Origin of the sequence: Streptomyces sp. NPDC097981 (genome assembly GCF_040302565.1) — a bacterium.
GTDB lineage: Bacteria > Actinomycetota > Actinomycetes > Streptomycetales > Streptomycetaceae > Streptomyces.
The window spans coordinates 1-57,114 of the sequence record NZ_JBEORW010000040.1 but is presented as its reverse complement, the minus strand read 5'-3'; the positions used below and the strand labels follow the sequence as shown (position 1 = coordinate 57,114).

50 protein-coding genes (1 of these 50 only partly in view) are annotated in these 57,114 nt (G+C 71.2%); 29 read left to right on the top strand and 21 right to left on the bottom strand.

Annotated elements, in window-relative coordinates; translation table 11 throughout:
- Positions 1-307 carry the 5' portion of a hypothetical protein gene (locus tag ABTY04_RS30785; protein ID WP_352216700.1) on the bottom strand. Its footprint begins 170 nt before the window's first position, so the window shows 307 of its 477 coding nt (coding positions 1-307); its start codon is at positions 305-307; its stop codon lies beyond the left edge, outside the window.
- A gap of 233 nt (positions 308-540) precedes the next feature.
- Positions 541-1,038, bottom strand: a complete 498-nt coding sequence (locus ABTY04_RS30780; protein ID WP_352216699.1) for a hypothetical protein — start codon at positions 1,036-1,038, stop codon at positions 541-543.
- 109 nt (positions 1,039-1,147) lie between these two features.
- On the opposite strand from ABTY04_RS30780, the gene ABTY04_RS30775 reads away from it, so the two are divergent.
- Positions 1,148-3,928 (top strand): ATP-binding protein, encoded by a 2,781-nt coding sequence (locus ABTY04_RS30775; protein WP_352216698.1) that lies wholly within the window; start codon positions 1,148-1,150, stop codon positions 3,926-3,928.
- Between the two features lie 64 nt (positions 3,929-3,992).
- Here the strand turns inward: ABTY04_RS30775 and wrbA are convergent, their stop codons facing one another.
- Positions 3,993-4,598, bottom strand: a complete 606-nt coding sequence (wrbA, locus tag ABTY04_RS30770) for an NAD(P)H:quinone oxidoreductase (protein WP_352216697.1) — start codon at positions 4,596-4,598, stop codon at positions 3,993-3,995.
- A 102-nt stretch (positions 4,599-4,700) separates the two neighbouring features.
- Here wrbA and ABTY04_RS30765 point away from each other — a divergent pair, with 102 nt between their 5' ends.
- From ABTY04_RS30765 to ABTY04_RS30755, 3 genes are all read left to right on the top strand, one after another.
- Complete coding sequence (locus tag ABTY04_RS30765; protein WP_352216696.1) at positions 4,701-5,315, top strand: TetR/AcrR family transcriptional regulator; 615 nt, start codon at positions 4,701-4,703, stop codon at positions 5,313-5,315.
- A 101-nt stretch (positions 5,316-5,416) separates the two neighbouring features.
- The gene (locus ABTY04_RS30760; RefSeq protein ID WP_352216695.1) at positions 5,417-7,075 is read left to right on the top strand and encodes a PKD domain-containing protein; all 1,659 of its coding nucleotides are present in this window, start codon (positions 5,417-5,419) and stop codon (positions 7,073-7,075) included.
- A gap of 84 nt (positions 7,076-7,159) precedes the next feature.
- On the top strand, positions 7,160-8,638 hold the full coding sequence (locus ABTY04_RS30755) for a PKD domain-containing protein (protein ID WP_352216694.1): 1,479 nt from the start codon (positions 7,160-7,162) through the stop codon (positions 8,636-8,638).
- A 76-nt stretch (positions 8,639-8,714) separates the two neighbouring features.
- Here ABTY04_RS30755 and ABTY04_RS30750 read toward each other — a convergent pair whose 3' ends face one another.
- Together ABTY04_RS30750 and ABTY04_RS30745 are read right to left on the bottom strand one after the other, a co-directional pair.
- Complete coding sequence (locus ABTY04_RS30750) at positions 8,715-9,212, bottom strand: DUF4232 domain-containing protein (RefSeq protein ID WP_352216693.1); 498 nt, start codon at positions 9,210-9,212, stop codon at positions 8,715-8,717.
- 267 nt (positions 9,213-9,479) lie between these two features.
- On the bottom strand, positions 9,480-10,763 hold the full coding sequence (locus ABTY04_RS30745; RefSeq protein WP_352216692.1) for an adenylosuccinate synthase: 1,284 nt from the start codon (positions 10,761-10,763) through the stop codon (positions 9,480-9,482).
- A 184-nt stretch (positions 10,764-10,947) separates the two neighbouring features.
- Here ABTY04_RS30745 and ABTY04_RS30740 point away from each other — a divergent pair, with 184 nt between their 5' ends.
- Complete coding sequence (locus ABTY04_RS30740; RefSeq protein WP_352216724.1) at positions 10,948-11,748, top strand: diacylglycerol kinase catalytic domain-containing protein; 801 nt, start codon at positions 10,948-10,950, stop codon at positions 11,746-11,748.
- A 139-nt stretch (positions 11,749-11,887) separates the two neighbouring features.
- Here the strand turns inward: ABTY04_RS30740 and ABTY04_RS30735 are convergent, their stop codons facing one another.
- Positions 11,888-12,409: a GbsR/MarR family transcriptional regulator gene (locus ABTY04_RS30735; protein ID WP_352216723.1), complete on the bottom strand. Its 522-nt coding sequence runs from the start codon at positions 12,407-12,409 to the stop codon at positions 11,888-11,890.
- Between the two features lie 75 nt (positions 12,410-12,484).
- Between ABTY04_RS30735 and ABTY04_RS30730 the strand changes: the two genes are divergently transcribed.
- Together ABTY04_RS30730 and ABTY04_RS30725 are read left to right on the top strand one after the other, a co-directional pair.
- A complete protein-coding gene (locus ABTY04_RS30730) occupies positions 12,485-13,414 on the top strand; it encodes an ABC transporter ATP-binding protein (protein WP_352216691.1) in 930 nt (309 codons plus the stop codon).
- Complete coding sequence (locus tag ABTY04_RS30725) at positions 13,411-14,994, top strand: ABC transporter permease (protein WP_352216690.1); 1,584 nt, start codon at positions 13,411-13,413, stop codon at positions 14,992-14,994. Before ABTY04_RS30730 ends, ABTY04_RS30725 begins: the two co-directional genes overlap by 4 nt.
- A gap of 35 nt (positions 14,995-15,029) precedes the next feature.
- Here the strand turns inward: ABTY04_RS30725 and ABTY04_RS30720 are convergent, their stop codons facing one another.
- The 7 genes from ABTY04_RS30720 to ABTY04_RS30690 form a co-directional block, all read right to left on the bottom strand.
- Positions 15,030-16,226 (bottom strand): cytochrome P450, encoded by a 1,197-nt coding sequence (locus ABTY04_RS30720; RefSeq protein WP_352216689.1) that lies wholly within the window; start codon positions 16,224-16,226, stop codon positions 15,030-15,032.
- A gap of 302 nt (positions 16,227-16,528) precedes the next feature.
- A complete protein-coding gene (locus ABTY04_RS30715) occupies positions 16,529-17,188 on the bottom strand; it encodes a response regulator (protein WP_352216688.1) in 660 nt (219 codons plus the stop codon).
- Entirely contained in the window at positions 17,185-18,528 is a 1,344-nt protein-coding gene (locus tag ABTY04_RS30710; RefSeq protein ID WP_352216687.1) for a sensor histidine kinase, read from the bottom strand. The genes ABTY04_RS30715 and ABTY04_RS30710 overlap by 4 nt, the downstream gene beginning before the upstream one ends.
- Positions 18,529-18,615: 87 nt before the next feature.
- A complete protein-coding gene (locus ABTY04_RS30705; RefSeq protein ID WP_352216686.1) occupies positions 18,616-19,296 on the bottom strand; it encodes a response regulator in 681 nt (226 codons plus the stop codon).
- A gap of 9 nt (positions 19,297-19,305) precedes the next feature.
- On the bottom strand, positions 19,306-20,637 hold the full coding sequence (locus ABTY04_RS30700; RefSeq protein WP_352216685.1) for a sensor histidine kinase: 1,332 nt from the start codon (positions 20,635-20,637) through the stop codon (positions 19,306-19,308).
- A complete protein-coding gene (locus ABTY04_RS30695; protein WP_352216684.1) occupies positions 20,630-21,841 on the bottom strand; it encodes an acyltransferase family protein in 1,212 nt (403 codons plus the stop codon). Before ABTY04_RS30695 ends, ABTY04_RS30700 begins: the two co-directional genes overlap by 8 nt.
- A complete protein-coding gene (locus tag ABTY04_RS30690; RefSeq protein WP_352216683.1) occupies positions 21,834-22,859 on the bottom strand; it encodes an alpha/beta hydrolase in 1,026 nt (341 codons plus the stop codon). Before ABTY04_RS30690 ends, ABTY04_RS30695 begins: the two co-directional genes overlap by 8 nt.
- A 214-nt stretch (positions 22,860-23,073) precedes the next feature.
- Here ABTY04_RS30690 and ABTY04_RS30685 point away from each other — a divergent pair, with 214 nt between their 5' ends.
- Positions 23,074-23,622, top strand: a complete 549-nt coding sequence (locus ABTY04_RS30685; RefSeq protein WP_352216682.1) for an HIT family protein — start codon at positions 23,074-23,076, stop codon at positions 23,620-23,622.
- A 25-nt stretch (positions 23,623-23,647) separates the two neighbouring features.
- On the opposite strand, the gene ABTY04_RS30680 is transcribed toward ABTY04_RS30685, so the two are convergent.
- The 3 genes from ABTY04_RS30680 to ABTY04_RS30670 form a co-directional block, all read right to left on the bottom strand.
- Entirely contained in the window at positions 23,648-24,310 is a 663-nt protein-coding gene (locus ABTY04_RS30680; RefSeq protein WP_352216681.1) for a LysE family translocator, read from the bottom strand.
- Between the two features lie 131 nt (positions 24,311-24,441).
- A complete protein-coding gene (locus tag ABTY04_RS30675; RefSeq protein WP_352216680.1) occupies positions 24,442-25,026 on the bottom strand; it encodes a MarR family winged helix-turn-helix transcriptional regulator in 585 nt (194 codons plus the stop codon).
- Positions 25,019-25,678, bottom strand: a complete 660-nt coding sequence (locus tag ABTY04_RS30670; RefSeq protein WP_352216679.1) for a DJ-1/PfpI family protein — start codon at positions 25,676-25,678, stop codon at positions 25,019-25,021. The genes ABTY04_RS30675 and ABTY04_RS30670 overlap by 8 nt, the downstream gene beginning before the upstream one ends.
- A gap of 156 nt (positions 25,679-25,834) precedes the next feature.
- On the opposite strand from ABTY04_RS30670, the gene ABTY04_RS30665 reads away from it, so the two are divergent.
- The 4 genes from ABTY04_RS30665 (at position 25,835) to ABTY04_RS30650 (ending at position 31,210) form a co-directional block, all read left to right on the top strand.
- Positions 25,835-27,190, top strand: coding sequence for an aspartate aminotransferase family protein (locus ABTY04_RS30665; RefSeq protein ID WP_352216678.1), 1,356 nt, complete (start codon positions 25,835-25,837; stop codon positions 27,188-27,190).
- A 97-nt stretch (positions 27,191-27,287) separates the two neighbouring features.
- The gene (locus ABTY04_RS30660; protein ID WP_352216677.1) at positions 27,288-27,968 is read left to right on the top strand and encodes a GntR family transcriptional regulator; all 681 of its coding nucleotides are present in this window, start codon (positions 27,288-27,290) and stop codon (positions 27,966-27,968) included.
- The gene (locus tag ABTY04_RS30655; protein ID WP_502996749.1) at positions 27,965-30,463 is read left to right on the top strand and encodes a glycosyltransferase; all 2,499 of its coding nucleotides are present in this window, start codon (positions 27,965-27,967) and stop codon (positions 30,461-30,463) included. Before ABTY04_RS30660 ends, ABTY04_RS30655 begins: the two co-directional genes overlap by 4 nt.
- A gap of 96 nt (positions 30,464-30,559) precedes the next feature.
- Positions 30,560-31,210, top strand: coding sequence for a putative DNA-mimic protein (locus tag ABTY04_RS30650; protein ID WP_352216676.1), 651 nt, complete (start codon positions 30,560-30,562; stop codon positions 31,208-31,210).
- Between the two features lie 107 nt (positions 31,211-31,317).
- Here ABTY04_RS30650 and ABTY04_RS30645 read toward each other — a convergent pair whose 3' ends face one another.
- Positions 31,318-32,064 carry an SLATT domain-containing protein gene (locus ABTY04_RS30645; RefSeq protein WP_352216721.1) on the bottom strand — a complete coding sequence of 249 codons (747 nt, stop codon included), beginning with the start codon at positions 32,062-32,064 and terminating at the stop codon, positions 31,318-31,320.
- 266 nt (positions 32,065-32,330) lie between these two features.
- Here ABTY04_RS30645 and ABTY04_RS30640 point away from each other — a divergent pair, with 266 nt between their 5' ends.
- The 7 genes from ABTY04_RS30640 to ABTY04_RS30610 all read left to right on the top strand — a co-directional run bounded on the left by ABTY04_RS30640 (position 32,331) and on the right by ABTY04_RS30610 (position 38,554).
- Positions 32,331-32,675 (top strand): YbaB/EbfC family nucleoid-associated protein, encoded by a 345-nt coding sequence (locus ABTY04_RS30640; RefSeq protein ID WP_352216675.1) that lies wholly within the window; start codon positions 32,331-32,333, stop codon positions 32,673-32,675.
- 42 nt (positions 32,676-32,717) lie between these two features.
- Positions 32,718-33,317: a recombination mediator RecR gene (gene recR, locus ABTY04_RS30635; RefSeq protein ID WP_352216674.1), complete on the top strand. Its 600-nt coding sequence runs from the start codon at positions 32,718-32,720 to the stop codon at positions 33,315-33,317.
- A complete protein-coding gene (locus tag ABTY04_RS30630) occupies positions 33,310-33,966 on the top strand; it encodes a DUF5063 domain-containing protein (protein WP_352216673.1) in 657 nt (218 codons plus the stop codon). Before recR ends, ABTY04_RS30630 begins: the two co-directional genes overlap by 8 nt.
- A gap of 158 nt (positions 33,967-34,124) precedes the next feature.
- Entirely contained in the window at positions 34,125-35,399 is a 1,275-nt protein-coding gene (locus tag ABTY04_RS30625) for an aspartate kinase (protein ID WP_352216672.1), read from the top strand.
- A complete protein-coding gene (locus tag ABTY04_RS30620) occupies positions 35,396-36,472 on the top strand; it encodes an aspartate-semialdehyde dehydrogenase (RefSeq protein WP_352216671.1) in 1,077 nt (358 codons plus the stop codon). Before ABTY04_RS30625 ends, ABTY04_RS30620 begins: the two co-directional genes overlap by 4 nt.
- A 169-nt stretch (positions 36,473-36,641) precedes the next feature.
- The gene (locus ABTY04_RS30615) at positions 36,642-37,451 is read left to right on the top strand and encodes a SigE family RNA polymerase sigma factor (protein WP_352216670.1); all 810 of its coding nucleotides are present in this window, start codon (positions 36,642-36,644) and stop codon (positions 37,449-37,451) included.
- The gene (locus ABTY04_RS30610; RefSeq protein ID WP_352216669.1) at positions 37,448-38,554 is read left to right on the top strand and encodes a hypothetical protein; all 1,107 of its coding nucleotides are present in this window, start codon (positions 37,448-37,450) and stop codon (positions 38,552-38,554) included. Before ABTY04_RS30615 ends, ABTY04_RS30610 begins: the two co-directional genes overlap by 4 nt.
- Here ABTY04_RS30610 and ABTY04_RS30605 read toward each other — a convergent pair.
- Both ABTY04_RS30605 and ABTY04_RS30600 read right to left on the bottom strand, forming a co-directional pair.
- A complete protein-coding gene (locus tag ABTY04_RS30605; protein WP_352216668.1) occupies positions 38,526-39,362 on the bottom strand; it encodes an SURF1 family protein in 837 nt (278 codons plus the stop codon). The genes ABTY04_RS30610 and ABTY04_RS30605 overlap by 29 nt on opposite strands.
- Before the next feature lie 124 nt (positions 39,363-39,486).
- Positions 39,487-41,277: a S9 family peptidase gene (locus tag ABTY04_RS30600; RefSeq protein ID WP_352216667.1), complete on the bottom strand. Its 1,791-nt coding sequence runs from the start codon at positions 41,275-41,277 to the stop codon at positions 39,487-39,489.
- Between the two features lie 101 nt (positions 41,278-41,378).
- On the opposite strand from ABTY04_RS30600, the gene ABTY04_RS30595 reads away from it, so the two are divergent.
- The 5 genes from ABTY04_RS30595 to ABTY04_RS30575 all read left to right on the top strand — a co-directional run bounded on the left by ABTY04_RS30595 (position 41,379) and on the right by ABTY04_RS30575 (position 44,496).
- Complete coding sequence (locus ABTY04_RS30595; protein WP_352216666.1) at positions 41,379-41,543, top strand: hypothetical protein; 165 nt, start codon at positions 41,379-41,381, stop codon at positions 41,541-41,543.
- Between the two features lie 85 nt (positions 41,544-41,628).
- Positions 41,629-42,924 (top strand): cytosine deaminase, encoded by a 1,296-nt coding sequence (gene codA, locus ABTY04_RS30590; protein ID WP_352216665.1) that lies wholly within the window; start codon positions 41,629-41,631, stop codon positions 42,922-42,924.
- An 11-nt stretch (positions 42,925-42,935) separates the two neighbouring features.
- Positions 42,936-43,529 carry an HD domain-containing protein gene (locus ABTY04_RS30585; RefSeq protein ID WP_352216664.1) on the top strand — a complete coding sequence of 198 codons (594 nt, stop codon included), beginning with the start codon at positions 42,936-42,938 and terminating at the stop codon, positions 43,527-43,529.
- Between the two features lie 90 nt (positions 43,530-43,619).
- Positions 43,620-44,141 carry a DUF5956 family protein gene (locus tag ABTY04_RS30580; RefSeq protein WP_352216663.1) on the top strand — a complete coding sequence of 174 codons (522 nt, stop codon included), beginning with the start codon at positions 43,620-43,622 and terminating at the stop codon, positions 44,139-44,141.
- A gap of 10 nt (positions 44,142-44,151) precedes the next feature.
- A complete protein-coding gene (locus ABTY04_RS30575; protein WP_352216662.1) occupies positions 44,152-44,496 on the top strand; it encodes a VOC family protein in 345 nt (114 codons plus the stop codon).
- A gap of 173 nt (positions 44,497-44,669) precedes the next feature.
- Here ABTY04_RS30575 and ABTY04_RS30570 read toward each other — a convergent pair whose 3' ends face one another.
- Positions 44,670-44,882 (bottom strand): metallophosphoesterase family protein, encoded by a 213-nt coding sequence (locus ABTY04_RS30570; RefSeq protein ID WP_352216661.1) that lies wholly within the window; start codon positions 44,880-44,882, stop codon positions 44,670-44,672.
- Positions 44,883-45,477: 595 nt separating this feature from the next.
- Between ABTY04_RS30570 and ABTY04_RS30565 the strand changes: the two genes are divergently transcribed.
- The 5 genes from ABTY04_RS30565 to ABTY04_RS30545 all read left to right on the top strand — a co-directional run bounded on the left by ABTY04_RS30565 (position 45,478) and on the right by ABTY04_RS30545 (position 56,287).
- Complete coding sequence (locus ABTY04_RS30565; RefSeq protein ID WP_352216660.1) at positions 45,478-47,544, top strand: hypothetical protein; 2,067 nt, start codon at positions 45,478-45,480, stop codon at positions 47,542-47,544.
- A gap of 73 nt (positions 47,545-47,617) precedes the next feature.
- Positions 47,618-49,249: a type I restriction-modification system subunit M gene (locus ABTY04_RS30560; RefSeq protein ID WP_352216659.1), complete on the top strand. Its 1,632-nt coding sequence runs from the start codon at positions 47,618-47,620 to the stop codon at positions 49,247-49,249.
- A complete protein-coding gene (locus tag ABTY04_RS30555; protein WP_352216658.1) occupies positions 49,246-50,445 on the top strand; it encodes a restriction endonuclease subunit S in 1,200 nt (399 codons plus the stop codon). The genes ABTY04_RS30560 and ABTY04_RS30555 overlap by 4 nt, the downstream gene beginning before the upstream one ends.
- Positions 50,442-53,669: a type I restriction endonuclease subunit R gene (locus ABTY04_RS30550; RefSeq protein WP_352216657.1), complete on the top strand. Its 3,228-nt coding sequence runs from the start codon at positions 50,442-50,444 to the stop codon at positions 53,667-53,669. Before ABTY04_RS30555 ends, ABTY04_RS30550 begins: the two co-directional genes overlap by 4 nt.
- Before the next feature lie 191 nt (positions 53,670-53,860).
- Complete coding sequence (locus ABTY04_RS30545; RefSeq protein WP_352216656.1) at positions 53,861-56,287, top strand: AAA family ATPase; 2,427 nt, start codon at positions 53,861-53,863, stop codon at positions 56,285-56,287.
- 450 nt (positions 56,288-56,737) lie between these two features.
- Here ABTY04_RS30545 and ABTY04_RS30540 read toward each other — a convergent pair.
- Positions 56,738-57,114: transposase (locus tag ABTY04_RS30540; RefSeq protein WP_352216655.1), on the bottom strand; the 377-nt coding region annotated here is incomplete at its 5' end.

The following is a 57,114-nucleotide window of genomic DNA, read 5'->3' as shown; positions in this document are numbered from 1 at the left end:
CCGGGACGGGGATGTACGTGGTCCGGCGCGGCCCTGACGCCAGTCGTGTGAAGCCCGCCGGCCAGACCCGGTGGGCGGCGCTCCCGACCGGGATCAGGAAGTACACGGGCCGCCGCCCGTTGGCCTGGACGACGATCGGCCCGGGGTCACCGCCAGTGAGCTTGGCGAGGAGATCGGCCAGGCTGCGTCCTGTGTCACCGTCCACACGTACCGCGTCAAATAGCACGCCGGCCTTGCGGATTCCGATGCCGGTGTCCGGAATCCAGCTGGGCGCAGGGGAGTTGGGCGCGTTACGTTCTGTGTTCATGGCCCAAGCGTGATGGCTCAGGTCCACCGTTTTCCACGTATCGGACTTGATAGGTGAGAAGTACGGGAAGGCGCGCCATGCGCTGGAGACCGTTTGAGTTGCTCAGCGGCATACGAGAACCTCACCGGCCCGGCCCGGCCCGGCCCGGCCCGGCCCTGGCCGTGGCCCCCACGGCCTGGGCCGATTTCGCCGGCTGGGCCGCGGGGGCGTAAAGCCCCGCCGCCCGCCGCCCGTCAGAAGTACACCGGGGTCACCCGGACCGTGGTGCGAGCCGTCACCCCGGACTGCGCGCCGCGGGCCGTGTAGGTGTGGGCGCCGGTGCGCAGGCTGCCGGCGGAGACGTGGGTGAAGCGGCCTTCCTTGTCGGCCGTGAGGTCGGGGAGGGGGGATCCGTCGCGGAGGAAGTAGATCTTCTCTCCCGGTTTGAAGTTGCTGCCCTGGAAGGTGCAATCGGAGTACTGGGCGAAGGTTCCGCAGCCGGTGAGCGTTGCCGGCCCCCTCGGGACCCACGGCTTCGGCGGCACGGGCTTCGGCGACTCGGGCTTCGGGACGGGGACGGGAACCTTGCGGCCAGGGCTCTTGGTACCCGGATTGTTGGGTTCGGGCGTCTTCGGGGCGGACGTCGCCGGGTCGGGTGTGCGCGGAGCCGGGTCGTCCTCGAACGGGTTGTCGCAGCCGGCCACGGCCAGGACTGCGGCCGCGACCATGGCGGCGAGGAGTGCTCGTTTCATGTGGGCCACGGTCGCCCCCGCAGACGGTCCGGGTCGTCCGTACCACCACTGAATCGCGGTACGCAATCGAGGACGGACGCCGTCGTGCGTGCTGCGGGATACTGCCGGAGTGGGAATCGAATTCGTAGGCAGGGCAGCGGAGTTGGCGATCCTTGCCCAGCGGATCGAAGCCGCGGGGCGGGGCTCCGGATCCGTGGTGCTGCTCGCAGGGCCGGCAGGCATCGGCAAGAGCACCCTCGCGGCCGAGGCGCTGCGCCGCCATGCCGCTCCCGCGCGGTTCACCATCGCACGGGGCCATTGCCCCAGGGGCGCGGTGGCACCGCCCTTGTGGCCCTGGCAGCGCGCGTTGCGCCTTGCCGGAGCCACCACCGGGATCCCCGGACCGCGGACCGCCGAGCCGCCGCAGACGGGCGCAGCAGCGGGGCAGCAGCCGTGGAGTGCGATGGCGCCGGCCGACGCGGCGGCGGCGCAGTTCCTGGAGCTGGCCCGGATGTGCGAGGCGCTGGCCGCGACGGCCGCCGAACGCCCCCTGGCCGTCCTGCTGGAAGATCTGCACTGGGCCGACGCCGCGAGCCTCGACCTGCTGTGGCAGCTGACCGGCGAGGTCGCCGAGTCCGGGCTGTTCGTACTCGGCACCATCCGGGAACCGGTGCCCGACGAAGCCGCCGGAGCCCTCGCGGACCTGGGCCGGTACGGGGCCGACACCCTGCGTCTGGCGCCCTTCACCCGGGAGGAGGTCGCGCGGTGCGTCGGCGAGGCGGAGGCGGCGGAGTCGTACCGGCGGACGGGCGGGGTGCCCCTGCTCGTCGCTGCGCTGCGCACGCATGCGAGCAGTCTCGCCAGCGTCGTCAGCGGCCTGCTGGCAGGGCTCACCGACGAGCAGCGCGACGTCGTACGGGCCGCGGCCGTGCTCGGCGAGCGGCTGGACACCACTCAGCTCGCCGCGGTCCTGCCCGAACCGGGTGAGACCGCCGTCGCGCAGGCGCTGGAAGCGGCCTGGCACGCGGGGGTCCTCACCGCGGAAGCGACCCCCGGTGCCGGACGCACCTACCGCTTCACCCATGACCTGGTGCGCGACGAGGTGCTCGGCCGGACCGCGCCTGCGACCGCCCGTGCGCTGCACGGGGCCGCCGCGCGGGCACTGGAGCAGGCCGGAAACCCTGCCGAGGCGGCCCGTATCGCGGCGCACTGGCGACAGGCGGGCACGGAGCCCGGTCACCGCGCCGCCGCGGCGCACTGGTCCCGGATCGCCGCGGACCTGGCGCGCGAACGGCACGCCTACGCGGATGCCGCCCGGCACCTGGCGGACGCCGCCGCCGTACTCGATGCGGCGGACCCGCAGCGGGCTCCGGCGCTCATCGAACTGGCTCGCGCCGAGTACCTCGCCGGGCACTACGACGTCTGCCTGCGCCATTGCGACGAAGCGTCCGGCGCGGCGGAGGCAAGCGGCCGGCCGGCCCTGCTCGCCGAGGTCGCCCTGGTCCTGCAGGGCGTCACGTTCCCCCGGGCCGCGCAGGCCCTCACCCGGCTGTGCGGGGCGGCGCTGGCCGTCCCGGACCTGCCGGACGCGATGCGTGCCCGGCTGCTCGCCCAGCTCGCCACCGCCTCGGCCGAACTCGACGCACCCGAGGAGGCGGCCGGGTACGCCCGCGCCGCCCTCGAACTGGCCGGGGCCACGGGTGACCTCCGGGCCGAACTCGACGCCGTCCGAGCGGTGCAGATGACCCTGGCCCATCCCGACGACACCGCCGAACGCCTGCGTCTGGGCGAGCTGGCCGTGTCGCGCGCCGAGCAGCTGGGGGATCCGCTCGCCGTCGTCCTGGGCCACCAGTGGCGCGTGCAGGCGGGATACCTGCTGGGCCGGCCGGAACTGGTGGACGACGCGATCCGCGGCATCGAGGCGGTGGTGGCCCGTTCCGCGCTGCCGCTGGCCCGCTGGCACCTGCTGCGGGTGAGTGCGGCCCGCGCCGTGCAGCAAGGACGGTTCGCCGAGGCCCGCAGCTGCAACGCGGAGGCGACGGGGCTCGCCCGGGCCAGCGGGGACCAGTCCGCGATCGTCATGAGCTACGTACTGCACCAGCAGCTGGCCTGGGTGCGCGGCGACGCCGCGGAACTGCCCGAGGAGATGTGGAGCGACCTCGACCGGGCGCCGCGACACCCGCTGCTGCTGTCCGCGCGGGCACGGGGGCTGTTCCTCGCCGGGCGGCTGGACGAGGCGCGGGAGGCCTATGACCAGCTGCGCCCGCTGCTTCCGATCCCGATGACGAACCCGCCATGGCCTGCGGTGCTGCTGAACCTGGTCGACCTGGTCCGGCTGGCCGGCGATGCGGAGTCCGCACGGCTCGTGTACGACCAGCTCGTGCTGTTCCGGCCGTATCCGGGAGCGCTCGGCACACCCACGGCCTACTTCTCGGGCTCGGTCAGCCGCGAACTCGGCGTTCTCGCGCTGACCGCAGGCCGTCCGGCGCAGGGCGAGGAGCTGCTGCGCGAGGCGCTGGCCCGCAACCGGGCCCTCGGTGCACGGCCGTTCGTGGCGCTGACCTGCCTGGACCTCGCCGCACTCCGGTCCGGCGCGGGTGCCCTCGCGGAAGCGGCGGCCCTCGCCGGGGAGGCCCTGGCGATCGCCGGCCAACTCGACCTGCCGGGCCCCTCCGCCGCTGCGGTGCGGCTCATCGGCGACATCGCCGCCCTGCGAGCCGGCACCGGCCGGCTCACCCCGCGCCAGCTCCAGGTCGCCGAGCTCGTGGCCCTGACTGCCCTTACGAACCGTCAGATCGCCGAAGGCCTGGTCATCTCCGAACGCACGGTGGAAAGCCACGTCCGCAGCATCCTGGCCAAGCTCGGCTGTGCCAACCGGACGGAACTGGCGGCTCGCTGGGCCGGCCGCTGACCGAAGTACGGGACCGGCCGGTGCCGGTCCCGCCCGGCATCAGGACGACCGGCCGGACTCTGCCCTACGGGGCGGTCGCCGCCAGGCGGGTGGCGAAGGTGGCGAGGCGCTCGCCCTGGTAGCGGGCGGCGATCAGGGTCTCCTCGCTGACGGCGCCGCTGCCGGCCGGGTGCGAGGTGCCGTACGGGTTGCCGCCGGCGCCGAAGACGACCGGGCTGGTGAAGCCGGGAGCCACGATGACCGAGCCCCAGTGGTGGAAGGTGTTGTAGAGGGCGAGCAGCGTGGACTCGTTGCCGCCGTGCGCGTTGTGGGCGCTGGTGAAACCGGTGGCCGGCTTGTCGGCGAGGGCGCCCTGCTGCCAGAGGCCGCCCGTGGTGTCGAGGAACTGCTTCAGCTGGCCCGCGATGTTGCCGTACCGGGTCGGCGAGCCTATCGCGTACGCGTTCGCCCAGACGAGGTCGTCCAGGGTGGCGACCTCGACGTCCTGGGTGTCCTCGACGTGCTTGCGCCACGCCGGGTTGGAATCGACGGCCGCTTCGGGGGCGAGCTCGGGCACCCGGCGCAGGCGGACCTCGGCGCCCGCCTTCTCGGCGCCTTCGGCCACGGCCTTGGCCAGCTCGTGGACGTTTCCGGTGGACGAGTAGTAGATGACCGCGACCTTGGCACCCATGGCGAGGACCCCCTGTGGCTAACTGGATTGTTATCCGGTTCGACGAGTGAGAGTAAAACGGATAGCAATCCGCTTGGCAAGGGCGTCCGGTAGCCTCGGGGTATGAGCCGCATCGAACTCCCGGTCACGGGGCAGGCCCCGCCCGAGCGCGCGGACGCCACCAGGAACAGGCGGAAGATCCTGGACGCGGCGGCGCGGCTGGTCGCCGAGCAGGGGCCGGATGCCGTGACCATGAACGCCGTCGCCCGCGCCGCGGGCATGGGTGTCGGCACGGTCTACCGCCGCTTCGGCGACGTGAGCAGCTTGCTGTTCGCGCTGCTCGACGACGACGAGCGGCGCTTCCAGGAGGCCTTCATGAGCGGGCCCGCCCCGCTCGGCCCTGATGCACCGCCCGCCGTCCGGCTGCGCGCCTTCCTGCACACGCTGGCCGAACGGCTCGTCGGACAGCGTGCCGTGATGGCCGCGGCCGAGGCCGCGTCGCCGGGCGCCCGGTACGCCAGCGGCGCCTACCTGACCATGCACACGCACGTCGCCCTGCTGGCGCGCCAGACGCGCCCGGACGCGGATGCGGCGGTCCTGGCGCATCTGCTGCTCGCGCCGTTCGTGCCGAGCCTGTTCGAGCACCTAGCGGCGCGGGACGTGCCGATCGGGCAGATCAAGGCGGGCATCGACGCCCTGCTCGGCGCCGGGCGGGAACCCAGTGGATCAAGCCACTGACGGGTCGGTACGCTGAGCAGGATTTCGAACCAGTTCAAGGTTCGCACCAGGCCTAGGGGGGAACGGTGCTCCGTCGCCGTCTCATGTTTTCCGCTGCCCTCGTGGCGGCGGGTGTAAGCCTCGTATCCGGAACGGCCCACGCGGCCGACCCGGTCGCGCCCGCCGCCCGCGCGGCGTCCGCTCCGCAGCCGGACCTGGCCAAGGCCAAGGCGGCCAACGTCCAGACCTTCGCCAGCCCGGCCGACCGTACAGTCCGCAGCGCGCTGCCCGCCGCCCAGGGGAAGGCGGCCGCGGCTCCGCAGGCACAGGCACAGGCTCCGGCGCAGGCCGCCGCGGGCAACCCGGACCTGAAGATCGGCCTCGGCGCCACGAGCCACAACGCGCGCGGGCTCGAGCTCAAGACCACCATCACCAGCGCTGCCACCCCGCTCTCCGTCACCATCGCCTGGGGTGACGGGACCACGGACTCGGCGCAGGCCTCCGGCAGCACCGTTCTGGCGAACTCCCACGTCTACAAGAAGACCGGCGACTACACGATCACGGTCACCGTGACCGACGCCGTCAACAACGTCCAGGCGGAAAACCAGCTGTCGATCCGCACACCGGGCTCCGACTTCACTCCGCACGCCCCGACCCGGCTGCTGGACACCCGGGACGGCACCGGCACGGCGAAGGCCAAGGTCCCCGGGAAGGGCACCGTCCGCGTGAAGATCGCCGGCAACGCCCAGATCCCGGCCAGCGTCACGGCCGTGGTCCTCAACGTCACCGTCACCGACACCACCGAAGCCGGTCACGTCACGGTGTTCCCTGGCAGCGGTTACAAGCAGCCGAACACCTCGAACCTCAACTACGAAGCCGGTCAGTCGGTTCCGAACCAGGTGATCGTGCAGGTCGGCAACGACGGGTACGTGGAGCTGGTCAACGGCGGCTGGGCGCCGGTGGACCTGATCGCCGACGTGACCGGGTACTTCACCCGCACCTCGTCCAGCGGCTACACCTCGCTGGCACCTTCCCGGTTCGTCGACACCCGTGAGGGTTTCGGCACGTCGAAGGGCCAGGTCCCGGGCTACGGCACCTTCGGGGTCCAGATCGCCGAGCGCGGGCGCGTCCCGAAGGGGGTCACCGCCGTCGCGCTCAACGTGACCGTGACCGACCCGCAGGCGGCCGGCCACCTGACCGTGTTCCCGAGCGGGCAGACGGCTCCGACCACGTCCAGCGTGAACTTCGGCGCCGGTCAGACCATCGCCAACTCGGTGATCGTGCCGGTCGGCGCGGACGGCGAGATCAACATCCGCAACGGCAGCTGGAAGGGCGCCGACGTCGTCGTCGACGTCGTCGGCTACTACAGCCCCGACAGCAAGTCGGCGTTCCTGCCGATCAGCCCCTCCCGGTGGCTCGACACGCGTCAGAGTGACTGGAACGGCGGCCCGGCGCCCGCACGCGGCTACCTGCACATGTTCATGACCCCTGAGGAGCAGGGCGTCGAGGGCTACGTGCTGAACGCGACGGTCACCAACACGATCAGCGCGGGCTTCCTCTCCGTCGCCCCGGACCCGAACAGCTGGGACGACTACATCAAGGGCACCCAGGGCCGGCCGGAGCGCCCGGTGTCCTCCACGCTGAACTGGACGGCGTACAAAACCGTCCCCAACCTGGTTCAGGCGAGCGCCGGTGACCACGGCATCGTCGACTTCTGGAACCAGAGCGACCACAACGTCGACCTCGTCGTGGACCTGTTCGGGTACTACGAGTCCAAGTAGCCCGCGGCCGTTTCGACTCGACACTCTTCACAGAAAAATGGGGGGCCGGTGCACAATCGCCGACTCGTAGTTTCCGCTGCCCTCGTGGCAGCCGGTGTCGGTCTCTTCCCCGCGACGGCGCTCGCCGCGCCCGCGGCGGGGAACCCGGACCTGGCCATCGCGCTGAACGCCCGCGCGGCCAGCGCGCACGGCATCATCCTGTCGTACGACATCTCCAGCGTCGCCACCGCGCTCGACGTCACCATCGCCTGGGGCGACGGCACCACGGACAAGGCCACCGCCGCCGGTTCCGGCCGGCGCAACACCCGCCACTCGTACGCCGAGGTGGGCTCGCATACCGTCACGGTCACGGTGAAGGACACCGCGCACGACATCACGGCCGTGAAGGAGATCAAGGCCGCCCCGGCCGGTACCGAGTTCACCCCGCACGCGCCCACCCGGCTGCTGGACACCCGCTCTGGCCTCGGCGCGGCCAAGGCCAAGGTCGGGGGGCGCAGCTCGGTGGCCCTGAAGGTCGGCGGCGCCGCGCAGATCCCCGCTGACGTCGTCGCCGTGGCCCTCAACGTCACCGTCACCAATGCCACCGACGCGGGCCACGTCGCCGTCCAGCCGGGCAGGGAACACATCGGGTCCTTGACGTCGAACCTCAACTACGTTGCAGGCCAGACCGTTCCGAACCTGGTGATCGTCCCGGTCCAGGACGGGCACGTGCAGATGTTCAACGGCGGCTGGGCGCCCGTCGACCTGATCGCGGATGTCACCGGCTACTTCACCGAGTCGGCCGCCAGCGGCTACACCTCGCTGACCCCGGTCCGCGCCGTCGACACCCGGGAGGGTCTCGGTACGGCGAAGGGCCAGGTCCCCGGCTACGGCAGCTTCGAGGTCGACATCGCCGAGCGCCACGGTGTGCCGAAGGGCGTTACCGCGGTGGCGCTCAACCTGACGGTCGCCAACCCGCAGGAGGCCGGCCACCTGACCGCGTACCCGAGCGGGCAGGCGGCGCCGTCCACCTCCAGCGTGAACTTCGCCGCTGGTCAGACGGTCGCCAACTCCGTGATCGTGCCGGTCGGCCCCGACGGGAAGATCACCATCCGCAACGGCAGCTGGAGCGCGGCCGATGTCGTCACCGATGTCGTCGGCTACTACAGCCCGGACAGCCGGGCCGCCTTCCGGCCCCTTGCGGAGCCGTACCGGGTGCTCGACACCCGTGAGAAAAGCGGATACCGCGAGAGGGGGCCGATTGCGGCCCGCGACTACCTCGCACTGCCACTTCAGTTTCTTTCACCTGGTCCGGTCGACGGCTGGGTGCTGAACGCCACCGTCACCAACACCAAGGGCGCGGGCTTCCTGTCTATCGCCCCCGACCCGAACGATTACGCCATGGGCGTCGCGGTCAAGCCGCCGCGTCCGGTCGCCTCCGCCCTGAACTGGACGGCGGGCACGAGCGTCCCGAACCTGGTCCAGACGTCCGGGGGCAAGGACAGCGTCGTCGACTTCTGGAACCAGGGCTGGGAGGACGTCGACCTGGTCGTCGACTGCCTCGGCTTCTACGAGAGCGACTGATACGACGACGGGCAGCGAAAAGAGGCGGTGCGCCGCATGGCGCACCGCCCCCTCGGCGCAGCCGTACGGTCGGCGCTCAGTCCGGACCTTCCACCGGGCTTATCTCGAACATTCCGCACACCCGCAGGTCGTAGGGGATCTCCTCGGCCACGCTGCTGTTCGGCGGGTAGACCTTGACGTTGGCCGACGTCTGGCGGCAGTTCGGCGCCCCCCAGCGGCTGTTGGTGCGCATGATGGCGGTCACCGTGTCGTCGGGGAAGACGAACACCGTGCTGATCGCCTCGCCGGTGCGGATCGCGGAGGTGCCGATCTGGCGGTGCCGGGCATCCGTGACGCTGACCCCCGGGTATCCGCGCAACGTGCAGGTGTGGCCTGTGGTGTTGGTGAACAGGATCGGGTACTCGACCGACCCGCCGGCGCGGTCCGGCTCCCCGACGGCCAGGTCCAGGTCGGCCACACGGCAGGTCGGGGCCATCGGCAGGGCCGACGCCTGGGTGGCGCCCAGGGAGGCGCCGGTGGTTGCCAGGAGGGCTGCGGCAGCAAGGGCCGCCGCCCGGGGCAGGACGTTGCTCATGGCAAACTCCTGTGCCAGCTGAGGGGATTGCCCGCTACCGGCGCGACGGCGTCCACGCGAGTGGCTCGATGTCTGCGGGTGCGCGTGCCGGCTGCGGGAGAGGCGCTCGCGCCCTCGCGGAGGCCCGACTTGGCGGTGCGCTCCCCCGCCTGAACAGCGCGGGCCTGATGGCACCATTCTACCGGCCAGGGACTCTTGCGGCCCTTCGGCGGCGGACACGCCGGAGGGGCGGTGCGCCACACGGCGCACCGCCCCTCCACGGTCCCGCTACAGGAACGAGTTGATCTCGATCGTCTCGGTACGGCCGGGGCCGACGCCGATGGCGGAGATCGGGGCGCCCGACATCTCCTCAAGGGCCTTCACATACGCCTGGGCGTTCTTCGGGAGGTCCGAGAACGTCTTGGCCTTGGTGATGTCCTCGGACCAGCCGGGGAGGTTTTCGTAGATCGGCTTCGCGTGGTGGAAGTCCGTCTGCGAGTACGGGAGCTCCTCGACGCGCTTGCCGTCGATCTCGTACGCGACGCAGACCGGGATCTCCTCCCAGCCGGTCAGCACGTCCAGCTTGGTGAGGAAGAAGTCCGTCAGACCGTTCACGCGGGTCGCGTAGCGGGCGATCGGCGCGTCGAACCAGCCGCAGCGGCGGTCACGGCCGGTGGTGACACCGCGCTCGCCACCGATGCGGCGCAGGTCCTCGCCGTCCTGGTCGAACAGCTCGGTCGGGAACGGGCCGGCGCCGACGCGGGTCGTGTAGGCCTTGAGGATGCCGATGACACGGCTGATCTTCGTCGGGCCCACACCGGTGCCGGTGCAGGCGCCGCCCGCGGTCGGGTTCGAGGAGGTGACGAAGGGGTACGTGCCGTGGTCGACGTCGAGCAGGGTGCCCTGGCCGCCTTCGAACAGCACGACCTTGTCCTCGTCGAGCGCGTTGTTGAGGATCAGGGTGGTGTCGGCGACGTACGGCTTGATCTGCTCCGCGTACTGGAGCATCTCCTCCACGATCGCGGCGGCCTCGATGGCACGGCGGTTGTAGAGCTTGGCGAGCAGCTGGTTCTTGCCTTCGAGCGCCGCCTCGACCTTCTGGGTGAGGATCGACTCGTCGTACAGGTCCTGGACGCGGATGCCGATGCGGTTGATCTTGTCCGCGTAGGTCGGGCCGATGCCGCGGCCGGTGGTGCCGATCTTGCGCTTGCCGAGGAAGCGCTCGCCGACCTTGTCGAGGGTGACGTTGTACGGCGTGATCAGGTGCGCGTTGCCGCTGATGAGCAGCTTGGAGGTGTCGATGCCGCGCTCGTTCAGGCCGCGCAGCTCGGAGAGCAGGACGGCCGGGTCGACGACGACGCCGTTGCCGATGACCGGGGTGCATCCGGGGGAGAGGATGCCGGAAGGGAGAAGGTGCAGTGCGTACTTCTGGTCGCCTACGACGACCGTGTGGCCGGCGTTGTTGCCACCCTGGTAGCGCACCACATAATCAACGGAACCACCGAGCAGGTCGGTGGCCTTTCCCTTGCCCTCGTCACCCCACTGAGCTCCGAGCAGCACAAGAGCGGGCACAGGCGTACACCTCTTCCGGATGGGGCATGTCCAAGGTCAGGGGGCGTACGACGATGTACACCGCAGGCTGAGCCGTCGGACCGGTACCCCGGAATAGACGAAGGCCCTGGCGCAATAGCGCAAGGGCCTCTTGCACAAAGATGCTACCCGAGGAAGGACCGAGGTGTCGGCTCCAGAGCCCACCATGAGCCATGCGGGCGCGCCGGTAGGCGGCCTGCTCGTGCTCGTCGACCCGGTCGCCCGCCGTCTTGACGGCGAGTCCGTGCGGATCGCGAAGGATGTTCTGTCAGCGGGAGCTGCGGCGAAAATCTGCCTCCCGGATTCGCAGGAGGAGTTTGCGCGGGCCCTTGCCCGCCGGGGTCATCGGCAGCCGGTGATCGTGGGCGACGACCGTGCGCTGGTACGGGCCGTGGGGCTGCTGCACCGGGAGCGGGGGCTGGGGGACGGGGCCGTTTCGCTGATTCCCGTGGGGCAGGTGGGGTCGCTGGGGCTGGCACGGGCGCTGGGCGTTCCCATGTCCGCGGTGGCGGCGGCGCGGTCGGTGCTGGACGGGTCCGTACGGACGCGGGACCTGCTGGTGGACGACAGCGACGGGGTGGTGCTGGGGGATCTGCGCATTCCACCCCTCCGGGCGGTGCCGAGGCCGTCGGGGCCGTCGGTGTGGAGTGCGTACCGCTCGCTGGTCCGCACGCTGGTCCCGTCGGGAGCTCCGGTGGGGCACCTGCTGCGGGTGGAGGCGGACGGGCAGGTCCTGGTGGACGTGGACCGGCCGGTGCACGACCTCCGGGTGGTGCCGGGGCCGGACGGCCTGGCGGAGGTGTCGGTCCGGGCGGCCGGCGGTCCGGGCATCCGGGCGCGGGCGGTGACGGTCACGGTGTCGGGCTCGGACTTCCGCTACCGGGCGGACGCCGCGGTGACGGGCCCGGTCCGCCGCCGCACCTGGACGCTGCGCCCGGCGGCCTGGTCCCTGACCCTGCCGCGCTGACGCCGCCGCCGGCGGCGCCGAGCGGGCCGGACCTCGCGGCGCCTCGGCGGGACGTCGCCGCGTGCTCTTCCTCCGCGTTCCCGACGAGCCCTCGTCGCCCTGGCGCGTCGTGGTCCGGGATCTCGCGCCTGACCCCGTTCTACGCGTTCCTGCCCTGAGACGCGTTCTGGCGGAGCGGGAGGTCCAGGCTCGCCCGGTGGGCTCGCCAGCGGTCCATCATTCCGTGCATCTCGCCCTGCAGGAACTCGAAGAACGCCGCCGTCTCCGCCATCCGCGCTCCCGCCGGGGTGTCCGCGCCGAGGCCGGCCGCGCCGTCGCGCAGGGTCTTCTCGAACAGTGTCAGGACCTGGTCCCGCCGGGTGAACGTCTCGTACCAGAGCTCGTTGTGCAGCACGTACCGGTCCCGGCGCGAGCCCGGCTCCCGCTCCCGGCCGACCATGGTCACCTGCGTCAGGTACGCCACCGCGCCGGACACCGCCGCCGGGCTGATCTGCAGGGCCTCGCTCAGCTCCGCCGAGGTCATCGAGCCGCTGTCGCTCGCGAGCAGCCGGGCGAAGACGCGCGCGGCCATCCGCTGCATCCCGGCCTCGGTGAGCTGCGCGGCGAACCGCTCAACGAAGCGGGAGACCGCTTCCCCGCTCCGTACGTCCTGTACATCCATGTCGTCCGCCACCCTCCTGACTTTACGCGATTCCCCATCTTCACAAGTTTATGAAAGTCGCGTACGTTCAGAAACATGACGAAGGCAATCGCTGTCGCCGGACTCCACAAGGCGTTCGGCCGCACCTGCGCACTGGACGGACTCGACCTCTCGGTCGCCGTCGGAGAGGTCCACGGCTTCCTCGGCCCCAACGGCGCCGGCAAGTCCACCACCATCAGGGTGCTGCTGGGCCTGCTGTGCGCCGACTCCGGAACCGCCGAGCTGCTCGGCGGCGACCCCTGGGCCGACGCCGTGGAGCTGCACCGCCGCATCGCCTACGTTCCGGGCGACGTCACCCTGTGGCGCAACCTCTCCGGCGGCGAGGTCATCGACCTCTACGGGCGGCTCCGCGGAGGCCTGGACCGGGCCCGGCGGGCCGAGCTGATCGAGCGGTTCGAACTGGACCCCGCCAAGAAGGGCCGTACGTACTCCAAGGGCAACCGGCAGAAGGTCGCGCTCGTGGCCGCCTTCGCCTCCGAGGCCGAGCTCCTCATCCTCGACGAGCCCACTTCCGGGCTGGACCCGCTGATGGAGGAGGTCTTCCGGGGCTGTGTCGCCGAGGCGCGCGCCGCCGGGCGGACCGTCCTCCTCAGCTCGCACATCCTCAGCGAGGTCGAGGCCCTCTGCGACCGGGTCAGCATCATCCGCAAGGGCCGCACGGTGGAGACGGGCACGCTGGCCGGGCTGCGGCACCTGACCCGTACGTCGATCAGCGCCGAGCTCGCGGGCCCGCCCAACGGCATCGCGCACCTGCCGGGCGTGTACGACGTGGAGGTGCAGGGGCTGAAGATCCGCCTCCAGGCCGACACGGACAAGCTCGACGCCGTACTGCGCTCGCTCGCCGCGTCCGGTGTGCGGTCGCTGGCCGCGACCCCGCCCACCCTCGAAGAGCTCTTCCTGCGCCACTATGCGGACGACGCGAACGTGAACGGGAACGGGAACGCGAAGGCGGGCGTGTCGCGATGAGGAACCGACTGGCCGGCACCGGTTCGCTGCTGCGGCTCGCGCTCCGCCGCGACCGCGTGATGATGCCGGTCTGGATCGCGGCCGTGGCGATGCTGGTGCTGAGCCTGCCCGCCTCGCTGGAGTCGGTGTACGGGACGGCCGCCGAACGGGCCCGGCTGCTCGCCACGATGAACACCAACGGCTCGCTGCGCGCCGTGTACGGGCCGGTGTTCGGCGATTCGACCGGCGCCCTGACCGCATGGCGGGGCGGGGTCTTCGCCGGGGTGCTCGCCGGGATCATGAGCGTGGTCATCGTGGTCCGGCACACCCGCGAGGAGGAGGAGACGGGCCGTCAGGAGCTGCTCTCCGCCGCGATGGTGGGGCGCCGGGCGCCGCTGACGGCAGCGCTGCTGGCGGCCCTGGCGGCCAATGTGCTGACCGCGCTCCTGGTGACGGGCGGACTCGCCGGGCGCGGCGCGGGCGGTGCGCTGGCCCTCGGGGCGGGCATCGGCGCCACCGGGATGCTGTTCGCGGCCCTGGCCGCCATCGCGGCGCAGCTCACGGAGAGCGCGCGCCTCGCCAAGGGGCTCGCGGGTGCGCTGATCGGCGCGGCGTTCGTGCTGCGCGCTGCCGGCGACGCCGGGAGCGCCGGGGGTTCGAGCGTGCTGACCTGGGTGTCGCCGCTGGGTTGGCTGGAGCACGTACGGGCCTTCGCGACCGAACGCTGGTGGGTGTTCGCCCTGTTCGCGGCGGCCGTGGCGGTGCAGGTGGCGGCGGCGTACGCGCTGGCCGGCCGCCGTGACCTCGGCATGAGCTTCCTGCCGGCCCGGCCGGGCCCGGCGGAAGGCCGGCTCGGCAGCGCGGGAGCGCTGGCCTGGCGGCTCCAGCGGGGCGGCCTGCTCGGGTGGAGTCTCGGGTTCCTGGCGGCCGGGCTGGTCTTCGGCGGCATGACGGACGGGGCCACGCAGCTGGTCGGCGACAACGAACGGACCCGCGAGATCATCGAGCGGATGGGCGGGCAGAGCGGTATCGCCGATGCCTTCCTCGCGACGATGGCCGGGATGCTCGGCATGGTCGCCGCCCTGTACATCGTCTCGGCGGTACTGCGGCTGAGCGCCGAGGAGTCGGGGCAGCGCGCCGAACCGCTGCTCGCGAACGCGGTGGGCCGGCTGCGGTGGGCCGGCGGCCACCTGGCGGTGGCGTTCGGCGGCTCGGCACTGATCCTGCTGCTGGCGGGGCTCGGCCTCGGCGTCGGGCACGGCCGAGGCCTCCAGAACACAGCCGCCGCCATCGGCGCCTGCCTGGCACAGCTCCCGGCGGTCTGGGTGATCGGCGCCTTCGCGGCCTTCCTGCACGGTGCGGCCCCGCGGTACGCGGCGGGCGCCTGGGCGGTGGCCGGGAGCGCACTGGTGCTGGGCTGGATCGGCCCGGCGCTGAACCTCCCGCAGGCCGTCCTGGACCTCTCGCCCTTCGCCCACCTGCCCAAGCTGCCGGGAGCGCAGGCCCTGGCCTGGGGTCCGCTGCTGGTGCTGACCGCGCTGGCGGCGGCCCTGCTGGCGGCCGGCCTGACCGCACTGCGCCGCCGGGACCTGTTCGCCTAGGACCCCGCCGGGCCGGGCTCCGGCCAAGGCCCCGGCTAGAACTCCACGAGGAGTTCGTCCAGACCGCGGATGACGTACCCCTCCCGCCACCGGGGCTCCCGTACGAGCTTCAACGGCGGGACGCCGTCCGCCAGCAGAGCGCCGAACGAGGCGGTCAGCTCCCGCCGGGCGAGCGGAGCGCCCAGGCAGTAGTGGATCCCGGCTCCGAAGCTCAGGTGCGGATTGTCGGCCCGTACGAGGTCCAGGACGTCGGGCTGCTCGAAGCGGGCGGGGTCCCGGTTCGCGGACCCGAAGAGCAGCGCGACCTCGGCTCCGCGCGGGATGACCGTGTCGCCGATCCGGATGTCGTCGAGAACCCAGCGCTCGAACATCTGGAGAGGGGTGTCGTAGCGCATGAGTTCATCCACAGCTGTGGACAACTTTTCGAGATCGAGCGAGGCGAGCTGCTCGGGGTGGCGGAAGAGGGTCCACCAGCCGTTGACGGTGGTGTTCACCGTGGCCTCGTGGCCGGCGTTCAGCAGGAGCACGCAGGTGGAGATCATCTCCTGCTCGCTGAGCCGGCCCTCCTCATCGTGGGCGGCGATCAGACCGGAGATCAAATCCTCGCCGGGCTCCTTGCGCCGCTCGGCGATCAGCTCGCGCAGATAGGCGCTGAACTCCACGCTCGCGCGTACCGCCCGCTGCGCGGTCTCCTCGTCCGGCCGGAGCTCGAACATCCCGCAGATGTCCGCGGACCAGGGCCGCAGCAGCGCCCGGTCCGCCTCGGGCACCCCGAGCAGCTCGGCGATCACCGCCACGGGCAGGGGCTCGGCGACGACGGTGAGCAGGTCCCCGCCCCCGTCGGCGAGGAGCTGTCCGACCAGGTCCCGGGCGAGCCGTTCAACGGCGGGCGCGAGCTGCTCCACGGTCCGCGGGGTGAACGCCTTGGACACCAGCCGCCGTACGCGTGCGTGGGCGGGATCCTCCAGGTCCAGCAGGCCGTTCCCGTTGAGGACGTGGAAGGGTTCGTGCTCCGGGGGCGGGGCCTCGCGGCCGAACTCCTCGTGCGAGAAGCGGTGCAGGTAGGTCCGGCCCAGCCGGCGGTCGCGCAGCAGTGCGCTCACGTCGGCGTAGTGCGGCACCAGCCACTGCCCGGTGGCCTCCCACCACAGGGCGCGACCCTGCTCGCGCAGCTCCCGGTAGGCGGGGTACGGATCGGCGACGAACGCGGCATCCCACGGATCAAAGCCCATCCCCGAAGCCTAGGACGTATCCCGGGCAAGGGCGTGACTCGACGCCATGTCGCTTGCTTGTACCGGATGCCCGGCGACGCCGAGATCCCGATGAAACGGGCGAAACCCCGCAGCCTGTCGCAGAAGGAAACCCTGATGGTCCGTACGAGTTCGACAGCGCGCACCCTGGCCTGCGCCTGCCGGGCCGGCCGCCGAAGCTTCCGGCGGGCGTGGCGAACGCGGCAGGGGCGGCCGCTACCTCGTGCCGGGTTCGTCCGACGTCGGCTCCCCGCACTGACCCCCGCGGACCGGCACGGCGCCGGCTACCCCGGAGTCACCAGCCGGGTCTCGTACGCGAAGACCGCGGCCTGGGTGCGGTCTCGCAGGCCCAGCTTCACCAGGATCCGGCTCACGTGCGTCTTGATCGTGGACTCCGCGACGATGAGCCGGTCCGCTATCTCCGCGTTGGACAGTCCCTGCGCGATCAGCACCAGCACCTCCGTCTCCCGCTCCGTCAGCTCGCCGACCCCGGCCGGGTCGGCGACCCTCTGCGGGGTGGAGATCTTTGAGAACTCCAGGATCAGCCGCTTGGTGACCGAGGGCGCCAGCAACGCCTCGCCGGCGGCCACCACCCGCACCCCGTCCGCCAGCTGCCGGGCCGAGGCGTCCTTGAGCAGGAACCCGGAGGCCCCGGCCCGCAGGGCCTGGTACACGTACTCGTCGAGGTCGAAGGTCGTCAGGACCAGCACTTTCGCATCCGCGTCCGAGGCCACGATCTCCCGCGTCGCCTCCAGCCCGTTCATCACCGGCATCCGGATGTCCATCAGCACCACGTCCGGCCGCAGCGCCGCAACCCGTTCGATGGCCTCGCGCCCGTCCACCGCCTCGCCGACCACCTCGATGCCGTCCATCGCGTTCAGCAGGACGGAGAAGCCCTCCCGGACCATCATCTGGTCGTCGACGATCAGAACCTTGATCGTCATGCCGTCCCCTGCGCCGGCTCCTGCGCGCCGTCCTGACGCCCGCGCGCCGGTATGAACACCGCCACCTCGTACCCGCCCGTCGCGGTCTTCCCCGCCGTCATCTCCCCCTCCAGCATGGCCACCCGCTCCCGCATGCCGGTGATCCCGTGCCCGGCGCCCGGCGACGGCCGCACGTCACCGATCGCCGCCGCATTGACCACCCGTATGCCCAACCCGCCCAGGACGTATGAGACCTCGACCGAGGCCGCCGCCCCCGGAGCATGGCGCAGCGTGTTGCTGAGCGCCTCCTGGATGATCCGGTACGCCGACAGCTCGACGCCCTGCGGAAGCTCCCGCACCGCACCCGTGACCGTCTTGTCCACGCTCAGCCCGGCGTCCCGCACATTGGCCAGCAGCCCGTCCAGCGAGGCCAGCGTCGGCTGCGGGGCATCCGGCGCCTCGTAGTCCGCGGAGCGCACCACACCCAGCACCCGGCGCAGTTCCGTCAGCGCCGCCACCGCGTTCTCCCGGATGGTGGCGAACGCCGCCTCCAGCTCCGGCGGCGGATTCTTCACCCGGTACGGGGCGGCCTCCGCCTGGATCGCAACCACCGACATGTGGTGGGCCACCACGTCGTGCAGCTCCCGCGCGATCGTCGTCCGCTCCTCCAGCAGCGTCCGCCTGTCCCGCTCGACTGCCGTGACCTCCTGCTGCGCGCTGACCTCCTGCGCTGCCTCCTTGCGGATGTTGCGGACCGTGACCACCAGCAAGGAGACCGCCAGGACGAAGGCCATCGGCGCCACGTCCACCGGCTCGCCCCGGTCGAGCACGACGGGAAGCACGATCCCGCCCGCCAGGGTGACCAGCCATATCCAGCCCGCCGCCCGGGGCCGCATCCGCATCGCGGCGACGGTCGCCGTGACCAGGTAGGAGAAGAAGGCACCCGGCGACCAGGGCCACACGTCGTTCACACGCGAGCCGACCACCGCGAGCACCCCGGTGGCGGCCACCGCCGCCCAGAACGCACCCACCGGCCGCACCAGGGTCATCAGCACCGGGGTGGCCGCGACCAGCCCCATCACGAGCGAGCTGAGCGGCGCGACGAACTCGCCGCTGCTGGTCGAGGTGAGCATCACCACGAAGAACGCCAGGAATCCCACGACCGCATGCGGCAGGTAGGCCATGTGCGGCCGTATCCGCTTCGGGAGCCGCCGCACCACCGGCCCGTCGGTGCGCATCGGCGGCAGCGGCCGGTACGCGAACGCATCCGTGATCAGATCCTGGCGCAGGCTCAGGAACAGGCCGGTGGCCATCCGGAACTCGGGTGTCCGGGGGGTCGCCCCAGAGGTCGTCTCGGTCATGCCCACACCGTAGGCCGCCCGTCCCCTCTTCCGCGTCGCCGCCGAAGGGGATATCCCGGCATCCCCCTCAGGTACTACCCGCGGCCTTCAGTAGCCCGTCGGACGGACCAGACCCGTCTCGTACGCGAACACCGCGGCCTGGGTGCGGTCCCGCAGGCCCAGCTTCACCAGGATCCGCCCCACATGGGTCTTCACGGTCTGCTCGGCCACGACCAGGTGCGCCGCGATCTCCGCGTTGGACAGGCCCTGCGCGATCAGCGACAGCACCTCGGTCTCCCGCTCCGTCAGTTCGTCGATCCGCGCCTTCGAGGGCGCCCGCGGCGCCCCCATCCGGGAGAACTCGGTGATCAGCCGCTTGGTGATGTTCGGCGAGAGCAGCGCCTCGCCGGCCGCCACCACGCGGACCGCCTCCGCGAGCTGGTCGGCCGAGGCGTCCTTCAGCAGGAACCCGGAGGCCCCGGCGCGCAATGCCTCGTACACGTACTCGTCGAGGTCGAAGGTGGTCAGCACCAGCACCTTGACGGTGGCGTCCGGGGCGGCGGTGATGACGGAGGTGGCCTCGATGCCGCCCATCCCGGGCATGCGGATGTCCATCAGGACCACGTCAGGGCCGAGTTCGGCGACCTTTGCCACCGCGTCGGCGCCGTCCACGGCCTGGCCGACGACCTCTATGTCGGGCTGGGCGTTGAGGAGGACGGTGAAACCCTGCCGGACCATCATCTGGTCGTCGGCGATCATCACCTTGATCGGTTCGGCGGAAGTGCTCATGCGTCCTCGTCAGTCCTTCTTCGTCTCGGGATCCATGGGGAGCACGGCGCTCACCTCGTACCCGCCGCCGGGGCGCGGGCCGGCGGCGAGCTCGCCCCCCAGCATGCCCGCCCGCTCCCGCATCCCCAGCAGGCCGTGCCCGGCGCCGTGCGAGGGCGGAGCCGGCCGGGTCGGGGCGCTGTTGGCGATGCACAGGTGCAGCTCGCGCGGCCCGTACGCGATGCCGACCTCCACCCGCGAACCGGGCGCGTGGCGCAGGCAGTTGCTCAGCGCCTCCTGCACGATCCGGTACGCGGTGAGCTCGACGCCCGGGGTGAGCGGCCGCCGGACGCCCGCGATCTCGGTGGTGACGGCCAGCCCGGCGCTGCGCACGTTGTCCACGAGGCCGTCCAGTTCGGCGAGGGTGGGCTGCGGATGGTGCGGGTTCGCCGGATCGTCCGGCAGCTCGGAGCGCAGCACGCCCAGCACCCGGCGCAGCTCCGTCAGGGCCTCCAGCGCGTTCTCCCGGATGCCCGCCAGGTTCTCCTTGAGCTCCTCGGACGGGTTCTCCACCAGGTGCGGGGCGACCTGCGCCTGGATGGAGATCACCGACATGTGGTGGGCGACGACGTCGTGCAGCTCGCGGGCGATGCGGTTGCGCTCCTCCAGCAGGGTGCGCTGCGCCCGCTCCTCCTCGGTGAGCGTCTCCTGCTCGACGAGCTTGCCGCGGGCCAGGCGGGTGGCGCGCAGGGCGTACCCCAGCAAGCCCGCGAAGCCGTAGAGGAGGAGCGCCGGGAGCACGGTGCTCTGACCGTGCTCGGGCTTCCAGAACACCTCTGCCAGCCCGGTGAGGGCGACGCTGACGCCGACGACCGTGACGGTCACCCGGGGCGGTACGCGCAGGGCGACCAGCAGCAGCACCGGTGCGAGGGCGATCAGCCCTCCGGCGGTCCACGGCCAGGTCTGTCCCGCGCCGACGTGGGTGTGGATCAGCCAGGCGCTCAGCCCGCCGGCCAGCAGGCCGATCCACCAGCCGGCGATCGGCCGGAACATCGCGAGCATGATGGAGGTGCCGGTCAGGAGCGCCGCCACGAGTGCTGGACCGCCGGTGACCTGGTAGTGGTCGGCCAGCTGTTCCGTGGTGAGGAAGCCGAAGAAGACGGAGACGTAGCCGACCACGACGTGCGGCAGCCAGGCCAGCCAGCGCGGCCGGGACATCCTGGGCAGCGGGTCCCGCTCGATGGTGAGCAGGTCGAGGGCCAGGGTGCGCAGAAGCCGGCCCCGGGCCGCGGTGGCCCCGCCGGAGTCCGGGGCTGCGGTGGGCAGTTCGCGCGGCTCGTTCACGCCGTCCAGCCTAGGCATGACTGATCACCTTGTCGGGTGCCCCCAGGGGGCGGGACCGCGGGAGGGAGACCGCGATCGTCCGGGAGGTACCACTCCGCTTCGGCCGCCCGGCCTGCTCGTACGTATGGAACGCAGCCCAGCAGACGCCCAGCGCGGCGGCGAAGACCGGCAGCCACAGCAGCCGGGCGGCCATCCACTGCGCGGAGTCGGGCACGGTGTGCAGCCCGGGCAGATCGGCGGGGGCCAGCAGCCCGAGGGCCGTGACGGCCATCATCGCGGTCTGGTGCCACAGGAAGATCGTCATGGCGGACAGGTTCATCAGCGCGACCGCGGCCCAGGCCCGCTGCCGCCGCATGGCGCGGTCCAGCGGCCCGCGCAGCAGCAGGGCCAGCCTGCACTGGGCCAGGCCGAAGGCGACGGCGGCCAGCGTCGGCGGGTTCAGGTTCGATATCGGGGCCCCGGGGACACCGACCATGGACGCCGGGTACCCGCCCCACAGAAGGAGCCCGACGGTGGCGGCCGCGCCGCCGCCCAGCAGCAGCGCGGACCGGGTGCGCCGGGCGAACGCCCCGCGGGACCAGGCGGCGCCCAGGGTGTAGGGGACGAGCCAGCCGGCGGCCACGTTGACCCAGCCGATCCACTCGGGCCCGCCGAAGCCGAACCGCCACACGTCCACGCCCGCCACCACGGCCAGTGGCCACAGCGGGCTGAGCCGTGCCACGAGCGGGGTGGCGGCGGTGAGCACGGCGAAGACGAGAACGAACCACAGGGGGGAGAGGACCAGTTTGACCAGTGTCCGGACAGTGCTGAGCTCGGCCCCGCCGAGCAGCATCCCGCCCGCCGCCACGCTCCAGAGGACGAGCACCGCGGTGACCGGCCGGAACAGCCGGGACAGCCGCTGCCCGACCCATACCCCGTACGGGATCCCGCGCTCCCGCGCCGAGGCGTGGCCGCGGGCGGCGACATGACCGCCGACCAGGAAGAACACGGCCAGCGTCTGGAACACCCAGGACACCGGCGCCAGCCAGGGCAGACGGGCGAGCGGACTGGTGGTGCTCAGGCCCCCGTCGCTGCGGGTCAGAGCGGTCACCAGCCAGTGGCCCAGCACCACTCCGAGGATGGCGAAGGCCCGCAGCACGTCCACGGTCCGGTCGCGGTCGGCGGGTGTGCCGGCGTCGATGCGGTCCGCGAGGACGGACCAGCGGGCGCAGAGCTTACGCATGGGGGACCTCCGGGGTGGTGGGTGCCGGGGCGGCCAGTGCGATGCGGGCCAGGCTGTCGAGGGACGCGGTGCCGGGCTTGAGGTAGTCGCTGTGCCCGCCGGGGCCGGCGTCGAAGGGCCGGGCCCCGAAGGCCGGGTCGACGGGGTCGGCGCCGAAGCCGACCCCGCCGAGGCGGACATGGGGGACACCGCCGATCCAGTCGGACCCGCCCCGCCCGGCCCAGACCCGGGCGCCGGTCGGCAGCTCGGCGGCAGAGCCGGCGCCCGTGCCCGGACTGCCGAACAGGGCCATGTCGGAGACCTGGGGGCCGGTGCCGGTCCGGGCGCAGACCACCGACCCGTACGAGTGGCACAGCAGCGAGATCCGGGCGCCCGGCGCGGCGGCCTGCCCCAAGTGGTCGAGGAACGGGCCCAGTTCGGCGGCGGCCGCGTCCGCCCGGTCCGCGGTCAGGACGGTCGTGCTGACCGTGCCGGGGGTGTCGTACCCGAGCCAGGCGACCACGGCGGAGCGCGGGTGCTCGGCCTGGAGGCGCTGATGCAGGGCGACCGCCCCGGTGCGGAACCTCTGGTAGGTGTCCAGCGTGGTGTCGGAACCGGGCACCAGGACGGCAACCCGGTCGGCGGACTCCAGATCGCCCAGCACTTCGACGGCCCGTCCCCGGCCGCGGCCGTCGAAGGCGAGGAACCGGGCCGTCCCGTCCGCCTCCATGGCGCGCAGCTTCGCCGCGCGGCCGGTGCGGCCGGCGTCCTGCGCCATGCGGGCCGCCTCGGCGAGGCCGGAGAGGTTGGCGGCGTACCGGGCCGGGAGCGCGGTGTGTTCGGCGAACGCGGCCGGTGCGGGGGCGGGGACATCGGGAGAGGCGGCGGCGGACACGGGGAGCACGACGGCCGCCGCGACGAGACCGGCCAGCAGGGTGCGGCGCAGACGGCCGCCGGGGCGGCCGGCACGGCGGCCTTCGGGGCGACCGCCGGTGTCTCCTGCGGTGGGGCCTGCGCTGCTTCCTGCGGTGCGGGTCATGGCGGGTCCCGTTTCCTTCGCTCGATCCAGAGGGGCTGAGCTCGCGTCATCTCTGGTCTTGAAGTTAGGAATCGAGGGGCATCGTCGGCGTCCCGCTGGGGAGCGGCCTTTGCGGATGGCTCTCAGGTATGACAGGGGGAACCTGAGAGCCACGGACGGAGAGAGCAACGGTCCCCCGGGAGGACTCCCCGAGGCGGTCGACTAGGGTCCCGGGATGACCCGCAGCAGCAGCGACACCAGCAACAGCAGCGACAGCCACAACACCCGTACCCACAGCGGCAGTCACGGCGGCGACTGGCGCAACGACCGCATAGGCAGCGCGCACCGGGGCGAGAACCCGACCGTCCTGCGCCGCCTCGACCAGGGATTCGCCGTCATCGGGGACCGGCAGTTCCTCCCCGGGTACGCGGTGCTGCTGACCGACGACCCGTCGGTGACCCGGCTCTCGGACCTGCCCCGGGCGCGCAGGGCGGCGTACCTGGGCGACATGGAGCGGCTCGCCGAGGCCGTCGAGCTGGCCTGCCGCCGGCTCGACCCGGCCTTCCGCCGGGTGAACATCGAGATCCTGGGCAACACCGACCCGTACCTCCACGCCCACATCTGGCCGCGCTACGACTGGGAGCCGGCCGACATGGTCCGGATGCCGGTGTGGCTGTACGAGCAGGAGGAGTACTGGAGGGGCAGCCGGTACGAGCTGGGGGCCCGCCACGACGGGCTGCGCGTCGCCATCGGGGAAGAGCTGGACCGGCTGGCCCGGGCCTGACGTCCTCCCCGAGTGCCACGGCCGGCTACGGCGTCGTCGCCACGCGGATGCCGAAGCCGATCAGGACCACGCCCGTCGCCCGGTCCAGGGTGCGGCGGACGCGCGGCCGGGCGAAGAAGTGCCGGGCGCGTGAGAGGACGTACACGTACGTGCCGAGCCAGGCCGCCGTGAGGGCGAGGTGGATCAGGACGAGCAGCGCCATGCCGGTGGCCGGGCGCAGGCCGGACGGGGCGAGGGCGGGCAGCATGCCGGTGTAGAAGACGGCGATCTTGGGGTTGAGGGCGTTGCCGGCCAGGCCCGTCCGCCAGGCGCTGCCCGTCGGGCCACGCACGGCGGACGGCTCCGTGCCGGACGGCTCCGTGCGGGGCCGCTCCGTGCCGGGCCGCTCCGTGCCGGACGGCTCCGCGCCGGGCCGCCGCAGAGACTGGACCCCGAGGAAGCAGAGGTACGCGGCGCCCGCGAGCTTCACCGCCAGGTACACCTCGGCCGAGGCGGCGAGCAGCGCGGCCAGCCCGGCGACGGTGAGGACGCCCCACAGGAGGAGCCCGACGACGATCCTGCCGACGGTGCGCAGCCCGTCGGCGCGGCCGCGGGAGACGGCCCGCTTCGTCACGACGGCCATGTCGGGGCCGGGGACGAGGGTGAGCAGCGCCAGGACGCCGGTCGCGGCGAGCAGTTGGGTGAACACGCCGCTCAGTCTGCCACCAGGGGGTGCGCACCGGGCCGGCGAGCGGTTCGATGAGGTCCGCGCCGGCCGGGGGCCGGGTCCTGGCCGGGTCCTGACCGGGGCCGGTCCGGTACTCGCGGGCGCCGCCGCCCTCACGCGTCCCCGGGCCCGGACAGGGTGGAGAGCGCCGCCAGGGTGTCCAGGGCCGCCGCGAGGCGTTCCAGGACCCGGACCGTTTCCGCGAAGGCCGGCTCGCCCAGTTCTTCCGCCAGGCGGCCGGCCAGGGCGGCGTGGTCCGGGGTGATGCGGGCGATTGCGGCGCGGCCCTCTTCCGTCGGGCGGAGCAGTTTCGCGCGGCGATGGGCCGGGTTCGGGACGTACTCCGCGAGGCCCTTGGCGGCCAGCAGGTCGGCGATCCGCTGGACGCTCTGCCGGGTGATGCCCATGACCCTGGCGATGCCCGCCACCGGCAGGGGCTCCCGGAGCACCGCGCCCAGGACCTGCCACCGGGCCGCGGTCAGCCCGGCGGGCCTGGCCAGCTCCTCCGAGACCGCGAGGAACCGGCCGTTCAGCCCGAACACCCCGAGCGCGGTCCGGCTCAGCAGGTCCTGCCGGGCCCGTACGGAGAGCGGCTCGGGCAGCCGCTCGGGCAGCGGCTCCGGCGCGGCCTCCGGCCGGGGACCGGGCGCAGGACCGGTCACGCGCTCCGGGCCGGGCCCGGGCAGGGGTTCAGGCATCGCCGCGCTCCGAAGCGGCCATCAGGACGGGGAACGCGCTCGCGTCCGAGTCGTGGAAGAGGCGGTACCAGGCGTCCAGGACATCCGGCTCGTAGACGTCCAGCCGGGCGAAGACCTCCCGGGCGAAGGCCACCGGCTCCGTCGGGCCCGCCGTGATCAGGTCGCCGTCCGTGACCGCGTCGGCCTCGACGTAGCGTCCGGCACCCGCGTAGCCCGGCTGCTGCGCCAGGTAGCCGGAGGCCGCGCTGGTGTGGGCGCGGGCGTCGAGCAGCCCTTGGCGGGCAAGGCCGGCCGTGGCGCCGCAGATCGCCGCGACCGGGACCCCGGCCGCCAGGAACTCCCGCGCCTTCGCGGCGAAGGGGGCCAGCTCGTCGCCGGAGTCCCAGAGGGAGGCGCCGGTCAGGATGAGGAGGGAGGAGTCCTCGGGCGAGAGGTCCGCGAGGGCCAGGTCGGGCTGGATGCGGACGCCGCCCATGGTGGTGACCGGCCGTCCGGCGGCGAAGCCGACCGTACGGACCCGGTGGCCGCGGCCGGTCAGGTGGGCGGTGGTGTGCCCGGTCTCCCAGTCCGCGTACGTGTCGTAGACCGCGAGGTGGACCGGCCGGTTCGCGGGGGTGGCGGGAGCAGGGAGAGCGGTGGGTGCGGTGGTCATGTCGTCGCCTCCTCCATCGTCATGACAGCAGGCTGTCATGACGGCAGTGTGCTGTCAATCACTGCCCGGTGTGCAGACAGACTGCCGAGACCCGGCCCCCACCCGCAGACATTCCGCCGATATCCCTTCGCGGCTGCGCACTTTTAGCGTGACCGCATGACCCCTCACGTCGCCACCGGCGCGGCCGTCAAGGCCGCCGACCGCGCCCACGTCTTCCACTCCTGGTCCGCCCAGGCCCTGATCGACCCGCTCGCCGTCGCCGGGGCCGAGGGGTCGTACTTCTGGGACTACGACGGCAACCGCTACCTCGACTTCTCCTCCCAGCTGGTGAACACCAACATCGGCCACCAGCACCCCAAGGTCGTCGCCGCGATCCAGGAGCAGGCCGCCCGGCTCTGCACCCTCGCGCCCGGCTTCGCCGTCGACGTCCGCTCCGAGGCCGCACGCCTCATCGCCGAGCGCACCCCGGGCGACCTGGACAAGGTCTTCTTCACCAACGGCGGCGCCGAGGCCGTCGAGAACGCCGTACGGATGGCCCGGCTGCACACCGGCCGCCCGAAGGTGCTCTCGGCCTACCGCTCGTACCACGGGGCCACCGCCGCCGCGATCAACCTGACCGGCGACCCGCGCCGCTGGCCCTCCGACACGGCCGCCGCCGGCGTCGTGCACTTCTGGGGCCCGTTCCTCTACCGCTCGGCGTTCCACGCCACCACCGAGGCCGAGGAGTGCGAGCGCGCCCTCGCGCACCTCGCGGACACCATCGCCTTCGAAGGGCCGGCGACCATCGCCGCGATCATCCTGGAGAGCGTGCCCGGCACTGCCGGGATCATGACCCCGCCGGCGGGCTACCTCGCGGGCGTGCGCGAGCTCTGCGACCGCCACGGCATCGTCTTCGTCCTCGACGAGGTCATGTCCGGCTTCGGGCGGACCGGCAAGTGGTTCGCCGCCGAGAACTGGGGGGTCACCCCCGACCTGATCACCTTCGCCAAGGGCGTGAACAGCGGGTACGTGCCGCTCGGCGGCGTCGCCATCTCCGGCGCCATCGCCGAGACCTTCGCCACCCGCCCCTACCCCGGCGGCCTGACGTACTCCGGCCACCCCCTGGCCTGCGCCGCCGCCGTGGCGACGATCAACGCGATGGAGGAGGAAGGCGTCGTCGAGCACGCCGCCCACCTCGGCGAGAACGTGATCGGCCCGGCGCTCGCCGACATCGCCGAGCGGCACCCGTCGGTCGGCGAGGTCCGCGGCCTCGGCGCCTTCTGGGCCCTGGAGCTCGTACGGGACAAGGAGACGCGCGAGCCGCTCGTCCCGTACAACGCGTCCGGAGCCGACAACGCCCCGATGGCCGAATTCGCGGCGGCCTGCAAGGCCTCCGGCCTGTGGCCGTTCGTCAACATGAACCGGACGCACGTCGTCCCTCCGTGCACCGTCACGGAGGCGGAGGCCAAGGAGGGGCTGGCCCTGCTGGACGAGGCGCTGACGGTCGCCGACCGGCACACCACGTCGGCCTGACCCGGCGGCTTCCGCGGAAACCGGTCGGTATTCGATCGGTTTCAGCCTCGCTGCCTGGCCTAAGGTGTCCGGAGTTCACTTAAGGAGACGGACCCCTATGCCAGGCAGCGGCGCTGTCACCCGCAACACACTTCGCCAGCAGATCGCGGACGCGCTGCGCGACGAGGTGCTCGCGGGACGCCTGCCACCGGGCACCGAGTTCACGGTCAAGCAGATCGCCGAGCAGTACGAGGTCTCCGCGACCCCCGTACGCGAGGCACTGGTCGACCTCGCGGCCCAGGGGCTGCTGGAATCGGTCCAGCACCGGGGCTTCCGCGTGCGCGTCTACTCCGTGGACGACTACCGGGGGATGATCGAGGCCCGTACGCTCATAGTGGACGGGATCTTCCGGCGGCTCGTCGAGCGCGGCGTCGCGCCCGGCTCCGGCGAAATGCTGGTGTCGGTGCGCCGTCGTGCCGAGGAGGCGTGCCGGGCCGCGCAGAGCGGCTCGCTCGAAGTGCTGATCGGCTACGACCTGCGCTTCTGGAGGGAGCTGAGCGGGCTGGTCGGCAACACGTACATCTCGGAGTTCCTGCACCGGATCCGGGTGCAGTGCTGGGTCTTCGCAGTACCGCACCTGAAGGCGGCGCCGGATCTGCACACCGGGCTGTGGTCCGGCCACAACGAGCTGGTCGACGCCGTGACCCGTGCCGACGCCGACGAGGTGCGCAGCCTCGTGCACGCGTACAACCAGCACGGGCTGGACTGGGCCGCGGGTCTGACGGCGGTCGGCGCGTGACCGGCCGGGCCACGACAGGAGCGACCGGCCAGGCAGTCACCGGCCAGGCAGCGACAGGCCAGGCAGCCATCGGCCAGGCCGCGACCGGCGCCACCGAAGCGGCTCCGGCCTGGCTGGGCGCCGTCGGGCTCTCCGTCGTCGTCCCCGCCCACGAGGACGAGCACCGGATCGGCCCGACGCTCGACGCCCTCCGCGCACACCTCGACGCCCGCTTCGGCAGCGGCCCCGGCGACTGGGAGCTCGTCGTCGTCGACGACGCCTCCACCGACGCCACCGCCTCCCTCGTCGAGGCGGCGGCCGCCGACGAGCCCCGGATCCGGCTGATCCGCTCCGAGCACCACCGTGGCAGGGGCGCCGCGCTGCGCGCCGGAGTGCTCGCCTCCGCCGGTGGGCGGGTCCTGCTCGCCGACGCCGGGCTGAGGACGCCGCCGGCCGAGCTGGACCGGCTGGAGCAGGCCCTCGACCAGGGCGGCGAGCCCGCGGCCGCCGCCCTCGGCCGGTCGGGAAACCGGCTGGTCCGCGCCCTGGGCATCCCCGGGATACCGGGCTTCCGCTCCGACACCTGCGGGTTCGCCCTCTTCGACGGGGACCGGGCGCGGGCCGCCTTCGGTGCCTCCGTCCTCGACGGGCCGGCCATCGACGCCGAGGTGCTGCGCTGGATGCGCCGCCGGGGCTGGCACGTGGCCGAGGTACCGGTGCGCCGGACCGCGCGGCAGACCACCCGGCCCCGGCCCAGGCCCCGGCGGACCGCCGGCGACCGGCGCCGTGCGCTCGCGGAGCTGTTCCGGCTGAACGCAGGCGGCCTCGCCGTCGCCGCCGTCTTCCTCGCGCTCTCCGCGTACGTTTTCCACGGCCTGTGGGCGGACCTCGACGGGCGCTACCTGAAGGACGCGCTCCAGGACCAGAACCAGTGGGAGTGGTTCGTCGGCGTCGCCACCGACAACATCACCCACCTGCGCAATCCGCTCTTCACCACGGCCCAGGGCATGCCCGACGGCGTGAACCTGATGGCCAACGCGACGATGCTCGGCCTGACCGTCCCGCTGATCCCGGTCACGCTCCTGTTCGGCGAGACCGTCACGTTCGCGCTGGTCCTGACCCTCGGCATGGCCGCGAGCGCCTGGACCTGGTACTGGCTGATCCGCCGCCGCTTCGTGCACGGCCGCTGGGCCGCCGCCGCGGGCGGGGCGCTCGCAGCGTTCGCGCCGCCGATGGTCTCCCACGCGAACGGCCACCCGAACTTCGTCGTCCTCTTCATGATCCCGCTGATCATCGACCGGGCCCTGCAGCTGTGCGAGGGCAGGAACGTCGTGCGCGACGGCGTCCTGCTCGGCCTGTTCGCGACGTACCAGATCTTCCTCGGCGAAGAGCCGCTGCTCATCGCCGCGCTCGGCATGATGGTCTTCTCGCTCGCGTACCTGCTGGTCGACCGGCGGCGCGCCCTCGACGCCGCGCGGCCGCTGGGCCGCGGCCTGGCGGTCGCCGCCGCCGTCTGCCTGCCGCTGCTGGCCTTCCCGCTGTACTGGCAGTTCTTCGGACCGCAGAGCTACCACTCGGTGCTGCACGGGGACAATGCCGGGAACAGCCCGCGCGCCCTGGTCGAGTACGCCGCCCGCTCCCTCTTCGGCGACGCGGAGACGGCTGGCCGGCTCTCCCTGAACACCACCGAGCAGAACGCCTTCTACGGCTGGCCCCTGCTGGCGTTCGGCGCGGCCGTGTGCGTGTGGATGTGGCGGCGTACGGCCGTCCGCGCGCTCGCGATCACCGGCGCCGTGGCGCTGCTGCTGTCCCTCGGCCCGTGGGTGCCGGTTCCGCGCACGGACGTCGTGCTGCCGGGGCCCTGGCGGCTGGTGGTCAAGCTGCCGCTGTTCGAGTCGGTGATCGAGGGGCGTGTGGCGATGGTGTGCGCCCCCGTACTGGGGGTGCTGCTGGCGCTGGCGCTGGACCGGATCGTACGGATCCGGGCGCGCGAGCTGCGCACGCTCGGCCTGCTCGGGGTGGCGGCCGCGCTGATCCCGGTGCTGCCGCTGCCGCTGGCCGTGCGGGAGCGGGCGCCGGTGCCGGCGTTCATCACCTCGGGCTCGTGGAAGGGCTACGTCAAGGACGGCGAAGCGCTCGTTCCGGTACCGCTGCCGGACCCGGGCCAGGCGGACGCACTGCACTGGCAGGTCGAGGCGGACTTCGGCTTCCGGCTGGCCGGCGGCTACTTCAACGGCCCGTGGGGACCCGACCGGATCGGCATCTACGGAGCGACGCCGCGGCACCTCTCGAACCTCCTGCGCGACGTCCGCTACGGGGCGCAGCCGCCGGAGATCACCCCGCAGTGGCGGGAGCAGGCCCGGCAGGACCTGGAGTTCTGGAAGGCGGGCGCTGTCGTACTGCCGTCCCAGGACCGGGATGCGGAGCTGCGCGACATGCTCAGCGAGCTGCTGGGCCGGCAGCCGGAGAAGGTGCAGGACGTATGGGTCTGGAGGGTGGGCCCGGGACAGCCGTAGCAGGCGGTTCCGCTACAGGTTCTGCGCAGCCCTTCGCGGAGGGTGTTCGGCGCACTACGCTGGCCGGATCGGCGCCAACGACTGATCGGAGCCCGCGTGGCCTGTGACCTGTGGCTGGTCCCCCTTGTCGACGTGCTGTGCCACAGCCCCGACAACCCCTTCGCGGAAGAGATCGCCTCGTACGACAAAGCGCTGGGCGAGGCGGGTCTGCCGTCCGTGCCCGTGTTCGCGTACATGCCGGGCCTGAGCGGGGACGTGGCCCCCGTCGCCGGCTTCGACTACGACGCCCTGCACTTCCTGCGGCGGGCGTACCTGCTCCAGATCTGCGGGCTGCCGGTGACGCCGGTGGACGAACTGGGCGGGGACTACGAGCAGCTGCTGGAGATGTTCGAGCCGACGGCGCAGCAGTCGCACCTGGTGTGGCACTACGACCACGCCGGGGCGTACGTGCCGGTGGATTTCGCGGCTCCGCTGGCGAACGAGGAGCTGCTGGCAGGGGGCGGGCCGCTGGGGTCGGCGCAGGGGCTGCTGCGCGAGCTGATGGTGGTGGCGCCGGCGATCGGGATCGACCCGGGGAATCCGCCGGTGGCGCCGGCCGCGCCGGGGCGGCCGACGTCGCTGGAGGAGCCGGCGGGGCCGATTCCGTACGACGAGAGCCCGTTCGCGCGGGAGCGGCACGTGTGGCTGGGGCTGCATGCGGCCGCGACACGGAGCCTGGGCCAAGGCTCGATGATCATCTTCAGCTGACCGCCGCCCCGGCCCTCGCCCGGTGCCGGCCCGCCGTGGCCACCCCCGCGGGGGATGGGCCGCCGCCCGGCCCCCGCACCTCAGTCGCCGGCGGGGCCGGGTCCGGGTCAGCGGGGCTGCTCCGGGGGGCGTTGGCGGGGCATGTTGGGCCGGGTGCCCGGGGGGAGGGGGAAACGAGCCGGGGGGAGGCCCGCCTCGGCCCGGGACGGCGGGGCGCCGAGCGACTGCAGCACCAGCGGCGCCGGGCCCGAGGAGAACTCCAGCATCCACTCCGCGGTCTCGGACCGCACCAGCTCCGTCACGTCCTCCGAGAATCGCCGCAGGACGGTGAGGCACCGCTCCGCCGCCTCGCCCGCCGTGCCCTCCGTGGGGCCCAGGACCTCCCGTACGTTCTCCGAGGCCCAGTCGAACTGGAGGGTCTGGAGGCGGCGCTGGACGGCCTGTGCCGTGGCCACGTCGCGCATCCAGCCCGACGTCAGGCCGAAGAACCGGTCGCAGGCCAGGCAGGCCGCGCCCAGCAGCAGGGACAGGTACCCGTACGGCATCGCGCCCGCGGTGGATCCGGTGAGCTCCAGCAGCGGGATCGAGGCACCGGCGATCGCCCCCACCGCCGCGCCGATCCGCAGCACCCGCGCGGCCCGGCGCTTCCACGCCCGGTCGGACAGATACCACTCCGCGGTGCGCAGGGCATCGGCCTCGACGCGTCGGTAGAGCTCGTCCAGCCGCTCGGCCGGTTCGCCCCAGTCCCCGAGGGGGAACGGTCCGCCGGTCAGATCGCCCGCCGCCATGGGTCCGCTGCCCTCCTCCCGGGGATCCCGGGGTGGCCCCTCGGGCTGCATCTCCGGCTGGCTCACCCGGCGCTCCCTCTGCCTGCGCTGACGTGTGGTGGTGCGCGTGTGCGCAATGATGCGCATGCTCTTCCTACCTTCGAATGGCGGCCGATGGGCGCCGAATCCCCGGTTTTCCGCTCGCAAGGAGGGCTCCATCAGGGACGCGCACGCCGCATCTCTCACTCGAAAGAGTTGGTCCTCACGGCGTAGGGCGCGCCGCGCGGGGAGCACGTAGGCTCGGATTGACCAAGCTGCCCCAGGCTTGGACAACGTTACGGAGTGAATGACCTGTGATTCCCGGTGGTGGCCAGCCCAACATGCAGCAGCTGCTCCAGCAGGCCCAGAAGATGCAGCAGGACCTCGCGGCGGCCCAGGAGGAGCTGGCCCGTGCCGAGGTCCAGGGCCAGGCCGGCGGCGGCCTCGTCCGGGCGACCGTCACCGGTTCCGGTGAGCTGCGCGCACTGGTGATCGATCCGAAGGCCGTGGACCCGGAGGACACCGAGACCCTCGCCGACCTGGTCGTCGCGGCGGTCCAGGCGGCCAACGAGAACGCCCAGGCGCTCCAGCAGGAGAAGCTGGGCCCGCTCGCCGCAGGCCTGGGCGGCGGCACCGGCATCCCCGGTCTCCCTTTCTAGTTCCTTCCCCCTACCCCCACCCATCCCGAAAGAAGGCAGTCCGTGTACGAAGGCGTGGTCCAGGACCTGATCGACGAACTGGGCAGGCTGCCCGGCGTCGGGCCCAAGAGCGCGCAGCGGATCGCCTTCCACATCCTGCAGGCGGAGCCCACCGACGTCCGGCGTCTGGCGCACGCGCTGCTGGAGGTCAAGGACAAGGTCCGCTTCTGCGCCGTGTGCGGGAACGTGGCGCAGGAGGAGCGGTGCAGCATCTGCCGCGATCCGCGCCGCGACACCACGGTCATCTGTGTCGTGGAGGAGCCGAAGGACGTCGTCGCGATCGAGCGGACCCGCGAGTTCCGGGGGAAGTACCACGTCCTCGGCGGCGCGATCAGCCCGATCGAGGGCGTCGGCCCGGACGACCTGCGCATCCGCGAGCTGCTGGCGCGCCTCGCGGACGGCGAGGTGACCGAGCTGATCCTCGCGACCGACCCGAACCTGGAGGGCGAGGCGACCGCCACGTACCTCGCCCGCATGATCAAGCCCATGGGCCTGAAGGTCACCCGCCTGGCCAGCGGGCTCCCCGTCGGGGGAGATCTGGAGTACGCGGACGAGGTCACGCTCGGGCGGGCCTTTGAAGGAAGGCGACTTCTCGATGTCTGACGCAACGCTGCACGCCCTGGGCCAGGATCCGGACGACTTCGCCGTCCAGATCGCGGACCAGATCGAGTCCTTCATCGTCGCGGTCACCGAGGTGGCCAAGGGCGAGGACCCGGACAGCGCGGTGCCCTTCCTCCTCCTGGAGGTGTCCCAGCTGCTGCTGGCGGGCGGCCGGCTGGGCGCGTACCAGGACGTCCTGCCCGACGAGCGCTACGAGCCGGACACCGGTCCGGAGCCGGACGTGGACGAGCTGCGCGAGCGGCTCGCGTACCTGCTGGACCCGGTCGACGTGTACTCCGAGGTCTTCGACCCCTACGAGCCGCGCAAGGCGCCGGTGGCGCACCGGATCTCCGACGACCTGGCCGACGTGGTGGCGGACCTGCGGCACGGCCTGGCGCACTACCGCGCGGACCGGACGGCCGAGGCACTGTGGTGGTGGCAGTTCTCGTACTTCTCCAACTGGGGCTCGACCGCATCGGCCACGCTGCGCGCACTCCAGTCGCTGGTCGCGCACGTACGGCTGGACCAGCCGCTGGAGGCGCTGGACGGTCTGGACACCGACGAGGACCTGGCCGAGGATGACCTCGCCGAGCAGGCCGGACGGGTGATGGCCGAGGAAATCGGCGCCCGGCTGGGTCTGCCCGGGAAGTAGCGGGGAAGGAACCGGGCGGCCGCACCCGCGAGCATCGGTGAGGGGATCGGGGAACTCGTTCTTTGATCTGGTCGTCTCATGATGCGGTACGAAGCGGTCGGATCGCGGCCGCTCGTTACACTGCACCAGCAATGAGACGGACTGAGCGAGGAGCGCACGTGGGCCTTGTCGTGCAGAAGTACGGAGGCTCCTCCGTAGCCGATGCCGAGGGCATCAAGCGCGTCGCCAAGCGGATCGTGGACGCCAAGAAGAACGGCCACCAGGTGGTCGTCGTGGTTTCCGCGATGGGCGACACGACGGACGAGCTGATCGATCTCGCCGAGCAGGTATCCCCGATGCCTGCCGGGCGTGAATTCGACATGCTGCTGACCGCCGGAGAGCGTATCTCCATGGCCCTGCTGGCCATGGCGATCAAAAACCTGGGCCACGAGGCCCAGTCGTTCACCGGCAGCCAGGCAGGCGTCATCACCGACTCGGTCCACAACAAAGCGCGCATCATCGATGTCACGCCGGGCCGTATCCGCACTGCACTGGACGAGGGCAACATCGCTATCGTCGCCGGCTTCCAGGGCGTGTCGGCGGACAGCAAGGACATCACCACCCTCGGCCGGGGCGGCTCGGACACGACCGCCGTCGCGCTCGCCGCGGCGCTGGACGCCGAGGTCTGCGAGATCTACACCGATGTCGACGGCGTCTTCACCGCGGACCCCCGCGTCGTGAAGAAGGCCCGGAAGATCGACTGGATCTCCTCCGAGGACATGCTGGAGCTCGCCGCCTCCGGTTCCAAGGTGCTGCTGCACCGCTGCGTCGAGTACGCACGCCGATACAACATCCCGATCCACGTACGCTCGTCCTTCTCCGGACTGCGCGGCACCTGGGTCAGCAACGAGAAGCCGCAAGGGGACGAGCAGGTGGAGCACGCCATCATCTCCGGAGTCGCTCACGACGTCTCCGAAGCCAAGATCACGGTCGTCGGTGTCCCGGACAAGCCGGGCGAGGCCGCGGCGATCTTCCGCGCCATCGCGGACGCCGAGATCAACATCGACATGATCGTGCAGAACGTGTCCGCCGCGTCCACGGGCCTGACGGACATCTCCTTCACCCTCCCCAAGACCGAGGGCCACAAGGCCATCGACGCCCTGGAGAAGGCGAAGGGCGCCATCGGCTTCGACTCGCTGCGCTACGACGACCAGATCGGCAAGATCTCCCTGGTCGGCGCAGGCATGAAGACGAACCCGGGCGTGACCGCCTCGTTCTTCCAGGCGCTGTCCGACGCGGGCGTCAACATCGAGCTGATCTCGACCTCCGAGATCCGCATCTCGGTCGTGACCCGCCAGGACGACGTCAACGAGGCCGTCCGTGCCGTGCACACGGCCTTCGGCCTCGACTCCGACAGCGACGAGGCCGTCGTCTACGGAGGCACCGGACGATGACCGCGACCCGGTCGACCCCGGCTCCGGCGCTCGCCGTGGTCGGGGCGACCGGAGCAGTCGGCTCCGTGGTGCTCCAGATCCTGTCCCAGCGGGCGGACGTCTGGGGCGACATACGCCTGATCGCCTCCGCGCGCTCGGCCGGCCGCATGCTGGCCGTGCGCGGCGAGGAGATCGAGGTACTCGCCCTCACCGAGGACGCCTTCGACGGCATCGGACCGGGCGACGTGGTGCTGTTTCTGACCCCGGCCGAGGTGTCGGCCCGCTGGGCCCCCGTCGTCGTCACGCGCGGAGCCGTCGCCGTCGACCAGTCCGCGGCCTTCCGGGAGGACCCCGAGGTGCCGCTGGTGGTGCCCGAGGTCAATGCGCAGGCCGTACGCATGCGGCCGCGCGGGATCGTCGCGAGCCCGGACTGCGTCACGGCCGCGATGATCGCGGTCCTGGGTGCGCTGCACGCCGAATACGGGCTGGCAGATCTGACCGTGTCCTCGTACCAGGCCGCGAGCGCGGCCGGCCGGGCCGGCTCCGAGGCGCTGCGCCGCCAGCTGTCGCTGGTCGCCGGGACCTCCCTGGGGGAGCAGACCGGGGACGTGCGCCGTGCGGTGGGCGAGGACACCGGGCCCTTCGCGGCCCCGCTCGCCCTGAACGTGGTCCCGTGGTCCGGTGAGCTGCGGGGCGGCGGCTGGTCCTCGCACGAGCTGGCCATACGGGCACAGACGCGCCGGGTCCTGAACCTGGACGCGCTCCCGGTGGCGGTGACCTGCGTGCAGGTGCCCGTGCTGACCGGGCATTCGCTGAGCGTACGGGCGCGGTTCGAGGCCGAGGCGGACGCCTCGCACGCCCGGGAGATCCTGGAGGCCGCACCCGGCGTGGTCGTGGTGGACGACCCGGCGGCCGGGGAGTTCCCGACTCCGGTGGACGCGGCGGGGACGGATCCGGCGTGGTTGGGGCGGCTGCGTTCCTCGCTCGACGATCCGCGCTCCCTGGAGTTCTTCGTGTGCGCGGACAATCTCCGCAACGGAGCCGCCCTGAACGCCACCCGGATCGCGGAACTGATCGCTGGTGAATTCGCGTAATTCACTTTGTAGGATCGATGCTGATCCCTTGATCAAGGTGATGGCCTGACTGCCGCCTGGACGGGCGGGGCAATCAGGAAGAGCGGGTACGCATGAGGGCAATGGGGATTTTGCTGGTGAGGCGGCCTCACGCGTACAACCCTGGTGGGGGGACGCGTGTCCAACTGGCGTGGCAGAGGCACTTCTCGACTTCGCCGTCGTACCGGCGCGCAGCGCAGTCAGTGCGCCGCGCCGGCCTTTCCGTGTGCCCGCGCCCGGCGGCTTCCCGGTGATCGTTCCCGTGCCACCGACCACGCCGACCGCGCAGAGCACGCCGACCGCGCCGACCGCACAGAGCGCCCCGACCGCGCCGACCGCTGCACCGGCCGCAGTGCCCTCCGCCGTACCGACCCGGGGCGGCCGCGTGCCCGCGCCCCGCGATAGCGCGGAGGCCGCCGGGAGCGGAGAGAAGGCGGCCGCCGCTGCCGAGCCGGTCGTCGTCGCCGGCACAACGGTCGACCACCTCACCGAGACCTACCAGGCCCACTACCGCTCGCTGCTCGGCCTCGCCGCGCTGCTCCTCGACGACACCGCCTCCTGCGAGGACGTCGTCCAGGAGGCGTTCATCCGCGTCCACTCGGCCAGGAACCGGGTTCGCGATCGGGACAAGACACTGGCGTATCTGCGCCAGACCGTCGTCAACCTCTCGCGCTCCGCGCTGCGCCGCCGCATCCTCGGCCTCAAGCTCCTCTCGAAGCCGATGCCGGACATGGCCAGCGCCGAGGAGGGCGCGTACGACCAGCTGGAACGGGACGACCTCATCAAGGCGATGCGCGGACTCCAGCGGCGCCAGCGCGAGGTGCTGGTGCTGCGGTACTTCGCGGACATGACGGAGGCCCAGGTCGCCGAGACGCTCGGGGTCTCGCTCGGCTCGGTCAAGGCGTACGGATCGCGGGGCATTGCCGCGCTGCGGGTGGCGATGGAGGCTGCGCAGTCATGATGGACGACCACACTCCGCCGGGCGGGGCGGGCGAGGAGCAGGCCCTGCGGGACCTGCTGCGCGGAGCCGTCCAGGGACTGGAGCCCTCCGAGGGCGCGCTGGAGCGGCTGCAGTACGCCGTCCCCGTCCGCAGGACCCGCAAGCGGCAGGCCCTCGTCGGGGCGGTGGCGGCCGTGCTGCTGGCCGGGACGGCCGTCCCGGCGGCCCTGCACCTGCACATCACCGGCGGCGAGGGCGGCACCGCCGAACACTCCGCGATGGCCGGGCACGGCGAAGAGCCCGGAGCCACGGCGGGTGACGGCGACTTCGGCCCGCACCAGGACGCCGGGAGCGCCGCGCCCAAGTCGCCCAAGGCCGCGGGCAAGGGCGTGGAGTCGGGCGGCGCCGGCGTGCAGCCGGACCCGCAGGCAGGCGGAGCCCCGACCGGCGGCGGGACGGCCGGCCCGGTCGCCGGGGGCGCCTCCGCGGGCGCCTCGGCCGGTACCGGTCCGCTGCCCCCGGCGGCGGCGCCCGGCGTGCCCGGGTGCAGCGGGGAGCAGCTCGGCGTGCAGGGCAGCACCAAGGCCCCGGAGGCCGACGGCAAGGTGTACGGCAGTTTCAAGGTCACCAACGTCTCGGCGCGCGGCTGCACCGTCGTCGGCCCGGGCAGCGTCACCGCGGCCTCGGTGACCGCCTCCGCGCCCGGCCAGTCCTCGGGGGTCACCGTGGTCGGCCACACGGCGGGGGACCCGGCGGCCGGGCTGCCCGACCCGTCGGCGGAGACGCCGCTGATGCTGCTCCAGCCGTACACGGCGTACGAGGTCCGCTTCGCGTGGGTGCCGTCGGCGCAGTCCTGCCCGGCGGCCTCGCCCGATCCGGGGCCCAAGCCCCCGGCGGGCGGAGCGCCGGACACCGGGCAGCGCGCGCCGGGCGGGGGCGCGTCGGCGCCGGGCACGGCACCGAACACCGCCGGTCCCGCCCCGGACACGACGGGGGTGGCGGTGACCCACACGCCGAACACGGCGCTGCCGGGTGCACCGACCACGCAGACGACGATCCCCTCGGCGTGCGGCGGGACGGTCTACCGGACGGGCGTCATTCCGCTGGACGCGCCGAAGGCGTAGCCGGAGCAGCAGTGCCCGGAGCAGCGGTGGCCGCGGCCGGCTCCTGCACCGCAGGCTCGGGCAGCAGCCCGGCCTCGGCGTCGCGCAGGCCCTCCACCTCGCGGCGGTAGAGCCGGAACCACATGAACAGCACGAAGGCCGCGAAGACGAACCACTCGCCGGTGTAGCCGAGGTTCTGGAACGCCTTCAGGTCGAGACCGGTGTTGCTCGGAGCCTGCGCGGGGACCGGGGCCAGCCCGTCCGCCGGGGTCTGCACCGTCAGCCAGCCGTCGTACATCCCGTACGGCACGAGGTTGACCAGCGAGGCCGCCCCGATCACGCCGAGCTGCCCGGCCGGCAGCCCGCCCTCGGCGTGCACGCCCTTCGTGGTGGAGGTCTCCGAGGACTGCAGTGCCCCGGTGACCTCGACCCGGCCGGCCGGGGCGGCCGGGGCCCTGGCCGCGTCGGCGGCGCCCGGCAGCCAGCCCCGGACCACCGGGACGGCCTTGCCGGAGTCGGTCCTGAGCAGGGTCAGGACGTAGAAGCCGTTCTTGCCGTCGAGCACCCGGTCGGGGACCAGCAGCTGCTCGGCGTACACACCGGAGGCGGAGGCGAGGCGTCCGGAGGTCTTCTTGTCCACCGGGAGCAGCGACTCCAGCGGCGCCGCGGCCTCGGTGGCGGGCCGCCCGGCGGCCGCCTCCCGGTGGGTGTCGACGCGGTCCTCGAACCGGCCGAGCTGCCAGGTCCCCATGAACAGGCAGAAAGGGACCGCGAGCGCGACGAAGACGTTGATCCCCCACCAGCGCGGGGTCAGGAGAAACCGGTGCACCCCACCACCGTACGGGGGGTGCACCGGATCTTCGGGGCCGGGTCGGGCGGGAGCGCCGTACGACAGGTGCCGCCACAGCGCTCCCACAGCGCTCCCACAGCGCTCCCGCAGCGCTCCCACAGCGCTACGGGAGGTGCTTCTGCACGAACTCGATCTCCATCCGGACCTGCTTGATCCGCTCCTCCACCACGAGCGAGCCGTGCCCGGCGTCGTACCGGTACACCTCGTGGACCGCCCCGCGCGCCACCAGCCGGTCGACGTAGTTGTCGATCTGCCGGATCGGGCAGCGCGGGTCGTTGACGCCCGCCGCGATGTGGACGGGGGCCCGCACCGCGTCGACGTACGTGAGCGGGGAGGAGGCCTCGAAGCGTTCGGGGACCTCCTCCGGCGTGCCGCCGAAGAGGGTGCGGTCCAGGGACTTCAGCGCCTCCATCTCGTCGTGGTACGCGGTGACGTAGTCGGCGACCGGTACGGCGGCCAGGCCCACGGCCCAGGCCTCGGGCTGCGTGCCCAGGCCCAGCAGGGCCAGGTAGCCGCCCCACGAGCCGCCGGAGAGCACCAGCCGCGCCGGGTCTGCGAGGCCGGAGGCCACCGCCCACTCGCGGACGGCGGCGATGTCCTCCAGCTCGATCAGGCCGACGCGGTGCTTGAGGGCGTCCGTCCACTCTCGGCCGTACCCGGTCGAGCCCCGGTAGTTGACGCGGACGACCGCGAAGCCGTGGTCCAGCCAGGCCGCAGGGGCCGCCGCGAAGGCGTCGCTGTCGTGCCAGGTCGGCCCGCCGTGCACCTCGAACACCGTCGGGAAGGGGCCGTCGCCGCGGCCCGCGGGCCGCTGGGCCAGTGCGTGGATCCGCCCGCCGGGGCCCTCCACCCACACGTCCTCCACCGGCACCGAGCCGGGCGGCCGGAACCCCGGGGGGTCCAGGACGACCCCGCCTGCGGTGGACCGTACGGCCGAGGGCTCGGCCGCGGAGGACCACTGGTACTCCACCGTGCCGTCGGGGCGGGCCGTCGCGCCCGAGACCGTGCCGGGCGGGGTGTCCACCCTGACCAGCTCCTGCGCGGCCAGGTCGTAGCGCCAGAGCTCGCTGCGCGCCTCGAAGCCGTGCGCGATCAGCAGGGCGGAGCCGTCCGGGTACCACTCGGCGCTCACATCGCCCGGCAGGTCGATCGCCAGGTCCTCCTCGGCTCCGGTGGCCACGTCCCACAGCATCGGCTCCCAGCGGCCGCGCCGCTGGTGGCCGACCAGCAGCCGGGTGTCCCCGGCGACCGGCGCGAAGCCGAGCACCTCCAGGCCGAGCTCCACCGTGCCGCCCCGGGAGTCGTCGAGCTCGGCGACCGTGGCGCCATCGAGGGTGACCACGCGCAGGGCCGAGTGCATGGCGTCGCCGTGCTCGGTGTGCTCGATCGCGATCAGGGTCCCGTCGTGGGAGAGGTCGCCGACGCCGGCCGACTCGCGGTGCCGGTAGATCACCACGGGCTCGGTGGCGTCCGGCCGCACCACGTGGATGGTGGACCCGTCCTCGTCGGTGGAGCGGCCGACGACCGACGTCCCGTCGCGGCCGATGGCGAGCCCGGCAGGGTACGACGGCTCCAGCCCGGGGGTGGCCGGCTCGTCGGGGCCGCCCGCGAAGGGCTGGCGCACCCAGGTGCCGAACTCGTCGCCGTCGGTGTCGGAGAACCACCAGATCCACTCGCCGTCGGGGGAGAGGGTTCCGTCAGTGGTCCCGTTCGGGCGGTCGGTGGCCTGGCGCTGCGTGCCGGTGGCGCGGTCCCAGGCGTAGAGCTCGTACGTCCCGGTCGCGTTCGAGACGAAGAGCGAGCGGTCCGGGGCGTCCTCGGCCCAGTCGGGCAGCCCGACGCGCGGCGCCCGGAAGCGCTTCTCCCAATCGGGCATGGCCGTGTTGTCAGTCATACCCCCTATGTAACCCGATTGGCGCTGTCGGATGGTCGGGACGGCCGGGAGCAGGCAGCGTGGGCGGGGTCCCACCCAGCCGTTTTCAGTGAGGAGTGATCATGGCGAACAAGCGCAAGGAACAGACTCACGAGGACCGTCGGTCGTCGGACTCCCGGACGCCGGGCAAACCGGCGCAGCTGGTCGAGGACGTACGCGAGGCGCAGACGATGGCCTTGAAGGAGGACCGGATGCGGGAGCAGCGCCGCAAGGGCGGGCGCGGCTGAGCCGCTGCCCCTGCCGACTGCCGATTAACCGGTCGTGGCCCGTGGTTTCCCCGGAAACCACGGGCCACGGTCTTAGGCTGGCCGCATGCGGATGATCGTCCGGGGCGCCCGGCTGCTGCACACTGACGGCCTGTTCGACGTCGAGGTCGCCGAGGACGGCCGTATCGCGCGGGTGGTCCCGTACGACGACCAGAAGGAGCCGCCGGCCACCGGCGTGCTGATCGAGGCGCACGGCGGGCTGCTGTCGGCCCCCTTCGTCGAGCCGCACATCCACCTGGACACGGCCCTGACCGCCGGGGAGCCGCGCCCGAACGCCTCCGGGACGCTGTGGGAGGGCATCGCCTGCTGGAGCGAGCGCAAGCCGACCCTGACCCGCGAGGACGTCGTCGCCCGGGCCACGGAGGTGCTGCGCTGGCAGGCCGCCCAGGGCGTGCTGCACGTACGGACGCACTGCGACGTCACCGACCCCGCGCTGACCGCGCTGGACGCGCTGCTGGAGGTCCGCGACCGGGTCCGGGAATTCATGACCCTGCAGATCGTCGCCTTCCCGCAGGAGGGTGTCCTCTCCTTCCCGGACGGCGAGGCGCTGCTGCGCGAGGCGGTCCGGCGCGGTGCGGACGTCGTCGGGGCGATCCCGCACTTCGAGGACACCCGCGAGGACGGGGTGGCGTCGCTGGGCATCGCCTTCGCGGTGGCCGAGGAGCACGGTCTGCGGGTGGACGCCCACTGCGACGAGATCGACGACGAGCAGTCCCGGTTCGTGGAGGTACTGGCGGCGCTCGCGCTGCGCACGGGGCTGCGGGAGCGGGCGACGGCCTCGCACACGACGGCGATGGGCTCCTACGGCGGCGCGTACAGCTTCAAACTCCAGCGGCTGCTGGCGCGTTCCGGGATCAACCTGGTCTCCAACCCCTTCGCGAACCTCAACCTCCAGGGCCGCTTCGACGGCTACCCCAAGCGGCGCGGCCTGACCCAGGTCAAGGAGATGCTGGCGGCGGGGGTCAACGTGGCCTTCGGCCACGATGACGTGATGGACCCCTGGAACGCGCTCGGCACCGCCAACCCGCTCCAGACCGCCCTCGTCGGGCTGTACGCCGCGCAGCTCACGGGAGCGGACGAAATCCCGGTGGCCTTCGAGATGGTGACGGAGCGTGCGGCGCGGGTGCTGGGCCTGGCGGCCGCGGAGTACGGGATCTCCGAGGGCGCCCCCGCCTCGTTCGTGCTGCTGGATGCCGAGACCCCCGCGGAGGCTGTCCGCCGCCAGGTCCGGCCGCGGTACGTGGTCGCGCGGGGGACCGTACTCGCCGAGACGCCGCCGGCTCCGGTCCGGCTGAACTGGCCGGGGGAGGCGCCGACGACGGTGGATTTCCGGCGGCCGTAGGCTCATGCCCCATGAGGACATGGACATGTGACACGGCATCGGGCCGGGCCGCCCTGGAGATCGCGTCGGAGTACGCGGACGCCAGTCTGCTGAACCACTCGATCCGCTCGTACGCCTTCGGTGCGCAGTACGCGGCCCGGCACGGGCTCCGTTACGACGACGAGCTCCTCTACGTCAGCGCACTGGTCCACGACCTGGGGCTGACCGCGCCGTTCGACAGCCACACGCTGCCCTTCGAGGAGGCCGGCGGCCATGTCGCCCGCGTCCTGACGGCGGGCCTGGGGTGGCCGGCGGACCGGCGCGCCCGCGCCGAGGAGGTGATCGTCCGGCACATGCGGGACGACGTCACCGCGGCCGAGGACGCGGAGAGCCACCTCCTCCAGGTCGGCACCAGTGCCGACGTCTCGGGGCTGCGCGTCGCCGAGTTCGACCCGGCGTTCACCGCGGAGCTGCTGCAGGCGCACCCCCGGCTGGGCTTCGGCGCGTCCTTCCTCGCCCTGGTCGAGGACCAGGCCGTCCGCAAGCCCGACTGCGCGGCGGCGGCCTACGTCGCGGGCGGCGCGGAGCGGCGGATCAAGGCCAACCCGCTCGACGGGCGGGACTGAGGGGCCCGCGAGCCACCCCCGTCCCGGAGCCGGCCGCGTCCCGGCCGCGTCGGCCGCCGGGCGGGACGGGCCCGGCGATAGCCTGCGCGCATGTCGTGGGACGAGGACGGAACGCCGCACCCGCTCGCACTGCGCCGCACCGGCCGCAGCGAGCAGGAGCCGGACCGGCTGCCCGAGGTCCGGGAGCTGGAGGTACTCGGCTGGGAGCCGGCGCCCGAGGACACGCTGTGGGTGTTCCTGCCGTACGTCTGGCCCCCGGCGGCCCGGACCTGGATCCCGGACCGGTCCACGCACTGGGCGGTGGAGACCCGGCTGGACGGCCACGGGCACATCACCGACGTGGAGGCGACCCCGCTCGCGGACCCCGACCTGCACGACCTCGACTGGGAGGCCGAGGAGGTCCTCGCGGGCCTCGGCCTCCCGCACCGGCCGCCGGGCCGCCTCTGGCTGCTGCGCCCGCTCGGCGCCCTCCCCACGGTCGGGGCGGTACTCGAACACCTCCGGGCGGTGGCGGACGAACGAGGCGTGGAGGTCCGGGCCTCGGCCGCCTTCCTCACCCTGGTCCGGGCCGAACTGGCCTCCCTGGCCGCCGGGTCCGGAGCCGGCACGTAGGCTGCCGGCCATGCGCGTGAGCCTGCAGCAGATCGTCGTGGACTGCCGGGAGCCGAGGGCCCTGGTGCGTTTCTGGGCCGCGCTGCTCGGCGCCGAGCCCGTGGACCGGGCCCGCGACTGGTCGCACGTGGAGCTGCCGGGGACCGCACGGATGGCGTTCCAACCGGTGCCCGAGGGCAAGTCGGTGAAGAACCGGCTCCACCTCGACCTCGTGGTCGACGACCTGGCGGCCGCGACCGAGCGGGCCGTGGCCCTGGGGGCGTCCCCGGTGGGCGGGCCGGTCACCGACGACCAGGGTTCCTTCCAGAGCATGCTCGACCCGGAAGGAAACGAGTTCTGCCTCGTCACGGGCTGACCGGCGGCCGGTACGGCCGGGGCCGTTGGCGAGAACCCGCGGTCCCGGTCGACGCGGATGCGGCCCGGGGCGGGCAGCGCCCCCTGCGCATCCGCTCCAGCGCCTCCGGCGCCACCCCCTGGTTGGCGATCAGGACTCTTCTCATGGCCTTCTCTCAGCATGCAGGGATGCGGCTAGCCGAGCGCCCTGTAGTGCGTGACCAGCCGGCGCCGGTCGTCGAGTACGTGGAACGCCAGCGCCGGGGCCAGCTCGTAATCGACGGCGGGCCGGCCCTCGAAGGGCAGCGGGACGGTCGAGGCGACCCCGGGCGCCACGAGCAGTGGAAGGCCCGCGAACGTCGTGGCCGCGGCGACGTGCGCGTGACCGCACCCGATGTGCAGTGCCACCAGGTGCGGGCCGGGCAGCCCGTCGATCTCCGCCGGGTGGGCGGCCCGTGATCCAGAGCGGGGCGACCGCCACGGACGAGATCTTCAGAGCAGCCCCGGACCCGTAGTCACTCGGTGAGTCACCCAGACGCAGAAAGAGCCGGTGCAGGTTTCCCTGCACCGGCTCTCACCTGGTGTTTCTCTGTCGGGGTGGCGGGATTTGAACCCACGACCTCTTCGTCCCGAACGAGGTCCACACAAGATCCCCACCTGCGCGAACGACGTTTCCCCTGGTCAGCGCCATGGTCTCGAACGGTCCGGGGCAGTCTCAAGAGGCCTCGGGGAGCAGACCGGCTCCCAGCTGGCTCCCAAGCCTCCCGATGGCATCTTGGGAGCCATTAAGCTGGGGAGCGCTCGATAACCCCTGTTATCGAGGTCGAGTGGGGCGCCGCTAGTGAGACGGCCGTAGCGTTCGGAGCGCGGGAGGCAGACATGCCGCCGAGGCAGGCGGTCTGCCCGTGGACAAGATCGTGAGGGAGGGGCGGGCGCCGTGGTTCACCAGTCGGATTCGGCACCGGACTCATCCCGCACCTTCGTGGCAGTCCCCTACGTTTCGATGTCCGAGATCGCGACACTGGCCGGGGTGAAGCGCCCCGTGGTGTCGACCTGGCGGCGACGGTACTCGGACTTCCCGGCACCTGCTGTGGAAAACGCCGGTCGGCCCCTCTTCGATGGCGGAGAAGTGGCGCAATGGCTGATCTCCTCCGGCCTCGGAAACACCGACCCTGCAGAGCTCCGCACCGAGGTGGCCCTCTTCGGCATCGTGGCGCTGACGGACCGATTCACTGCATGGCAGCTGATCGAGGTGGTCGGAAGCCTGCTCTGCCTGCGCAAGCTCGACGCTCGCCCGCTGGCTGCCGGGGTGGCGGCCGATGATCAGACGCTCTGGAGCGCCGTGATGCGGCGAGCGGAGCGTATGGATGCTGAAGACGAGTTCATCCTGAGCGAGCTGTGCTCGGTCGACGCGGCCGCCGCCCCGCTTGCCCGCCTCGCCGAGGATCTCGTCGAAGCCGCCTACGGCGAGCACGGTGCGTACGAGTGGCTCCTTTCCTCTCGGCTTCGCCTGGGTCTGGATGCTCTTGCCGCTGATGCTGTCGCCCCCGAGCTCATTGCTCTGCTCACCCAGCTTGCGGATGTCCCGTCCCGGCTGGAACGCGGGGAACCCGTCACGGTCGCCGACCCGCATGCCCGTACGGGCGACCTGCTCGCCGCGATCCTTCGGAAGGCTGAGAACCGGGAAGGCATCACCGCCTTGGCTGCCGATCCGGACGCACGGTTCGCCCGCATTGCCAGGCGTCGGCTGCTATTGGCGAGCGTCGATGAGCTCGCACTCGACGTGCAGATCGGTCACGAGCTCGAGGAGCGCCTCGCGGATCCTGACGTCATCGTGACCCAGCTCCCGTACCGCCCTGGCGAAGATCGATCGGTGCAGGCGGCGCTTGAGGGGGTCGAGCGCATTGCCGACTTGCTGGGCCCCGGTGCCATCGCGCTCGTCCTTGGGCCGGCCGATGCTCTGGTGGATGCTCTTCGAGGTACGGAAGAATCCCGGCTGCGGTCCGCTCTGCTGCGGGGCAACGTAGTTGAAGCAGTCATTGCGCTGCCCGGTGGCGCTTTGCCCTACCGCCCTGGCTACCGGCCGGCGCTGTGGGTGCTCAACCGCAGCCCCATCCCCGCGGCTGAGGGAAAGGTGCTGCTTGCCGACATCAGTGCCGAGCCGCTGACCGAAGATGTGCGGCGCCGACTTGCGGAGGACATCCTCCTCTGGCGTGCCGAGGGGTTCCGGGCGATCGATGGCCATGACCCGCGTTACGGGCGTGCCGTGGACGTGGCCGTGCTGGACCGGGCATTCGGTGGTCCGTTGACCCCGCCTGCGCCGCCGGCGTCCGTCTTCCTCTCCCGTACGGTCTCCGAGCGACCCGCGCTCATCGGGGAAGCCGAAGCCCACCTGGACCGGGCGGCGTTGAGGGCACGCTCGTACGAGGATGAGCGAGGTGCATATCGAGGCCGGGTCCTGCGGCGCATTGGCCGCATGCCCAAGCGAACGACGCTCGGAGCGCTGATCGCCGAGGGCAGGGTCACCAAACTGAGGGGCTACCGTCTCGCTGAGGAGCACCTCACGGCGGAGGGCCACCATCGTGTCCTCGGCCCGGAGGAGGTCACGGGTCAGAGCCCTGTCGACTCCAGAGCCATGGATCGCTTGGTCCTTGCCAGCGCATACGACCGAGTCGCGCTCACTGAACCGGGCGACATCGTCTACACCCTGGTCCCTCGGCTGGGGATCTTCGTTGACCACGATGGCTTCGGCATCGTCGCCTTTCCAGCACGTGTCCTTCGCGTCGATCGCGATGCAGAGCGTCCGCTGACCCCCCGCGTGCTGGCTGCGCTGCTTGGTGCAGCGCGCAACACCAGTCGGAGCCCCAGCGCCGTGCGGGCCGCCCGCCGTATCGAGGACTACCAGTTGCCAGACCTCGAACCGGATGACATGGAGCGTTTCGACGCCCTGCTGGCTGAGATCGAGCAACGGGGGAGGCTACTCCGAGCCCAGTCCGAGGCTCTTGCCGAGGCCCGTCGGCTGACCGTCGCTGGCCTCGCGGACGGCACCCTCACCCTCGATCGCAGATGAGCCCGCCGCCACACCCGCAAGACCGCTGACCACACAAGACCTGTAACCGATCAGTCCTGAGGAAGTAGGAACGATGCCTCCGCGCAAGCGCGCCGCCGCCGGACAGGGCGAACTGCCCGGCGTTTCCAGCACTAAGGAGATCCAGGACATCCTGTGGAAGGCCGCGGACAAGCTCCGCGGCTCCATGGACGCAGCCCAGTACAAGGAGTTCGTCCTCGGCCTGGTCTTCCTGAAGTACGTCTCGGACGCCTTCGCTGAGCGACGCGAGGAGCTCGCTGCTGACCCCGAGCTCGCTCAGATCCCTGAGCACCGGCGGGCGGCATTCCTGGAGGAGAAGGACGAGTACACCGAGAAGAACGTCTTCTGGGTACCGCCGACCGCCCGGTGGGACCACATCGCGGAGAACGCGGCCAGCACGGAGGGTGGCGTCGGCAAGCTCCTCGACGAGGCCATGGACGAGGTCATGAAGGCCAACAAGGCCCTCACCGGCGTCCTCCCGAAGATCTTCAACCGTGACAACGTGGACCAGAAGCGGCTGAAGGAACTGGTCGACCTGATCAGCGACGCCCGCTTCACCGGCCACGGCGATCGCCCGGCACAGGATGTCCTCGGCGAGGTCTACGAGTACTTCCTGGAACGCTTCGCGCGTGCTGAGGGCAAGCGCGCCGGCGAGTTCTACACCCCGGCGAGCGTCGTGCGGCTGATCGTCGAAGTCCTGGAACCATACGAGGGCCGGGTATACGACCCGGCCTGTGGCTCCGGCGGCATGTTCGTGCAGAGCGGCAAGTTCGTCGCGAAGCGCCGCGGCAAGGACCACACTCACGACATCGCGGTGTATGGCCAGGAGGCCAACGAGCGAACGTGGCGACTGGCGAAGATGAACCTCGCCATCCACGGCATGGACCCCAAGGGCGTGGGCGAGCGGTGGGCGGACACGTTCGCCGACGACAAGCTGCCCGACCTCAAGGCCGACTTCGTCATGGCCAACCCGCCGTTCAACATGTCTGACTGGGCCAGGAAGACGGAGGATCCCCGCTGGCGATATGGCACCCCGCCGCAGTCCAACGCCAACTACGCCTGGCTCCAGCACATCGTCTCGAAGCTGGGTGACAGGGGCAGCGCGGGCGTCGTTCTCTCGAACGGCTCCATGTCCTCGAAGCAGTCGGGCGAAGGCGAGATCCGTGCAGCGTTGGTCGCGGCGGATCTAGTGGCATGCATGATTGCGCTCCCTGGCAATCTATTCCGCACGACGGCGATCCCTGCGTGTCTGTGGTTCCTTGCTAAGGACAAGTCCCCACAGGGGGCGAAGGCCCTGAAGGACCGCCGCAGCCAGGTGCTCTTCATCGACGCGCGTGCCATGGGCACGATGGTTGACCGCACAGAGCGCATCCTGACAGAAGACGACTTGGAGAAAATCTCCGATACGTACCATGCGTGGCGGGGAACCGAATCGGCGAGGGAAAAGGGGATTTCGTACGAGGATGTTGCTGGCTTCTCCTATAGTGCGACGTTGGAGGAGATTGAGAAGCACGACTATGCGCTCACGCCAGGGCGGTACGTCGGGACAGCGGTGGCCCAGGATGATCCGGACGCGGAGCCTCTGGAGGAGCGCATTGTGCGGCTCACGAAGGAATTGGTCACTCAGCTCGACGAGTCCTTGCGGTTGGATGCGGTGGTGCGCGAGGAGCTTGGGCGAATCGGATGAGCATGCAGACATTGGAAGAGCTGTGCGAACTTATCGTCGACTGTAAGAACCGCACGCCTCCCGCCGCACCTGTGGGGGAAGGTGTCGCCTTCTCTATCGGGACCCCTGACATTGTGGATGGGCGAATTCGGCTTCAGGGTGCGAAGCGCGTCACCCAGGAAACCTACGACATTTGGACGGCCCGGGCAGTACCGCGTGCCGACGACATCATCCTCACCAGAGAAGCGCCCGTTGGTCGTGTGGGCCGCATCGAAGATGGAATGATCCTCTGCCTTGGGCAGCGGACGATGCTGCTTCGTCCCGACATCAGCCGTACGGACCCGCGATTTCTTCACTATTTCTTGCTAAGTGATGATGTGCAGGCGATGCTTCATGGCCATGCTTCGGGTTCAACTGTTCCGCATCTCCGGGTTGCCCAGGTCCGCACGCTCCCGGTTCCTTTGGTGCCAGATCTCGCGGTTCAGCGAGCTATTGGTCAGCTACTCGGGGCGCTGGACGAAAAGATTGCAGTCGATGCAGCTGTCGCTGCAACAAGCCGCGAACTCAGCCTAGCATTTTTCGGGCAGGCAGTTCATAGCGATCAGCCTGTCGAGGTTATGGTCGAATCGGTTGTGACCGCACTTACTCGTGGCGTAGCACCCAAGTACACGGATTCCTCGGATGAGCTTCCTGTGCTCAATCAGAAGTGTGTCCGTGACGGGCGTGTGAACCTGGAGCTCTCTCGTCTGACTCTGCGGGAGAAAGTCAACGCATCGAAATTGCTGCAGCGTAATGACGTGCTTGTGAATTCAACAGGAGTCGGCACGCTGGGTCGAGTTGCTCGATGGACTTTGCCCCTGGAAGCAACCGTAGACTCCCACATTACGATCGTGCGGTTCGACAAGCAGAAGGTCGACCCTGTGTGTGCCGGGTTTGCAATGCTTCTTGCTCAGCCGGATATCGAGGCGATGGGGGAAGGTAGCACTGGTCAAACTGAACTCCGGCGCGCTCAAGTGGGCGGCTTGGAAATCACCCTGCCCAGCTCAGCAGCACAGAAGGAACTACGCATCAGGCTTGACGCCTTGGAGGAGCGAGCAGAACAGGCTCTTGCCGAGTCCAGGACGCTTGCCGCCCTGCGGAACGCCCTCATTCCCCAGCTCATGTCGGGCAGGCTTCGCGTCCGTGACGCGGAGCGCATCGTGGAGGACGCCGTATGACGACGGTTAACGACCGCGCCAAGCACGACCGCAAGATGACCGAGTCCACGTGGGAGCACCTCGCCATGGACGAGCTGGGCCAGCTCGCCTGGGAGGTGAAAGAGGGCAAAGCCATTGCACCCGGGTTCGGGCATCGCAAGGACTGGGACGACCTCATCCTGCACGACGAGCTCCAGTCCGCGATCGAGCGGTTGAACCCCGAGCTGCCGGCCGCCGCTGTCCACGAGGCCCTGAGTATCGCTGTAGACCCGGCCTCCACCGAGGCGTACCCGGAGAACAAGCAGGCGCACGCCAACCTCACGGCCGGCATCCGGCTCACGTACACGGACGACTTCGGCGCTGAGCAGACACCCACCGTCCGGCTCGTCGATTTCACTGACCCCGACGCGAACACCTACCTCGCCGTCAACCAGGTCACCGTCCGTGACAGCGACGGCAGCCACCGCCGCTTCGATGTTGTCCTGTACGTCAACGGCCTGCCCCTTGCAATCATCGAGCTGAAGAGCGCCGCCGCCGAGAACGCGACCCTCAAGGACGGGCACGCGCAGCTGCAGACCTACGTCGCCGAGTTCCCGGTGGCCTTCCGTTACAACGTGCTGTGCCTGGTCTCCGACGGCATCACGGCAAAGTACGGCACGGTCTTCACCCCGTACGAGCACTTCGCGCCGTGGAACGTGGACCATGATGGCGACCGCGTCGACACCAACGCACCTGACTACGACGGCTTGGAGGCGCTGAACCTCGCGCTGCATGGGCTGTTCACCCAGTCCCGTTTCCTCTCCCTCACCCGCAACTTCGTCAACTTCACTCCCACGGGCAAGCGCATCGCGAAGCCGCACCAGTACTACGCGGTGACGAAGGCCGTGGAGGCGATCGTCATTGCCTCGCAGACCAACGGTCAGGCGGGGGTGGTCTGGCATACGCAGGGGGCTGGCAAGTCCGAGGAGATGGTGGAGACTTCCGCACTGGTCGCCCGCCACCCGGCCCTCAACAACCCCACCATCGTCGTAGTCACCGACCGCAATGACCTCGACGACCAGCTGTACGACACCTTCCGGGACAGTCAGACGCTGCTCGGCCAGGAGCCCCGTCAGGTCGACACCCGGGACGAGCTGCGCACCGAGCTGAAGAGCCGGAACGTCGGCGGCATCATCTTCACCACCCTGCAGAAGTTCGGCCTCAGCAAGGAGGAGAAGGCCGCGGGTACCGGCCATCCCCTGCTCTCCGACCGTCGCAACATCCTCGTCGTGGTCGACGAGGCGCACCGCTCGCACTACGACAGCCTCGACGGGTATGCGCGCCACCTGCGTGACGCCCTCCCGTACGCAACGCTCATCGCCTTCACCGGTACGCCGATCTCGAAGGCAGACGCCGACACCCGCGCGGTCTTCGGTGAGTACATCGACGTCTACGACCTCACTCGGGCAGTCGACGACGAGGCCACCGTTCGCGTCTACCACGAGCCGCGGGTCATCGATGTGTCCCTGCCCCCGGACGTCGATCCCGCGTCCATCGACGAGAAGGCCAGCGCCCTCACCGAGGGCATGGACGATGCCGAGCGTCGGCGCGCCATGCAGTACGCCGCCACAATGAACACGGTCTACGGCGCCCCCGACCGCATAGCCAAGCTCGCGGACGACCTGATCTCGCACTGGGAGAAGCGCCGAGAGCTGGTGAAGCCGGACATCGGCGGACCCGGCAAGGCGATGATCGTGTGCGCCACGCGGGAGATCTGCGTCAAGGTGTTCGACGCGTTGGCCGAGCGCCGGCCTGCGTGGGCGAGCAGCGAGGTCGACCAAGGCGTCATGAAGATTGTCTTCCATGGTGACCGCACTGACCCGGAGCACCTGCGCAAGCACGCTCTGCGTAAGTCTCAGCAGAAGACCATCCAGGCCAGGGCCAAGAACCCGGACGACGCGCTCGAACTGCTCATCGTGCACTCGATGCTGCTCACCGGCTATGACGCGCCGCCCATCCACACCCTGTACATGGATCGCCCCATGCAGGGAGCCAACCTGATGCAGGCCCTGGCCCGCGTCAACCGCCGCTTCCGCGGAAAGCAGGACGGTCTGCTCGTCGGCTACGCCCCGCTCACCGACAACCTGAACCGGGCGCTGGGTGAGTATTCCCGCCGGGACCAGGAAGACCAGACCCTCGGGGCGGACATCGAACGAGCCATCACCGAGGTGAAGAACGAGCTCACCACCATCAAGGGGCTGCTGGCCGGCTCGCGCTGGAAGGAGCACCTCGCAGACACGGCCCATCCCGAGCCGCGCAAGCGTGCCCTGCGTCTGACCTCCAACTACCTGCGCGATCCGAAAACTCCCGGCAACAAGGTGGAACCCGGAAGCAAGCCGCTCTCGGCCCGCTTCAAGGACAGCGCGGCCCGCCTTGATCGCTTCTACCGGATCTGCGCGATGAGCAAGGAGATCGCCGAGCGCTGCGAGGACATGGCGGACTGGCGGCGCGATATCGCCTTCTTCAGCGAGGTGCGCGCGTGGATGGTCAAGCTGGACGCCGCAGACCGCGAGGCCACCGGCCGGCCGCTGACTGCCGAGGTCCGGCGCTATCTCGAAGCGCTCGCCGCCTCGGTCGTCGATGCCGATGAGATCACCGATCTGTACGCGGAGGCGGGGATCGGCAAGCTCGACATCACGCGCCTCAACGAGGCTCAGCTGCGCAGATTGGAGAAGTCCGAGACGCCGCATCTGGTGGCGGAAGCCCTGCGCCGCATGATCGAGCAGAAGATGCGCGAGGTGACCAAGCACAACGTCGTCCGGCACGAGAGCTTCTCGAAGCGGCTGAACGATCTGATGCGACGCTACATGCTTCAGCAGCTCACCAGCGCCCAGGCAATCGCCGAACTTGCGGCGCTGGCGCGGCAGGTGTCGGAAGAAGCGCGTCGCGGTGAGCGGTTCGACCCGCCGCTCAACCACGCGGAGCTGGCCTTCTACGACGCGGTCGCACACCGCGACATGGCCGAGCTGATCGTCGGCGGTGACGAGAAGCTGGCGGAGATCGCCCGGGCCCTCGTTGCGGACATCCGGAAGAACCTCTCCGTGGACTGGCTCTCACGCGAGCCCGTCCGCGCCAAGCTGCGCACCCGCATCCGCCGGGTCCTGGCCATGTTCGACTACCCGCCCGAAGAAGAGCGCGAGGCCGTCGACCTGGTCCTGAAGCAGATGGAAACCTTTGCGGCCCGGTGGGCTCCTGGCGCGAAATGATCGACCTGGCGGGCTGCTTCGGCAGCCCGCCAGTTGCTCTCAACTCACCATCAGGCATGAGTTCTTGATAACCCTAGTTATCAAGAATCTGCTGTGCCAAGGGGCCTCGGTCTCCCTAATGTTCCGTTCCGGCAGGGTCCGAGCGGCCCCGTTCCTCGTCCTACCGGACCTTGGAAAGCTGGGAGTTGACTGTGGAGCACAACACTGATCAGAGCGCAGGGCCTGAGGGCTCCAAGGTGCTCACCCGTCTCCTGGAGAACCGTCTGGCCGCGTCGGGCCTGTCTGACGCAACGAAGGAGCTGCTCCGGGACGCTCTGGGTGACCACGAGGGCGGAGAGGTGCGTGCCGCAGGCCGCGTGTACTTGGACTCCGTCTCCGTCGCCGGCTTTCGCGGCATTGGGCGCAAGAGCTGGCTCTCGCTCACTCCCAAGCCCGGCGTCACCCTTGTCGTGGGCCGCAACGGATCGGGCAAGTCGAGCTTTGCCGAGGCGATCGAAACGGCTTTCACGGGGACGAGCGCCCGATGGGACGGCCGCAGCCCGATCTGGCGCAGCAACTGGCGGAACCTGCACGAAACTGCTGCCCCGAAGATCGAGGTCAAGCTCCACCTTGAGGGCGATCCCACGTCCAGCACTCTGTCGTGTACCTGGTCGAGCGACGACGTCACGTTTCCCGAGGTCGCGTTCAAGCGGCCCGGCCACAGCGCGGTCGCCTTCACGGACGCAGGCTGGGACCAGCCGCTCGCCGACTACCGGCCCTTTCTGTCGTACGCCGATCTTGACCGGATGATCAGTGGCAAGCCCAGCGAGATGTATGACGCCGTCGCCACGATTCTCGGTCTGGGACAGCTGACTGACGCGGACGACCGTCTCCAGCTCATGGAGAAGGGTCTGCAGGCGGCGCTGAAGAGCGCTGATGGCGAACTGCCGGAACTACTCACGATGCTGTCTGCGCTGGATGACCCCCGTGCCGCTGCGGCGATCGCCGCCCTCGACCATTCCGGATCCCCGGACTTCGACGCTGTGGCGTCGCTGGTGGACGGCCTGCCTGGTGTGGACGGCGGCGAGCTTGACGCGCTGCGTGCCACGGCTGCGCTGGCTGGCCCCGATCTCGACGCGGTCGGCTCGGCCGTTGACGGCCTGCGCGAGGCGGCGGCCGTCCTGGACGACGTACGCGCGTCCGGGGCGGAGGACGCCCGCCAGCGGGCGGAACTGCTCACACGGGCCCTTGAGCACAGCCGACGGCATCCTGATGAGTCCGCATGCCCGGTATGTGGCTCCGATCGCCTCCTGGACGAGTCGTGGGCTGAGGAGGCAGCCGACCAGATCGACATCCTGCTGCGGGAGGCCGCCACGGCGCAGGACGCGCGAGACGAACTGCACAGCTCGATGGACGCGCTGCGTTACCTGATCTCTCAGGCCCCCGCGTGGCTTCCGGCGGGTCTCGTGGATCCGTGGGAGGAGTGGATCGCCTGCCGGGCGATCACCGACGCCGATCAGCTCGCTGCCCACGCCGAGAATGCCGCCCTGGTACTGGCCGATGCATGCGCTGCCATGCGCACCGAAGCGATCCGGGAACTGGAGAGGCTTGATGAGCGCTGGCGTCGGGCAGCCGTCCGTCTGGTCGGCTGGCTCGACCGGGCTCGCGCGGCCCATGCAGGCAAGCCGAGGCTGAGCCAGGTCAAGGGCGCACGGAAGTGGCTGAAGGAGGTCGGCACCGAGCTTCGCGAGGCGCGGCTGCGTCCGTTCGCTGACCACTCACAGCGGATCTGGGAGGAGCTGCGCCAGCAGAGCAACGTTGACCTGCGGTCCGTACGCCTGGCTGGTACCGACAAGGCCAGCGTACGGAAGCTCGTGACGGATGTGTCCGTCGACGGCACGGAGGCCGCGGCGGTCGGTGTCATGAGCCAGGGCGAACTGCACTCGCTTGCACTCTCCCTCTTCCTGCCCCGCGCAGCGGCCCCGGACAGCCCCTTCGGCTTTGTCGTGATCGACGATCCGGTTCAGTCCATGGACCCTGCCAAGGTCCATGGGCTCGCGAAGGTCCTGCACTCACTTGGCGAGAGTCGACAGGTCGTGGTGTTCACCCACGACACGCGGCTGCAGCGTGCATTCCAGAGCCAGGAACTCCCGGTATCCGTGCTCGAGGTAGAGCGCGGGGACCGCTCCACGGTCACGGTTCGCGCCGTCACGGATCCCGTGGTCCAGGCTCTGGTTGATGCACGGGCCATTGCCAGCACGAGGGACTTGCCGCAGGAAGCCACGACCCACGTCCTGCCCGGAGTTTGCCGGACGGTCCTGGAACGCGCATTTGCCGAGGCCGCCTGGGTACGGCTGCACCGGTCCGGGATCGCCGAGCATGCGGCCGAGGGAGCGGTCACGGGCGCTACGAAGCTGATGGAGATCGCCGCCCTGGGTCTGTTCGGTGATGCTTCCAGGACGGGTGACGTCTACCGTGAGCTTCGCTGGCGGTGCGGCCCGCGTGCGGTGGACCTCCTCAAGCAGTGTCAGGAGGGAGCACACCCCATGGGCACGACCATTACGGACCCGCACCGGTTCGTGGATGAGATCCAGGCCATCGCCCAGACCGTACGCAAGCCGGAGGTTCCCCAGCCGTGACTGCCGACGTCCATCAGCTGCTGGCTACGGCCGACCGGCTCCTTGTGGGTGCACCCGATGCCTCCGCGGTCGGCCGGTACAGGGGGGCCGCGTTCGCCCTCAGGACCGCGCTGGAAGCGGTGGTGGCCGACGTCCTCTATCAGGCCTCGCCGCCGATTCGTAATGGTTCGACCCGAGCAAAGTTCCTTTGCCTCCGGAGCTTCGTCGATGCCGGGGTAGCTCGTAGGGCGAAGGCCATCTGGGCGCTTCTCTGCCTGGGATGCCACTACCACCAGTACGAGCTGGGCCCGACCAGGGACCAGCTGAGGCTCTGGCGTGTGGAGGTCGGCATTGTGATTAGCCTGCTGTCCGCGTCAGACCGAGGCCCAAGCTGATGACTTCACAGTTCACGCGGCCCTTTACGCAAGACCGCGTCGGCCTTCATCGATTCGCCGAACAATCAAGTCCCCGCTACTGGCGACTCCCCATGCTCCAGATATTGAGGCGAAACTGATGGGTTTCCAATTGGATCGTGTAGCGGACGTGGCGGGCCGCGAAGTAGCCGCAGACGATGTGGGGTTGGCGTTGTCTGCGGTGCAGGAAGCGCCGGGTCTCGCGGGCGAGGTCGTCGGCTGAGGTCGCGCGGGCTGCGTGAACGTGGTGTTTGAGGTCGGCGTTCAGCAACTCGTCGGGGTTGAGCTCGGGACTGTAGCCGGGCATCAGGTGCAGCTCGACTCGCTCGGCGTTCTCCTCGAGCCAGGTCCGGACCGCCTTGCTGCGGTGGACCGGGTGCCGGTCGACGATCACATGGACCTTGCGCCCGGCCTGGCGGGCCAGGCGGTCGAGGA

What these genes read in the sequence shown, in the direction of transcription:
- ABTY04_RS30685 (WP_352216682.1), top strand. Translation starts at nt 23,074, where the DNA reads ATGACCCGCAGCAGCAGCGACACCAGCAACAGCAGCGACAGCCACAAC.
- ABTY04_RS30580 (WP_352216663.1), top strand. Translation starts at nt 43,620, where the DNA reads ATGTCGTGGGACGAGGACGGAACGCCGCACCCGCTCGCACTGCGCCGC.
- ABTY04_RS30700 (WP_352216685.1), bottom strand. Translation starts at nt 20,637, where the DNA reads ATGCCTAGGCTGGACGGCGTGAACGAGCCGCGCGAACTGCCCACCGCA.
- ABTY04_RS30710 (WP_352216687.1), bottom strand. Translation starts at nt 18,528, where the DNA reads ATGACCGAGACGACCTCTGGGGCGACCCCCCGGACACCCGAGTTCCGG.
- ABTY04_RS30675 (WP_352216680.1), bottom strand. Translation starts at nt 25,026, where the DNA reads ATGCCTGAACCCCTGCCCGGGCCCGGCCCGGAGCGCGTGACCGGTCCT.
- ABTY04_RS30555 (WP_352216658.1), top strand. Translation starts at nt 49,246, where the DNA reads ATGAGCATGCAGACATTGGAAGAGCTGTGCGAACTTATCGTCGACTGT.
- ABTY04_RS30560 (WP_352216659.1), top strand. Translation starts at nt 47,618, where the DNA reads ATGCCTCCGCGCAAGCGCGCCGCCGCCGGACAGGGCGAACTGCCCGGC.
- ABTY04_RS30550 (WP_352216657.1), top strand. Translation starts at nt 50,442, where the DNA reads ATGACGACGGTTAACGACCGCGCCAAGCACGACCGCAAGATGACCGAG.
- ABTY04_RS30670 (WP_352216679.1), bottom strand. Translation starts at nt 25,678, where the DNA reads ATGACCACCGCACCCACCGCTCTCCCTGCTCCCGCCACCCCCGCGAAC.
- ABTY04_RS30720 (WP_352216689.1), bottom strand. Translation starts at nt 16,226, where the DNA reads ATGGGCTTTGATCCGTGGGATGCCGCGTTCGTCGCCGATCCGTACCCC.
- codA (WP_352216665.1), top strand. Translation starts at nt 41,629, where the DNA reads ATGCGGATGATCGTCCGGGGCGCCCGGCTGCTGCACACTGACGGCCTG.
- ABTY04_RS30585 (WP_352216664.1), top strand. Translation starts at nt 42,936, where the DNA reads ATGAGGACATGGACATGTGACACGGCATCGGGCCGGGCCGCCCTGGAG.
- ABTY04_RS30750 (WP_352216693.1), bottom strand. Translation starts at nt 9,212, where the DNA reads ATGAGCAACGTCCTGCCCCGGGCGGCGGCCCTTGCTGCCGCAGCCCTC.
- ABTY04_RS30735 (WP_352216723.1), bottom strand. Translation starts at nt 12,409, where the DNA reads ATGGATGTACAGGACGTACGGAGCGGGGAAGCGGTCTCCCGCTTCGTT.
- wrbA (WP_352216697.1), bottom strand. Translation starts at nt 4,598, where the DNA reads ATGGGTGCCAAGGTCGCGGTCATCTACTACTCGTCCACCGGAAACGTC.
- ABTY04_RS30565 (WP_352216660.1), top strand. Translation starts at nt 45,478, where the DNA reads ATGTCCGAGATCGCGACACTGGCCGGGGTGAAGCGCCCCGTGGTGTCG.
- ABTY04_RS30780 (WP_352216699.1), bottom strand. Translation starts at nt 1,038, where the DNA reads ATGAAACGAGCACTCCTCGCCGCCATGGTCGCGGCCGCAGTCCTGGCC.
- ABTY04_RS30690 (WP_352216683.1), bottom strand. Translation starts at nt 22,859, where the DNA reads ATGACCCGCACCGCAGGAAGCAGCGCAGGCCCCACCGCAGGAGACACC.
- ABTY04_RS30620 (WP_352216671.1), top strand. Translation starts at nt 35,396, where the DNA reads ATGACCGCGACCCGGTCGACCCCGGCTCCGGCGCTCGCCGTGGTCGGG.
- ABTY04_RS30630 (WP_352216673.1), top strand. Translation starts at nt 33,310, where the DNA reads ATGTCTGACGCAACGCTGCACGCCCTGGGCCAGGATCCGGACGACTTC.
- ABTY04_RS30730 (WP_352216691.1), top strand. Translation starts at nt 12,485, where the DNA reads ATGACGAAGGCAATCGCTGTCGCCGGACTCCACAAGGCGTTCGGCCGC.
- ABTY04_RS30695 (WP_352216684.1), bottom strand. Translation starts at nt 21,841, where the DNA reads ATGCGTAAGCTCTGCGCCCGCTGGTCCGTCCTCGCGGACCGCATCGAC.
- ABTY04_RS30575 (WP_352216662.1), top strand. Translation starts at nt 44,152, where the DNA reads ATGCGCGTGAGCCTGCAGCAGATCGTCGTGGACTGCCGGGAGCCGAGG.
- ABTY04_RS30610 (WP_352216669.1), top strand. Translation starts at nt 37,448, where the DNA reads ATGATGGACGACCACACTCCGCCGGGCGGGGCGGGCGAGGAGCAGGCC.
- ABTY04_RS30740 (WP_352216724.1), top strand. Translation starts at nt 10,948, where the DNA reads ATGAGCCATGCGGGCGCGCCGGTAGGCGGCCTGCTCGTGCTCGTCGAC.
- ABTY04_RS30595 (WP_352216666.1), top strand. Translation starts at nt 41,379, where the DNA reads ATGGCGAACAAGCGCAAGGAACAGACTCACGAGGACCGTCGGTCGTCG.
- ABTY04_RS30715 (WP_352216688.1), bottom strand. Translation starts at nt 17,188, where the DNA reads ATGACGATCAAGGTTCTGATCGTCGACGACCAGATGATGGTCCGGGAG.
- ABTY04_RS30725 (WP_352216690.1), top strand. Translation starts at nt 13,411, where the DNA reads ATGAGGAACCGACTGGCCGGCACCGGTTCGCTGCTGCGGCTCGCGCTC.
- ABTY04_RS30765 (WP_352216696.1), top strand. Translation starts at nt 4,701, where the DNA reads ATGAGCCGCATCGAACTCCCGGTCACGGGGCAGGCCCCGCCCGAGCGC.
- ABTY04_RS30660 (WP_352216677.1), top strand. Translation starts at nt 27,288, where the DNA reads ATGCCAGGCAGCGGCGCTGTCACCCGCAACACACTTCGCCAGCAGATC.
- ABTY04_RS30665 (WP_352216678.1), top strand. Translation starts at nt 25,835, where the DNA reads ATGACCCCTCACGTCGCCACCGGCGCGGCCGTCAAGGCCGCCGACCGC.
- ABTY04_RS30600 (WP_352216667.1), bottom strand. Translation starts at nt 41,277, where the DNA reads ATGACTGACAACACGGCCATGCCCGATTGGGAGAAGCGCTTCCGGGCG.
- ABTY04_RS30705 (WP_352216686.1), bottom strand. Translation starts at nt 19,296, where the DNA reads ATGAGCACTTCCGCCGAACCGATCAAGGTGATGATCGCCGACGACCAG.